54 protein-coding genes and 1 pseudogene (1 of these 55 cut by a window edge) are annotated in these 55,030 nt (G+C 68.7%); 33 read left to right on the top strand and 22 right to left on the bottom strand.

Translation table 11 applies throughout. The features are described 5' to 3' along the window. On the bottom strand, window positions 1-258 hold the start of the coding sequence (locus ACODR1_RS13180; RefSeq protein WP_488880852.1) for a hypothetical protein. It extends 1,968 nt beyond the left edge of the window; the window shows 258 of its 2,226 coding nt (coding positions 1-258); its start codon is at window positions 256-258; the stop codon falls past the left edge of the window. 460 nt (window positions 259-718) lie between these two features. On the opposite strand from ACODR1_RS13180, the gene gatB reads away from it, so the two are divergent. Together gatB and ACODR1_RS13170 are read left to right on the top strand one after the other, a co-directional pair. Continuing rightward, window positions 719-2,215 carry an Asp-tRNA(Asn)/Glu-tRNA(Gln) amidotransferase subunit GatB gene (gene gatB / locus ACODR1_RS13175; RefSeq protein WP_488880851.1) on the top strand — a complete coding sequence of 499 codons (1,497 nt, stop codon included), beginning with the start codon at window positions 719-721 and terminating at the stop codon, window positions 2,213-2,215. 16 nt (window positions 2,216-2,231) lie between these two features. Beyond that, window positions 2,232-2,380: pseudogene (locus ACODR1_RS13170) on the top strand (TPM domain-containing protein); the annotation flags it as partial. A 103-nt stretch (window positions 2,381-2,483) separates the two neighbouring features. Here ACODR1_RS13170 and ACODR1_RS13165 read toward each other — a convergent pair. After that, window positions 2,484-2,876, bottom strand: coding sequence for a proteophosphoglycan 5 (locus ACODR1_RS13165; RefSeq protein WP_488880850.1), 393 nt, complete (start codon window positions 2,874-2,876; stop codon window positions 2,484-2,486). Between the two features lie 202 nt (window positions 2,877-3,078). Continuing rightward, window positions 3,079-3,579: an RcnB family protein gene (locus ACODR1_RS13160; protein ID WP_488880849.1), complete on the bottom strand. Its 501-nt coding sequence runs from the start codon at window positions 3,577-3,579 to the stop codon at window positions 3,079-3,081. 181 nt (window positions 3,580-3,760) lie between these two features. Between ACODR1_RS13160 and ACODR1_RS13155 the strand changes: the two genes are divergently transcribed. Together ACODR1_RS13155 and ACODR1_RS13150 are read left to right on the top strand one after the other, a co-directional pair. Next, complete coding sequence (locus tag ACODR1_RS13155) at window positions 3,761-4,486, top strand: glutathione S-transferase family protein (RefSeq protein ID WP_488880848.1); 726 nt, start codon at window positions 3,761-3,763, stop codon at window positions 4,484-4,486. Between the two features lie 174 nt (window positions 4,487-4,660). Continuing rightward, a complete protein-coding gene (locus ACODR1_RS13150) occupies window positions 4,661-4,939 on the top strand; it encodes an SEL1-like repeat protein (protein ID WP_101717625.1) in 279 nt (92 codons plus the stop codon). 65 nt (window positions 4,940-5,004) lie between these two features. Here ACODR1_RS13150 and ACODR1_RS13145 read toward each other — a convergent pair whose 3' ends face one another. Further along, window positions 5,005-5,745: a polysaccharide biosynthesis/export family protein gene (locus ACODR1_RS13145; protein WP_488880847.1), complete on the bottom strand. Its 741-nt coding sequence runs from the start codon at window positions 5,743-5,745 to the stop codon at window positions 5,005-5,007. Between the two features lie 86 nt (window positions 5,746-5,831). Between ACODR1_RS13145 and ACODR1_RS13140 the strand changes: the two genes are divergently transcribed. The 3 genes from ACODR1_RS13140 to ACODR1_RS13130 all read left to right on the top strand — a co-directional run bounded on the left by ACODR1_RS13140 (window position 5,832) and on the right by ACODR1_RS13130 (window position 9,531). Next, on the top strand, window positions 5,832-7,334 hold the full coding sequence (locus ACODR1_RS13140) for a GumC family protein (RefSeq protein WP_488880846.1): 1,503 nt from the start codon (window positions 5,832-5,834) through the stop codon (window positions 7,332-7,334). Between the two features lie 236 nt (window positions 7,335-7,570). Next, a complete protein-coding gene (locus ACODR1_RS13135; RefSeq protein WP_101717628.1) occupies window positions 7,571-8,272 on the top strand; it encodes a P-loop NTPase family protein in 702 nt (233 codons plus the stop codon). 44 nt (window positions 8,273-8,316) lie between these two features. Next, window positions 8,317-9,531: an O-antigen ligase family protein gene (locus ACODR1_RS13130; protein WP_488880928.1), complete on the top strand. Its 1,215-nt coding sequence runs from the start codon at window positions 8,317-8,319 to the stop codon at window positions 9,529-9,531. Window positions 9,532-9,580: 49 nt separating this feature from the next. On the opposite strand, the gene ACODR1_RS13125 is transcribed toward ACODR1_RS13130, so the two are convergent. Genes ACODR1_RS13125 through crtY form a run of 4 tightly spaced genes read right to left on the bottom strand, consistent with a single transcriptional unit; the run spans window position 9,581 to window position 13,487 of the window. Beyond that, window positions 9,581-9,820 carry a hypothetical protein gene (locus ACODR1_RS13125; RefSeq protein WP_488880845.1) on the bottom strand — a complete coding sequence of 80 codons (240 nt, stop codon included), beginning with the start codon at window positions 9,818-9,820 and terminating at the stop codon, window positions 9,581-9,583. Window positions 9,821-9,838: 18 nt separating this feature from the next. Continuing rightward, entirely contained in the window at window positions 9,839-10,783 is a 945-nt protein-coding gene (locus ACODR1_RS13120; protein WP_488880844.1) for a phytoene/squalene synthase family protein, read from the bottom strand. Next, complete coding sequence (locus ACODR1_RS13115) at window positions 10,780-12,303, bottom strand: phytoene desaturase (protein ID WP_488880843.1); 1,524 nt, start codon at window positions 12,301-12,303, stop codon at window positions 10,780-10,782. Before ACODR1_RS13115 ends, ACODR1_RS13120 begins: the two co-directional genes overlap by 4 nt. Then, on the bottom strand, window positions 12,300-13,487 hold the full coding sequence (crtY, locus tag ACODR1_RS13110; RefSeq protein ID WP_488880842.1) for a lycopene beta-cyclase CrtY: 1,188 nt from the start codon (window positions 13,485-13,487) through the stop codon (window positions 12,300-12,302). Before crtY ends, ACODR1_RS13115 begins: the two co-directional genes overlap by 4 nt. A gap of 124 nt (window positions 13,488-13,611) precedes the next feature. On the opposite strand from crtY, the gene folD reads away from it, so the two are divergent. Beyond that, complete coding sequence (folD, locus tag ACODR1_RS13105; protein ID WP_488880841.1) at window positions 13,612-14,490, top strand: bifunctional methylenetetrahydrofolate dehydrogenase/methenyltetrahydrofolate cyclohydrolase FolD; 879 nt, start codon at window positions 13,612-13,614, stop codon at window positions 14,488-14,490. A gap of 101 nt (window positions 14,491-14,591) precedes the next feature. Continuing rightward, window positions 14,592-14,936 (top strand): hypothetical protein, encoded by a 345-nt coding sequence (locus tag ACODR1_RS13100; protein WP_488880840.1) that lies wholly within the window; start codon window positions 14,592-14,594, stop codon window positions 14,934-14,936. 69 nt (window positions 14,937-15,005) lie between these two features. Here ACODR1_RS13100 and ACODR1_RS13095 read toward each other — a convergent pair whose 3' ends face one another. The 3 genes from ACODR1_RS13095 to ACODR1_RS13085 form a co-directional block, all read right to left on the bottom strand. Further along, the gene (locus ACODR1_RS13095; RefSeq protein ID WP_101717633.1) at window positions 15,006-15,485 is read right to left on the bottom strand and encodes an Hpt domain-containing protein; all 480 of its coding nucleotides are present in this window, start codon (window positions 15,483-15,485) and stop codon (window positions 15,006-15,008) included. 113 nt (window positions 15,486-15,598) lie between these two features. Beyond that, complete coding sequence (locus tag ACODR1_RS13090; protein ID WP_101717634.1) at window positions 15,599-16,378, bottom strand: NAD kinase; 780 nt, start codon at window positions 16,376-16,378, stop codon at window positions 15,599-15,601. Window positions 16,379-16,436: 58 nt separating this feature from the next. Beyond that, window positions 16,437-17,558, bottom strand: a complete 1,122-nt coding sequence (locus ACODR1_RS13085; RefSeq protein ID WP_488880839.1) for a DUF2336 domain-containing protein — start codon at window positions 17,556-17,558, stop codon at window positions 16,437-16,439. A 143-nt stretch (window positions 17,559-17,701) separates the two neighbouring features. Between ACODR1_RS13085 and glpK the strand changes: the two genes are divergently transcribed. The 4 genes from glpK (at window position 17,702) to ACODR1_RS13065 (ending at window position 22,403) form a co-directional block, all read left to right on the top strand. Next, the gene (glpK, locus tag ACODR1_RS13080) at window positions 17,702-19,195 is read left to right on the top strand and encodes a glycerol kinase GlpK (protein WP_488880838.1); all 1,494 of its coding nucleotides are present in this window, start codon (window positions 17,702-17,704) and stop codon (window positions 19,193-19,195) included. 106 nt (window positions 19,196-19,301) lie between these two features. Then, window positions 19,302-20,336, top strand: a complete 1,035-nt coding sequence (locus ACODR1_RS13075) for an SMP-30/gluconolactonase/LRE family protein (RefSeq protein WP_488880837.1) — start codon at window positions 19,302-19,304, stop codon at window positions 20,334-20,336. 124 nt (window positions 20,337-20,460) lie between these two features. Next, window positions 20,461-21,564, top strand: coding sequence for a Gfo/Idh/MocA family protein (locus tag ACODR1_RS13070; protein ID WP_488880836.1), 1,104 nt, complete (start codon window positions 20,461-20,463; stop codon window positions 21,562-21,564). Next, entirely contained in the window at window positions 21,564-22,403 is an 840-nt protein-coding gene (locus tag ACODR1_RS13065) for an alpha/beta hydrolase (RefSeq protein ID WP_488880835.1), read from the top strand. Before ACODR1_RS13070 ends, ACODR1_RS13065 begins: the two co-directional genes overlap by 1 nt. Before the next feature lie 167 nt (window positions 22,404-22,570). On the opposite strand, the gene ACODR1_RS13060 is transcribed toward ACODR1_RS13065, so the two are convergent. Together ACODR1_RS13060 and ACODR1_RS13055 are read right to left on the bottom strand one after the other, a co-directional pair. Continuing rightward, complete coding sequence (locus ACODR1_RS13060) at window positions 22,571-23,245, bottom strand: uracil-DNA glycosylase (RefSeq protein WP_488880834.1); 675 nt, start codon at window positions 23,243-23,245, stop codon at window positions 22,571-22,573. Window positions 23,246-23,256: 11 nt separating this feature from the next. Continuing rightward, window positions 23,257-23,859, bottom strand: a complete 603-nt coding sequence (locus ACODR1_RS13055; RefSeq protein ID WP_488880833.1) for a LabA-like NYN domain-containing protein — start codon at window positions 23,857-23,859, stop codon at window positions 23,257-23,259. A gap of 51 nt (window positions 23,860-23,910) precedes the next feature. Here ACODR1_RS13055 and folK point away from each other — a divergent pair, with 51 nt between their 5' ends. The 3 genes from folK to ACODR1_RS13040 all read left to right on the top strand — a co-directional run bounded on the left by folK (window position 23,911) and on the right by ACODR1_RS13040 (window position 27,360). Further along, window positions 23,911-24,396: a 2-amino-4-hydroxy-6-hydroxymethyldihydropteridine diphosphokinase gene (folK, locus tag ACODR1_RS13050; protein ID WP_488880832.1), complete on the top strand. Its 486-nt coding sequence runs from the start codon at window positions 23,911-23,913 to the stop codon at window positions 24,394-24,396. A gap of 271 nt (window positions 24,397-24,667) precedes the next feature. Further along, window positions 24,668-25,027 carry a DNA-directed RNA polymerase subunit omega gene (gene rpoZ, locus ACODR1_RS13045; RefSeq protein WP_058350513.1) on the top strand — a complete coding sequence of 120 codons (360 nt, stop codon included), beginning with the start codon at window positions 24,668-24,670 and terminating at the stop codon, window positions 25,025-25,027. 182 nt (window positions 25,028-25,209) lie between these two features. Next, window positions 25,210-27,360, top strand: a complete 2,151-nt coding sequence (locus tag ACODR1_RS13040) for a RelA/SpoT family protein (protein ID WP_488880927.1) — start codon at window positions 25,210-25,212, stop codon at window positions 27,358-27,360. Between the two features lie 3 nt (window positions 27,361-27,363). Here the strand turns inward: ACODR1_RS13040 and ACODR1_RS13035 are convergent, their stop codons facing one another. The 3 genes from ACODR1_RS13035 to ACODR1_RS13025 form a co-directional block, all read right to left on the bottom strand. Next, window positions 27,364-27,708 (bottom strand): hypothetical protein, encoded by a 345-nt coding sequence (locus tag ACODR1_RS13035; protein ID WP_488880831.1) that lies wholly within the window; start codon window positions 27,706-27,708, stop codon window positions 27,364-27,366. Window positions 27,709-27,816: 108 nt separating this feature from the next. Further along, window positions 27,817-28,272: a carboxymuconolactone decarboxylase family protein gene (locus tag ACODR1_RS13030; RefSeq protein WP_488880830.1), complete on the bottom strand. Its 456-nt coding sequence runs from the start codon at window positions 28,270-28,272 to the stop codon at window positions 27,817-27,819. A 79-nt stretch (window positions 28,273-28,351) separates the two neighbouring features. After that, window positions 28,352-28,762, bottom strand: a complete 411-nt coding sequence (locus tag ACODR1_RS13025; protein ID WP_488880829.1) for an NUDIX domain-containing protein — start codon at window positions 28,760-28,762, stop codon at window positions 28,352-28,354. A 67-nt stretch (window positions 28,763-28,829) separates the two neighbouring features. Here ACODR1_RS13025 and pyrE point away from each other — a divergent pair, with 67 nt between their 5' ends. Genes pyrE through acpS form a run of 3 tightly spaced genes read left to right on the top strand, consistent with a single transcriptional unit; the run spans window position 28,830 to window position 30,573 of the window. Then, complete coding sequence (pyrE, locus tag ACODR1_RS13020) at window positions 28,830-29,414, top strand: orotate phosphoribosyltransferase (RefSeq protein ID WP_101717646.1); 585 nt, start codon at window positions 28,830-28,832, stop codon at window positions 29,412-29,414. A gap of 5 nt (window positions 29,415-29,419) precedes the next feature. Then, entirely contained in the window at window positions 29,420-30,175 is a 756-nt protein-coding gene (locus ACODR1_RS13015; protein ID WP_488880828.1) for a pyridoxine 5'-phosphate synthase, read from the top strand. After that, a complete protein-coding gene (acpS, locus tag ACODR1_RS13010) occupies window positions 30,172-30,573 on the top strand; it encodes a holo-ACP synthase (RefSeq protein WP_101717648.1) in 402 nt (133 codons plus the stop codon). The genes ACODR1_RS13015 and acpS overlap by 4 nt, the downstream gene beginning before the upstream one ends. Before the next feature lie 124 nt (window positions 30,574-30,697). Here the strand turns inward: acpS and ACODR1_RS13005 are convergent, their stop codons facing one another. Beyond that, a complete protein-coding gene (locus ACODR1_RS13005) occupies window positions 30,698-32,014 on the bottom strand; it encodes a S41 family peptidase (RefSeq protein ID WP_488880827.1) in 1,317 nt (438 codons plus the stop codon). A gap of 211 nt (window positions 32,015-32,225) precedes the next feature. Here ACODR1_RS13005 and lepB point away from each other — a divergent pair, with 211 nt between their 5' ends. The 4 genes from lepB to ACODR1_RS12985 all read left to right on the top strand — a co-directional run bounded on the left by lepB (window position 32,226) and on the right by ACODR1_RS12985 (window position 35,737). Then, window positions 32,226-33,083 (top strand): signal peptidase I, encoded by an 858-nt coding sequence (lepB, locus tag ACODR1_RS13000; RefSeq protein ID WP_488880826.1) that lies wholly within the window; start codon window positions 32,226-32,228, stop codon window positions 33,081-33,083. Between the two features lie 4 nt (window positions 33,084-33,087). Further along, window positions 33,088-33,792 (top strand): ribonuclease III, encoded by a 705-nt coding sequence (rnc, locus tag ACODR1_RS12995; RefSeq protein WP_488880825.1) that lies wholly within the window; start codon window positions 33,088-33,090, stop codon window positions 33,790-33,792. A gap of 147 nt (window positions 33,793-33,939) precedes the next feature. Next, complete coding sequence (gene era, locus ACODR1_RS12990) at window positions 33,940-34,890, top strand: GTPase Era (RefSeq protein ID WP_488880824.1); 951 nt, start codon at window positions 33,940-33,942, stop codon at window positions 34,888-34,890. Continuing rightward, window positions 34,883-35,737, top strand: a complete 855-nt coding sequence (locus tag ACODR1_RS12985; RefSeq protein ID WP_488880823.1) for an arylamine N-acetyltransferase family protein — start codon at window positions 34,883-34,885, stop codon at window positions 35,735-35,737. Before era ends, ACODR1_RS12985 begins: the two co-directional genes overlap by 8 nt. A gap of 17 nt (window positions 35,738-35,754) precedes the next feature. On the opposite strand, the gene ACODR1_RS12980 is transcribed toward ACODR1_RS12985, so the two are convergent. After that, entirely contained in the window at window positions 35,755-36,747 is a 993-nt protein-coding gene (locus ACODR1_RS12980; RefSeq protein WP_488880822.1) for a hypothetical protein, read from the bottom strand. Between the two features lie 178 nt (window positions 36,748-36,925). On the opposite strand from ACODR1_RS12980, the gene recO reads away from it, so the two are divergent. Beyond that, the gene (recO, locus tag ACODR1_RS12975; protein ID WP_488880821.1) at window positions 36,926-37,660 is read left to right on the top strand and encodes a DNA repair protein RecO; all 735 of its coding nucleotides are present in this window, start codon (window positions 36,926-36,928) and stop codon (window positions 37,658-37,660) included. A gap of 18 nt (window positions 37,661-37,678) precedes the next feature. Here the strand turns inward: recO and ACODR1_RS12970 are convergent, their stop codons facing one another. Beyond that, on the bottom strand, window positions 37,679-40,489 hold the full coding sequence (locus ACODR1_RS12970; protein WP_488880820.1) for a TonB-dependent receptor: 2,811 nt from the start codon (window positions 40,487-40,489) through the stop codon (window positions 37,679-37,681). Window positions 40,490-40,609: 120 nt separating this feature from the next. Here ACODR1_RS12970 and ACODR1_RS12965 point away from each other — a divergent pair, with 120 nt between their 5' ends. The 9 genes from ACODR1_RS12965 to ACODR1_RS12925 all read left to right on the top strand — a co-directional run bounded on the left by ACODR1_RS12965 (window position 40,610) and on the right by ACODR1_RS12925 (window position 49,149). Beyond that, complete coding sequence (locus tag ACODR1_RS12965) at window positions 40,610-41,275, top strand: response regulator (RefSeq protein WP_488880819.1); 666 nt, start codon at window positions 40,610-40,612, stop codon at window positions 41,273-41,275. Window positions 41,276-41,280: 5 nt separating this feature from the next. Then, on the top strand, window positions 41,281-42,693 hold the full coding sequence (locus tag ACODR1_RS12960) for an ATP-binding protein (protein ID WP_488880818.1): 1,413 nt from the start codon (window positions 41,281-41,283) through the stop codon (window positions 42,691-42,693). Window positions 42,694-42,780: 87 nt separating this feature from the next. Continuing rightward, a complete protein-coding gene (locus tag ACODR1_RS12955; protein WP_116489384.1) occupies window positions 42,781-42,993 on the top strand; it encodes a hypothetical protein in 213 nt (70 codons plus the stop codon). A 76-nt stretch (window positions 42,994-43,069) separates the two neighbouring features. Further along, window positions 43,070-45,349 (top strand): DNA topoisomerase IV subunit A, encoded by a 2,280-nt coding sequence (parC, locus tag ACODR1_RS12950; RefSeq protein ID WP_488880817.1) that lies wholly within the window; start codon window positions 43,070-43,072, stop codon window positions 45,347-45,349. Window positions 45,350-45,422: 73 nt separating this feature from the next. After that, complete coding sequence (locus tag ACODR1_RS12945) at window positions 45,423-46,838, top strand: serine hydrolase domain-containing protein (RefSeq protein ID WP_488880816.1); 1,416 nt, start codon at window positions 45,423-45,425, stop codon at window positions 46,836-46,838. Window positions 46,839-46,933: 95 nt separating this feature from the next. After that, window positions 46,934-47,188, top strand: coding sequence for a DUF3297 family protein (locus tag ACODR1_RS12940; protein WP_101717660.1), 255 nt, complete (start codon window positions 46,934-46,936; stop codon window positions 47,186-47,188). Window positions 47,189-47,219: 31 nt separating this feature from the next. Next, entirely contained in the window at window positions 47,220-47,459 is a 240-nt protein-coding gene (locus ACODR1_RS12935; RefSeq protein ID WP_101717683.1) for a hypothetical protein, read from the top strand. A gap of 82 nt (window positions 47,460-47,541) precedes the next feature. Then, window positions 47,542-48,408 carry a hypothetical protein gene (locus ACODR1_RS12930; protein WP_488880815.1) on the top strand — a complete coding sequence of 289 codons (867 nt, stop codon included), beginning with the start codon at window positions 47,542-47,544 and terminating at the stop codon, window positions 48,406-48,408. A 213-nt stretch (window positions 48,409-48,621) separates the two neighbouring features. Further along, window positions 48,622-49,149, top strand: coding sequence for a MarR family winged helix-turn-helix transcriptional regulator (locus ACODR1_RS12925; RefSeq protein WP_101717662.1), 528 nt, complete (start codon window positions 48,622-48,624; stop codon window positions 49,147-49,149). Here ACODR1_RS12925 and ACODR1_RS12920 read toward each other — a convergent pair. The 3 genes from ACODR1_RS12920 to ACODR1_RS12910 form a co-directional block, all read right to left on the bottom strand. Beyond that, window positions 49,101-50,150: a P1 family peptidase gene (locus tag ACODR1_RS12920; protein ID WP_488880814.1), complete on the bottom strand. Its 1,050-nt coding sequence runs from the start codon at window positions 50,148-50,150 to the stop codon at window positions 49,101-49,103. The two genes, ACODR1_RS12925 and ACODR1_RS12920, sit on opposite strands and share 49 nt — an antisense overlap. A 109-nt stretch (window positions 50,151-50,259) precedes the next feature. Continuing rightward, window positions 50,260-51,240, bottom strand: coding sequence for a sensor histidine kinase (locus ACODR1_RS12915; protein WP_488880813.1), 981 nt, complete (start codon window positions 51,238-51,240; stop codon window positions 50,260-50,262). 171 nt (window positions 51,241-51,411) lie between these two features. Beyond that, window positions 51,412-54,714, bottom strand: coding sequence for a TonB-dependent receptor (locus ACODR1_RS12910; protein WP_488880812.1), 3,303 nt, complete (start codon window positions 54,712-54,714; stop codon window positions 51,412-51,414). Between the last annotated feature and the right edge of the window lie 316 nt (window positions 54,715-55,030).

Raw genomic sequence — 55,030 nt, 5'->3', positions numbered from 1 at the left:
CTGCGTAATCTCGACATCCGACTGTTTTACGATTGCCGGATCGCCAACGCGCTCTCCGGCGATGTTGAAGCTTGATGCGCTTCGGGCGAGGACTACGAAAGGGTCACGAACTTCTAGGAAACGCTTGAGATGTTCTAGCGTGGCCTCGAAGTCGGCCGTCCATTGCTCAGGTGACCAGTCCTCTGTCCCCTTGAGCTCGGGCGACCTCGGGAGTTCAATTGACTCATAGCCTGGCAGGCCTTGCTCTACGTCCAGCATCTCCCCCTCCAAACCCCACCTTCAGGGGCAGCGTCATGTCCGTCAAGGTTCCGCGAGCGCCGGAGAGAATTTTACCAATGGTTGAGTTTTGGCCAGGTTTGGCTTCAATCGTCTCAGGGGGCTACGCCATGTATGTGAAAGACACGCAGCGGGCCGATCTCGCCCGCGCTTAGCCAAAAGCCTGTGCCGCGTCTGAAGGTCCGCTTTGGGTGAAGGGTCCAACGTCCGTTCCTGGCGCATTGCAGTCACTCAAGCCGTATGTTGTCGGCGACAGTGTTTACCGGGAAGGCGATGGATAACGGGAGAGAGAGCTGGCGCCCCCTTCACTCCCGGTAAGAAACCATGCCCCCCAGCCTTGCGCTCCCCGACCCCCACGGTGCATGAGGAACCCTGACACGGCGAGGCCTGCTTCGCCGCCCGCGCTAACCGGCCTTCCGGCGACGGAGGGAGGACAAGAGACATGACCGAAGCTGCTTCCAAGACGATCAAGGGTCGCACCGGCGACTGGGAAATTGTGCTGGGCCTTGAGGTCCACGCCCAGGTGGCCAGCAAGTCCAAGCTGTTCTCGGGCGCCGCCGTCGGCTTCGGCGCCGGTCCCAACGAGCAGGTCAGCCTCGTGGATGCGGCCATGCCGGGCATGCTGCCGGTGCTGAACCGCTTCTGCGTCGAGCAGGCGGTGAAGACGGGCCTGGGCCTGAAGGCGCAGATCAACCTGAAGAGCCGCTTCGACCGCAAGAACTACTTCTATCCCGACCTGCCGCAGGGCTATCAGATCAGCCAGTTCGACCAGCCGATCGTCGGCGAGGGCGTGGTGGTGGTCGAGCGCGACGACGGCACGACCTTCGACGTGCGCATCGAGCGCCTGCACCTGGAACAGGACGCTGGCAAGTCGCTGCACGACCAGGACCCGAACGCCACCTATGTCGACCTGAACCGCGCGGGCACGGCGCTGATGGAGATCGTCTCCAAGCCCGACATGCGCACCTCGGAAGAGGCCGCCGCCTATGTGAAGAAGCTGCGGACGATCCTCGTCTATCTGGGCACCTGCGACGGCGACATGGAGAAGGGCAACCTTCGCGCCGACGTCAACGTCTCGGTCTGCCGTCCGGGCGACTACGAGAAGTTCCGCGAGACCGGCAGCTTCAAGCACCTGGGCACGCGCTGCGAGATCAAGAACGTCAACTCGTATCGCTACATCCAGCAGGCCATCGAGTACGAGGCCCGTCGCCAGATCGAGATCCTGGAAGACGGCGGCGTGATCGACCAGGAAACCCGCCTGTTCGACCCCACCAAGGGCGAGACCCGCTCGATGCGTTCGAAGGAAGAGGCGCACGACTATCGCTACTTCCCCGATCCGGACCTGCTGCCGCTGGTGCTGGACCCGGCTTGGGTGAAGTCGATCGAGGAGACGCTGCCGGAACTGCCGGACGCCAAGAAGGCGCGCCTGCAGAGCCAGTACGGCCTGTCGGCCTATGACGCCGGCGTGCTGATCATCGACGCCGAGCGCGCCGACTACTTCGAGGCCGCCGCCAAGGGCCGCGACGCCAAGCTGGTGGCCAACTGGGTCACGAATGAGCTGCTGGCCAAGCTGTCGGCGGCCGGCACGGCGTTCCCGGACTCGCCGCTGCCCTCGTCTGACATCGCCCAACTGGTCGAGCTGATCGAGAACGGCACGATCTCGTCGAAGATCGCCAAGGAAGTGTTCGAGCACATGTGGGCCGGCGAAGGCCGTCCCTCCGAGATCGTCGAAAAGCGCGGCCTGGTTCAGATCAACGACACCGGCGCCATCGAGGCGGCGATCGACGAACTGATCGGCGCCAACCCCGACAAGGCCGCGGCCGTGAAGGAAAAGCCCCAGGCCATCGGCTGGTTCGTCGGCCAGGTGATGAAGGCCACCGGCGGCAAGGCCAACCCGGGCACGGTCAACGACCTCCTGAAGGCCAAGCTGGGTCTCTGAGGTTCGTTCCGTTCCTCCCCCGCCTGCGGGGGAGGGGGACCACCCCCGGGTCGCGCGAAGCGCGCGCCCGAGGACAGGCTCCGTGGTGGAGGGGGCGAGGCGGGGCTCATTGCCGGCCGTCGCCCCCTCCGTCACGGCGCGTATTCGCGCCGCGCCACCTCCCCCGCACGCTTCGCTACGGGGGAGGAGTTTGGTGAACAAGGAAAAGGGCCCGTCGCGAGAGCGGCGGGCCCTTCTCTTTATCGGAGGGACTCGAACGGGGGCGCTTCTACTGAGGCGTGGTCGGGTCCTGCGCGGACGCGCTGGCGGCGGCCGGGTCGTCGTGCTTCTTGTGCTTCTTAGACTTCTTGTCGGGCTTGGCGGCGTCCTCGGCGGCCGGGGCCGTGGTGGTCGAGGTCTCGCCCGGGGCCGTGGCCGAGGTCGGCTCGCCCGCGCTCGCTGCGCTGTCGGCCTGCGGCGTCGTGGCGTCGGTGGTCGCCGGGGCGGTGGTCGAGGCCGACGGATCGGTCGTCGTGGTCGACGAACCCCAGCTGCTGCTGCTGGACGAAGGCGGGGTGGACTGGGCGGAGGGATCGGCCGGGGCCTGCTGGGCCAGGGCCGAACCGGCGTAGCCGGCGGCGGCGAGGGCGAGGACGGCGGCGGAGATGCGCAAGCTCTTCATCGGTAAGCGCCTTCGTGTCTGCTGCGTCGGACTGTGACGCGAGGCCTACGCTGGCGACCGGATGCGGCCGAAATGACCCGACAATCGGGCTTTGCAGCCCGATGCGTGGCGCGCGCGCGGCGAGCATGGCGCAAAAACGGCGCCCCAGGTGGAGTTCCCGGGGCGCCGCAAGACTTTTCAGATACCGGTGATCGAGATCGATCTAGTTGTTGATGATCTCGAAGATCAGGCCGGTGGCGATGGCGGCCAGCACGTAGTCGTTGCCGGCGCGGTACCAGTAGTAGCCGCGGGGCGGCTGGCGCAGGTGGTAGCGGCCGTAGTCGTGCACGACGTAGCCGCCGCCGCGATAGTAGGGCGGCAGGTAGCCGCCGCGGCGCCAGGCGCTGTAGCCCGGGCGATAGTCCGGACGGCCGTAATAGTGGCTCGGCGGGGCGCCGTAGTACCAGCGGTCGCGGTAGTAGTAGCCGTTGTAGCGGCGGTCGTCCCAGCGGCTGTGGCGGTCGCCGCGACGGTCGTCACGACGGTCCCAGCGGTCGCCGCGGCGATCATCGCGACGATCCCAACGGTCGCCGCGGCGGTCGTCGCGACGGTCCCAGCGATCCTCATGGTGGCCGCGGCCTTGAGCCGAAGCATCCGTGGCGACGGCGGCCATCGGGCCCGCGACCGAGGCCACGGCGGCGATGGTGAGCAACAGACGTTTCATGTGTACGTCTCCTTGTGGTCAGCGGTCGCCTGGAGGCGGCCTAATCCCTCGACCTTGGAAACAAGATTGATCCCCGGCGCCTGAACCGTCGCTGAACGGTCATGTCAGGATGGATATTGGCGTTGCGCGCGCGCATGGCCATGTTCCGTGTCACCAAGACCGACATCAGGGAGTCGCGTGCATGACCAGTCCTATCGAGCTGCACTATTGGCCCACGCCCAACGGCTGGAAGATCTCCATCGCGCTGGAGGAGATGGGCCTGCCCTACGAGATGATTCCGGTGAACATCGGCACGGGCGAGCAGTTCAAGCCGCAATTCCTGGCCATCAGCCCCAACAACCGCATGCCGGCCATCGTCGACCCGGAAGGTCCCGACGGCCAGCCGATCTCGGTCTTCGAGTCCGGGGCCATCCTGCAGTACCTCGGCCGCAAGACCGGCCAGTTCTACGGGCAGGGCGAGCGCGACCGGGTGAACATAGACCAGTGGGTGATGTGGCAGATGGGAGGCCTTGGCCCCATGGCCGGCCAGACCCACCATTTTCGTCAGTACGCGCCTGCGATCATCGCGGACCAAAGGCAGCTGGCCTACGGCGCGATCCGCTACACCAACGAGACCCACCGCCTTTACGGCGTGCTGGAGAAGCAGTTGGCCGGGAAAGATTTCGTCTGCGGCCAATTGTCCATCGCCGACTTCGCCATCTGGCCCTGGGTCGTGCCGTGGAAGAACCAGGGCATCCAGATCGAGGAGTTCCCGAACATCAAGGCCTGGTTCGAGCGGCTGAACGCGCGCGAGGCCGTGCAAAAGGGCTTCAAGCTTGGGGCGGAGCTGCGTTCCAGCGGCCTGCAAGCGTCTGGAAAAGCTGCCGAAGAGGCGCGCAAGGTTCTGTTCGGCCAGCGGGCCCGTTAACCACCCGTATACCCGTGTTTATCGGGTGTTACTTCAATGATCGAGGCGTGTTGTCGCGCCTCGATTCATGATCTCTGCGCGCTTAACTATATGTTCAGCGAGCAAGGTTTTCTCTGTGTTCATGGCCGAGCTGGACCACTGGGGACCGGCCGGAAGGACTGGGGAATTGAAGTCATGATGATGAGCATCGAACCGCCCGCCGCCGTGATGGGCCTGCCGCTGCCGAGCGCCGAATCCACCGGCGACGAACTGTTCCGCATGGGCATGCTGTATTCGACCGGCCAGGGCGGCGCGCCGCTGGACTACGTCTCGGCCCACATGCTGTTCAACCTGGCCGCCATGCGCGGTTCGGTCGAAGCCAAGGTCTATCGCAAGGAGCTGTCGCAGGAGATGGCCAGCGAAGACGTCGCCGAAGCCCAGCGCCAGGCGCGCCAATGGCTGGCTCACGGCTGAACCACGGTTCAGCCGTTTCTACTCTCGGGCCGGACGCTCTCTGGATCCGGCCGTGACTTTCCAGCTCAGTTGCTGAAGCCGTTGATGGCGTAGCTGAAGCTGATCGGCAGCAGGTCTCGGAAATACTGCTGCATGAACAGGCCCGTCTCCGCCGCCCCGCTGCGCGGCACGTAGACGATGTCGAAGCGGCGAAGCGGCACCAGGTCCGCGCCGCGCGGGTCGGTCAGGCCCTTCAGAAGGTCCGCCGTCCGCATCATGGCCCGCCCGTCGGGGCCGCGCCGGATGATGATCACCTGGCTGCGCTTGGACGAGCTCTTGAACCCGCCGGCCTGGATGACGGCCCGCAGGGCGTCGCCGTCGCCGGCCATGTCGTAGACGCCGGGATTGCCCACTTCGCCGCCGACGAACACCTTCAGCGGCGCCGTCGCCTTCACCGCCACCTGCACCTGAGGGCGCAGCAGCTGCTGGCCATAGGCCTGGGTCAGCGAGCCCTCGAGTTCCTCGATCGTGCGGTCGGCGGCCATCACCGGGCCGACCAGCGGCAAAGCGACGCGGCCGTCGGGCTGAACCACCACCGACTTATTAAGCTCCGTGGCCGAAGGTACGGTCACCTCCAGCTCGTCGCCCGGATAGAAGCGATAGGCGGGCTCGCTCTCGCTCCAGTCGGCGTAGCCGATATTGGGGAACTGGCCGGTAGGCCGGGGGGCGGGCGTCAGCGGCTCGCCGTCGACGTGGCCGCAGGCCGAGAGGCCGGTGCTCGCGAGCACCAGGGCCAGGGCGGTGGAGAGAGCGATGCGCCGATCCATGCGACGACTCTTACCAAACATAGGTAACCAAACCTTAAGCCCGGAAGCCCCAGGGTCGTGTGGAAGTTTGGACCTATTGGATTCGCATGTCGACGAGCGCCTGGACAAGCGTGCCGCACGACCCGCCGTCGCGACGCGACTGGGCGGCGCGGGCCCGCTATGCGCCGACCGACTTCATCACCCTGCTGTGGCGTGAACGCTGGCTGATGCTGGGCGTGTTCCTGGTGATCCTGTTCCTGGGCGCAGCCTTCGCCTTCACGCTCAAGAAGTCCTACACCGCCAGCTCCAGCCTGTTCGTCCGCCTGGGCCAGGAATATGTCTACGAGCCGCGCGCCGGTGACGCCGCCCGCGGCGCGGTGCCCGACGTCGACCAGGTGATCCAGTCGGAAAGCGAGATCCTGGGCAGCGGCGAGCTGCGCGAGCGGGTGATCCGCAAGCTGGGCTTCGCCACCGTGTTCCCGGAAGGCGCGGCCAAGTACGCCGCGGCCAATCCCGAGCAGAAGCGCAAGATGATCGCCCAGGGGCGCGACAGCGTCGGCCGCAGCCTGAAGATCGAGACCGCGCCCGACAACTCGATCATCCGCCTGTCGTACCAGCACCAGGACCCGGAAACGGCCGAGAAGGTGCTCAACACCCTGCTGGAAGAGTACCTGATCTATCGTCGCAGCCTGCTGATCAACGACGACGACAAGGTGCTGGCCCGCCAGCGCGACAATTTCGAGCAGCGCCTGGCCGAGACCGACACCGCCTATCAGGCCTTCCTGCAGACCAACGACATCGGCGATTTCACTGCGCAGAAGACGGCCCTGACCCAGCTTCAGGCCCAGGTCGAGGCCCAGAAGTATTCGATCGACGCCCAGCTGCAGGACCGCCAGGGGCGCCTGGCCGCCGTGCAGGCCGAGCTGGCCCGTACGCCGTCCGAAGCCGTGCTCTATCGCGACCAGGACATGTCGGCCTCGAGCAAGCTGGCCCAGCTGAAGCTGGACCGCGAGGGCCTGTTGGCCCGCTACCTGCCCAACGCCCAGCCGGTGCGCGACATCGACGCCCAGATCGCCCAGCTGGAGCAGGGCGTGGCCAGTGGTCGCACCAACGGCGAAGGCGCGCGCCGCAGCGGTCCCAACCCGATCTGGCAGACCCTGCAGTCGACCCGCAACGACCTGTCGGCGGAAGTCGCCGCCCTGCGCGAGTCGCAAGGCGCCTACGCCCTGCAGGTGCAGGAAGTGAACGAACGCCTGCTGCGCCTGGCCCAGCTGGAGCCGCAGTTCAACCAGCTGACCCGCGACCGCGACGTGCTGTCGGCCAATGTCCGCGACTTCACCGTCAAGGAGCAGCAGGACGAGGCCCAGCGCCAGATGTCGGCCGAGAGCAGCGACAACATCCGCATCGTCCAGCGCGCCGTGGCGCCGTCGGAGGGCAAGAGCCTGAAGAAGCCGGTGCTGGTGCTGGCCTTCCTGTTCGCCGCCTTCACCGCCGCCTGCGCGGGCCTGGTGCGGATGCTGCTGCGTCCGGGCCTTCAGACCCCGGCCTCCGCCTCGCGCACCCTTGGCCTGCCGGTCCTGGCGACCGCCGGCGTCAAGCGCGCGGCTTGAGCGTTTGTCATTGGAATTCTGAGACGAAAACCTCGTCCTTCGACAGGCTCAGGATGAGGTTTTTCTACTAAGCGAGCCTGGGAAATGGGCCTCATCCTGAGCTTGTCGAAGGACGAGGGCCATGCACTGAGCTTGAATGCCCGCCCCCCATGCAGACTGGGCGATTTGGTCGCCTTTCGCGCGAACATGGTTAGGCATTAGTTTCAACGGTCTTCAACGCGCGGCGATTCGGGCGAATGGTGGATTTGAACGTGGAAATGGCGGAACTGTGGGGGTCGCTAGGCGCCCCTGCGGCCGGCCGTGCGCACGTCGTCCAGTTCGTGTCGGCCCGGCGCGGGGAGGGGACCTCGACGGTCGCCCGCGAGTTCGCCCGCTTCGCCTCCAGGCGCGCCGGTCGCCGGACGTGGCTGATCGACCTGGATCTCACCACCTCGCCGCAGTACCAGGCCATCGCCGCCGACCCCGAACGCTATGGTCCGCTGGGCTCTGGCGCGGCGGCCAGCCCCGATGGCTCGATGTTCTTCACCGTGCAGCCGCCGGCCCCCCGTCCCGACGGCGGGGTGTGGCCCGACGCCAAGTATGTCGCCGCCCACAGCGTCGGCGGACCGCGCCTGTGGGTCACCCGCTTCAAGCGCGAGGCCCTGCGCGGCCGCCAGAAGGCCCACATCCTGCCGGGCGTGGAATACTGGGCCGCGCTGCGCCGCCACGCCGAGATCATCGTCGTCGACTGCCCGTCGGCCGACAGTTCGCAGGCGGCCCTGACCATCGCCCAGCACATGGACCAGACGGTCCTCGTGGTCAGCGCCCAGGAGGCCGACGTGCGGCCGCCGGGCCTGCTGCGCGACGCCCTGGCCTCGGCCGGCGGCCGCTGCGCCGGGGTGTTCTTCAACCAGGCCTCGGTGACGCCGCCGAGCTTCCTGCGGGCCATCCTGCCGTGACCTCGTCCTACGGCGGACCGGTCAGCGTCGCGCCGCCGAGGCTCCTGTTTCCCCAGATCGCCATCTTCACCGCCGCGGTGTTCCTGCTGCTGCTCTACAGCGGCGGCTGGGAACTGCCGCTGGTGGGCGAGAACGCCGACGAGGCCGGCTCGGCCATCCTGCGGGTCGCCTACCTGCCGGCCTATGCGGCGGGTTTCGGCCTCATCGCTCTGGACCCGCGCAACAGCTTCCGGGCCAGCGTACGCCAGCCGTTTCTGTTCGCCCTGATCGGCATCGTCTGCCTTTCGACCTTCTGGTCGATCGCGCCCGACGTCACCACCCGCCGCGCCTTTGCGGTGACCTGCACGACGCTGGGCGGCGTCGCTTTGGCCGCACGCTTCCGCTGGCGGGAACTGGCCGAGGTGTTCGCCGCCACCTTCGCGGTGCTGATCGTGGCCTCCTACGTCGTCTGCATCGCCGTGCCGCGCATCGGGGTGATGACCGAGCTGTTCCCCGGCGCCTGGCGCGGCCTGTGGCGCGAGAAGAACGGCCTGGGCGGCATGATGGCCTTCGGCTTCTGCATCGTCTCGGCCGCGGCGCTGCTGAACCCCAAGCGGGCCAGGCTGTGGTGGGGCTTCGCCGTCCTGGCGATCGGCCTTGTCCTGATGTCGACCTCGAAGACCTCGCTGGTGTCGTTGATGCTGGGCGTGGCGGCCCTGGGCTTCGTGCTGATCGCCCGGCGCGGCCCGGCGGCGGGCACGGCGGCGACCTGGACGGCCGTGACGGGCTTTGGCCTGTTGATCGCCTTCGTCGTGCTGGCTTCGGACGTGTTCTTCGCCATCCTCGGCAAGGACGCCACCCTGACGGGCCGCACCAAGATCTGGAGCGCGGCGCTGGTCGAGATCCAGGAGCGTCCGTGGCTGGGCTTTGGGTACCACGCCATCTGGGGCGACAAGAGCGGCTGGGGTCCGTTCGCCTGGATCAGCAAGAACGCCGGCTTCCAGGCCCAGCACGCCCACAATTCCTGGCTGGAGCAGTGGCTGGGCATGGGCCTGTTCGGCATGGCCGCCTGGGGCCTGTTCTACATCCAGACCATGACCCTGGCCCTGATCGCCGTGTTCCGCGACCGCGGCGCCTTGCTCGCCTTCCCGTTCCTGGTCGTCTACAGCCTCGTGGCCCTGACCGAGAGCATCGCGGTGGCCTACAACGACTTCCGCTGGGTGCTGTTCGTGGCCCTGGCGGTGAAGCTGGCGTTCCCGGACCGGGAGCTGGAGCGGTAGGAGGAGCGTGCGCTTGCGTCAGGCCTCTAGCCAGCAACCTCCACGATATTCAATCGATCCGGTTCCAAACGTGTCGCGATCGCGCCCAATCCCGGTCGAGGCCAAATATCCTCTTCATAAGACGCATGATTTTCTCTGAGGCAATATAAAGAATTCCGGCGAGCGCGCCGTGAATTATTGCGTTCTGAAGGCGTGAAATATCAAACCGCTCAAGAGTTGTGGCCAGCAGGTCGTATGCGAAGATAGAGAGTATGAAGCAAAGTATGGCCGCCAGGGCCTTGACCGCCATTCTCTTTATTCGCATCGGCTAGATCCTCGACCACATCGCCGGCCGCTCGGGCGTCTTGCCCAGCCGGTCCAGCGTGGCCGAGCGCAGGGCGACGATCCCGCCTTCCAAGGCTCGCCAGGCTTTCATCCGTCCACTGACGACCACGCGCTCGTCCCAGGCCGCGGGGCCGGCCGAGACCACGTCCAGGCCGATCTGGCGATAGACGCCGCACGCTGCGGCGATGGCCCAGGCCGAGCGGACAGGCAGGTCGCGCAGGCCCCAGCGGGCCGAGGCGTAGTAGGGCTCGGCGGCCTCGACCAGGCGGCGGGCGAGGGCGGCGACATCGGCGCGGCGGGCCGGGTCGGTCAGCTGCTCGACCGGCAGGTTCAGTTCGTCCAGCCAGGCGCGGGGGACGTAGACCCGGTCGTTGCGGGCGTCCTCGACGATGTCGCGGGCGATGTTGGTCAGTTGGAAGCCCAGGCCCAGGTCCTGGGCCCGGCGTAGGGTGGCGAGATCCGAGGCCGGCACGCCCATGACGATGGCCATCATCGCGCCGACCACGCCGGCCACGCCCCAGCAATAGGACAGCAGGTCTTCCAGCGTCTCGTAGGTGCGGCCTTCGACGTCCATCGCGAAACCGTCGATCATGTCGAGGGCATAGCGCTCGGGAATGCCGCGCCGCAGGGCCACGGTCTGGAAGGCGGCGAAGACCGGATCGGTCGGCGTTTGACCGGCCAGGGCGCTGCGGGTCTGGGCGTAGAGGGCGGCGAGGCGCGCCGGGGCGTCGGCCACGGGGCTCATGCCGTGGCCCAGGGTCTGGCCGTCGATGACGTCGTCGCAGTGCCGGCACCAGGCGTACAGCATCTCGGCGTCGGCGCGGGTCTGGGCGTCGAACAGGGCGGCGGCGGCGGCGAAGCTCTTGCTGCCCTTCTGGATGGCTTCCCGGCTTTGCGCCTCGATGTCGGTCGCTTCCAGCGCGCTCATTCGGCCGCCGGAGCAGCGGTGGCGAAGTCGTCGATCATCAGGCCGGCTGTCGCCTTGGCGCTGCCCACCACGCCCGGGATGCCCGCGCCCGGATGGGTGCCGGCGCCGACGAAGTAGAGGTTGGGGATCACGTCGTCGCGGTTGTGGGTGCGGAAGAAGGCGCTCTGGGTCAGGATCGGCTCCAGCGAGAAGGCCGCGCCCTTCCAGGCGTTGAGGTCCTTCACGAAGTCGTCCGGCGTGATGAAGCGGCTGGTGACCAGGTCAGCGGTCAGGCCCGGAATGTAGTGCTTTTCCAGATAGGCTAGGATGCGGTCGCGGTATTTCGGCCCCTCGACCGACCAGTCGATGTCGGCGGTCTCGAGGTTTGGCACCGGCGACAGGGCGTAGAAGGTCGAGCAGCCCTCGGGAGCCATGGCCGGGTCGCTGGCGGTGGGGTGGTGCAGGTAGAGCGAGAAGTCCTCGGCCAGGGCGTTCTTGCCGTAGATTTCGCCGATCAGCTCCCGGTATCGATTGCCGAAGCAGATGGTGTGGTGGCGGATCTCGGGATGCTGGGTCTTGAGGCCGAAATAGACCACGAACAGCGACGGGCTCCAGCGCTTGTTCTCCAGCGCCTTGCCCACCTTCTGGCCGCGCGGCTCCTCGCGCAGCAGGTGGCGGTAGGTGTGCATGACGTCGGCGTTGGAGGCGACGGTGTCGAAGGCCTCGAAGCCTTCCTTGGTCACCACGCCCGTGACCCGGCCCTCGCGCACGGCGATGCGCTCGACGGGGTGGGAGAGATGCAGCTTGCCCCCCAGGTCGGTGAACAGCTTGGCCAGGGCCCGCACCAGGGCGTGGGTGCCGCCGCGCGGGAACCAGACGCCGCCGCGGCGTTCCAGGGCGTGGATCAGGGCGTAGATCGACGAGGTGGCGAACGGACTGCCGCCGACCAGCAGGCTGTGGAACGACAGGGCCTGGCGGACATGCTCGTCCTTCACAAAGCCGGCGACCTTGTCATAGACGCTACGCCAGGCCTGGAGCTTCATCAGGGCCGGGGCAGAGGCGATCATGCTGCCGAAGTCGAGGAACGGCACCGCCCCCAGTTCGACATAGCCTTTCTGATAGAGCTCCTCCGAATAGGCGTGGAAGCGGCGGTAGCCCTCGACGTCGGCCGGGTTGCGGGCGGCGATCTGGCGATCCAGGCCCTCCTGGTCGTTGACGTAGTCGAAGACGTCGCCGTCTTCCCAGAGCAGGCGATAGAACGGATCGACCGGCAGCAGGTCGACATAGTCGGCGATGTCTCGGCCCGAGAGCGCGAACAGCTCCTTCAGGCAGTCGGGATCGGTGACGACGGTGGGGCCGGCGTCGAAGGTGAAGCCTTCCTGCTCCCAGACATAGGCGCGACCGCCCGGCTTCTCGCGGCCTTCGTACAGGGTGACGTCGAAGCCCTGTGATTGCAGGCGCACCGCCAGCGACAGGCCGCCGAAGCCGGCGCCGATGACGGCCGCCTTGGGACGGGGCGGGACCGGGGCGTGGGCGTTCATGCGTCTTGTCCTCCGAACACGGAACTCTCGCTTATGCACTTCATGGCCGCCGGGATAGGCACCGGCGGCTTGCCGATCAGCACCCGCGCCTTGTCGCGCCAGGTCAGGCGCGCCGCATAGAAGCGCTGAATGAGCGGGACCGATAGTCGGTAGAACCGCTCCAGCACCCGATAGCGCTCTTCCGGCGCGCAGGCGCGGAACAGCATGCGGTTGAGCAGGCGCAGGAAGCTACGCTTGCGCCAGGTCGCCTTGGAATGGGCCTCGACGCAGGCGCGGACGCTGGCGCTGGTGATGCGGGGCAGGGCGGCGATCTTGTCGGCCAGCCGGGCGGCGTCGGGCAGGGAATAGCCGGTAGTCGGTTGGAACAGCGCCGCGCGCAGGCCGACCTCCGCCACCTGCGGCCGGGCTTCGCGCCAATAGGCGTCTATGTCGCCGCCCAGGGCGATGGGCAGCACGCCGTGTTCCTCGCGTTCGACGGCCTCGATGGTCCAGCCCTGGCCCTTGGCGTAGTCGGCGATGGCGGCGCCCAGCGAGGCGCGGTCTAGGCTGGGGCCGTCGCTGTAGCGGGTGTCCTCGATCAGCAGGCGGTGGGTGTCGAGCGGCAGGACGTAGACGAAGCGGTAGCCGTCGGTCTGCGGCACCGTGGCGTCCATGATGATCGGGGCGGTGAGGCCATGGGGCGCGGAAAGGCGCAGGTCCTGGCCGACGAACTTCTGCCAGCCGAGCGCCAGGCGCTTGCTGCGGCGGGCGCCGCGGCCGTCGATCACCGCGCCGGCGACGATGCGGCGGCCGTCGGCCAGGGTCACCTGGTGCGGATTGACGTCGACGACGGCGACGCCCGTCCAGGCGTCGGGGCCCAGGATGCGGGTCACCACCTCGTGCAGGCGGCGCGAGGTGATGGCGAGGTAGGGCGTGGGCAGGCGGCGGCTGTGGGCGGGGAAGCGCACCTCGTAGCCGGTCCAGCGATGCACGATCAGCGGCCGCAGCCAGCCGCCGATGGCCGCGTCGACGTCGGTCTCGAAGTGGCACCAGGTGTGCTCGCCGCCGATGGTGGGCTCGCGCTCCAGCAACAGCACCCCCAGGCCTGGCCGCAGCGCCTTGAGGCGCAGGGCGACCAAGCTGTTGGCCAGTCCGCCGCCCACCAGGACGACGTCGGCGCGAAGCGCGGCGGAAGCGGATTCCATCGTTCTGGCTCTAGCACGAAAGAACGACGCTCACGCCAGCGCTATGACGCAAAGCGGCCGCCCGTTTGGGCGTTGCACCCAGGCGGGCGAGACGTTAGGGGAGCGCGCACAGGAGCGCCCCCACATGTCAGAAGCCGCCATCATCGACGGGAAGGCCTTCGCCGCCCGCCTGCGCCAGACCATCGCCGCCGACGTCGCGGCCCTGAAGGCCGAGCACGGCCTGACGCCCGGCCTGGCCGTCGTGCTGGTGGGCGAGGATCCGGCCAGCCAGGTCTATGTGCGCAGCAAGGGCGAGCAGACCCTGGAAGCGGGCATGCACTCCGAAACCCATCGCCTGCCGGCCGACACCAGCCAGGCCGAACTTCTGGCCCTGGTCGAGCGCCTGAACGCCGATCCGGCCGTGCACGGCGTCCTGGTGCAGTTCCCGGTGCCCGACCACATCAGCCAGGCCGCCGTGGTCGCCGCCATCTCGCCCGACAAGGACGTCGACGGCCTGACCGTGGCCAACGCCGGGCGCCTGGCCAGCGGCCTGCCGGCCCTGACGCCCTGCACCCCGACCGGCTGCATGATGCTGCTGCGCGACCAGCTGGGCGAGCTGTCGGGCAAGCGCGCCGTGGTCATCGGCCGCTCGAACCTGATGGGCAAGCCGATGGCCCAACTGCTGCTGGCCGCCGACTGCACCGTCACCATCGCCCACTCGCGCACCAAGGACCTGCCGGCGGTCGTGCGCGAAGCCGACATCGTCGTGGCCGCCGTCGGTCGCGCACAGATGGTCAAGGCCGACTGGGTCAAGCCCGGCGCGGTGGTCATCGACGTGGGCATCAACCGCATCCCCAAGGAAGACGGCAAGACCCGCCTGGTGGGCGACGTGGCCTTCGACGAGGTCAAGGCCGTGGCCTCGGCCATCACCCCGGTGCCCGGCGGCGTGGGCCCAATGACCATCGCCTGCCTGCTGGCCAACACCGTGCTGGCCGCCAAGCGCCTGAACGGTATCGGGGAGTAGGGCAGGCAGGCCGGGCGGCCGGCGCCGGCGCGCGATCTCTGTACGGCTTGCGCCCTAGGGGTGTATGGTCAAGCTTTGATCCCTGGTCTTCGGAAGCCATCATGCGCCTGCTTTGTCTTGCTCTTGTCGCCGCCCTGAGCGGCCTGGCCACCGGCGCGCAGGCGTCGGTCGCGGAGGCCGGAACCATCAGCGAGATCGTCTCCTTCGGGGACGGCGGGATCGTCTTCTTCAATCACAGCGGGACGCGCACCAGCCTGCCGACCTGCAACAACGCGGTTCTTCCCCAGCGCTGGGCGATCAACACCAGCACGGCCGCCGGTCAGGCCCGTCTCGCCGTCCTGTTGTCGGCCTATGCCATGAACAAGAAGATCTGGATCGAAGGAACCGGTTCCTGCAGCCTCTGGAACGACACCGAGACGGTCAACTATTTCGTCGTCAAGGACTGAGGTTCCGCCAAAAAGAAGAAAGCCGGGGCGAGGGCCCCGGCTTTCTTCTTTTCAGAGCTCGACGACGGCTCAGCCGGCCAGGTATTCGGCGACCCGGCCTTCAAGTTCCAGCGCCAGGGCGCGGCCCACGGGGTGCTCGTCGGTCTTGATGTCGTCGCGGACGCAGGCCTTGATGGCGTCGATGTGACCATCGACCAGGAACATCGGCGCCTGCAGGCGGGTGGCGGGGTCGTCGATCAGCTTGCACAGCGAGGCGGCCAGGCGGGTGATCAGCGGAAATTCGTAGGTGGCGCCCAGGCCCTTAAGGTCGTGGGCGCGCAGGTAGAGGGTCTCGACCGTCTGGGCGTTGAGGCCGTCGGCGCGCACGCCCTGGCGGGCGGCTTCCAGCTTGACGATCTCGTCGTTGAGCCACTGGGCGAAATTGCCCGACAGGCTCTTGAGCGCGGCTTCGGCCTTGGCGATCGCGGCCATGTCGATGCCGCCGCGTCCGCCCACCTTGAGCTTGAGCATATTCGGCACCTGGATCACCTCAGCGGTGGGCTTGTTCATCGGGTCGCCTCCCCGTCGGCGTTACTTAGGGAACGGTCACACGACAGGCGTTAACAATGAGTGAGACGAAGGTTTCACTCCACAGGCCCGTGTCGGGTTTCCGACGTTCCCGGCTAGGCCGAGAACTGTTCTGTCAGTACGCGCTCCTCGAGACTGCGGCCCGCGTCGAACAACATCGACAGGGTCGAACCCCGGTCCTCGGAGATATGCACCTCGACGACGTCGCGGACCTCGTAGTTGTCGGCCACGGCGCTGACGGGTCTCTTATCGCATTCCAGGACCTCGAACGTCACCCTCGCGCTCTGCGGCAAAAGCGCGCCCCGCCACCTACGCGGGCGGAAGGCGCTGATCGGGGTCAGGGCCAGCACCCGTGCGTCGAGGGGGATGATCGGCCCGTGCGCCGACAGGTTGTAGGCCGTCGACCCCGCCGGCGTGGCCACCAGGGCGCCGTCGCAGACCAGTTCGCCCATCCGCACCTTGCCGTCGATCGAGATGCGCAGCTTGGCCGTCTGGCGGGTCTGGCGCAGCAGCGAGACCTCGTTGATCGCCAGGGCCCGGTGCTGGCGACGGCGCGAGTCGATGGCGACCATGGCCAGCGGATGGATGACGGCGCGCTCGGCGGCGTTGATGCGCCCCAGCAGGTCGTCCTCGCTGTATTCGTTCATCAGGAAGCCGACCGAGCCGCGGTTCATGCCGTAGATCGGCTTCTGGTTCAGGATGGTCTCGTGCAGCATTTCCAGCATGAAGCCGTCGCCGCCGAGGGCCACGACGATCTGGGCGTCGTCGCCGGCGTCGCCGTAGCGGGCCGTCAGGCGCTCGCGGGCCTCCTGGGCTTCGGGGCGGTCGCTGGCCTTGAAGGTCAGGCGAGTCGAGTACGGCTGGGCTTGGAACATGCCGCCCCAAGTGGCGGGATCGCCGCCTGCTTGTCAAACGGCGGTCTCGCCGGCTCCGTCAGGCGGCGCTGACGGCCTGGCGGAAGGCCATGGCGGCGATGTCGGGGCGGAACGGGCCGAAGGCGCCGCTGGCCTTGCGGGCGGCTTCGGCGCCGCCGCCGGGGCGGCCGCCGTTCAGTTGGCGGACGTGCTCGAGGATGGTCGGAAAGACGCTGCGGTCGATGCCGACGGCCGAACAGGCCAGGGCGAGAAGTTCGGGGCGATTGCTGTCGATGGCGCGGCGCACCTGCCGCACGTCGAAGCGGCCAAGGCGCGCCATGGCGAAGACGAAGAGGGGCAGGCGGCCCTCGCGCAGCACGCGCAGCAGGTAGCCGGGGCGCAGCTGGCCGGCGGCGTCGAGCTTCTCGACCAGCGCCGCTTCCATCTCCTCGCGGTCGGCCTCGTCCTCGACGGCGAGCGCCGCGGGGGCGGAGGGCAGAAGACCCAGATGCGCCGCGTGGGTGGCTTCGTCGACGGCGGCCTGCATCCTGGCGGGATCGAGGTCGAAGCGGCCGGTGAGGGCTTCACGCAGGGCGCGGCCGACCCATAGATAGAGTTGCTCGGCCAGCAGGGGCGACAGGCCTGGATGGCGGGCCAGGGGCGAGCGCAGGGCCACGACCTCCTTGGCCTGGGCCACGAGGCGACCCATGGCGTCCTGGTTGATCTCGGCGCTGGCGTTGCCGGCCAGGGCGGTCAGCACGGCGGGCTCGCTCTGAGACAGGATGGCCTCGACCACCGGGGCGCGCAGGCCGGGGCGGCGGGCGACCTCGATCTGGTGCTCGAGGGTGGCCTGCACCAGGAGGCGGATCAGGTCGTGGTCCTGCAGCACCGGGCTGCGGGCGATGATCGGGCGGGCGATCTCTATCTCGTCGAGGGCCAGGATGTTGACCAGGGCCGACGGGGCCCAGCTCGCATCGGCCAGGCGTTCGGCCAGCCGCTGGCGGATGTCGCGCTCGGCTTCGACCACCAGGGTCATGAAGATCGAATCGAGCAGGACCTGAATCTCGGGCGCGGCCGGCTTGCCTTGCGCCTCGCCGGTTTCACAGAGGTCGACGATGCCGGCGAGCAGGCGTTCGCGGTCTTCCGGCTCGCGGCTGCGGGCCAGGGCAAGAAGCTCGGCGGTCTGTGCGGCTTGGCTCACGACCCTCCTCGGGCGCCAAACGGGACTGTGGCTACCTTGGTGTTCCCAGATGAAAACATGCTTAAACAGGTCAAGCCACGGAACCCGGAGACTAGCGGCGCTCTGTCGCAGGTGAAACCGGGGATGTGAAAGAGGAAACGCGTATGGGGCGAGCACTGATCCTGGCTCTGGACCAGGGAACGACCAGCACTCGGGCCATCCTGTTCGACCACGAGGGCCGGGCGGTCGCAGAAGCCGGACGCCCGCTGCGCCAGAGCTATCCCCATGACGGATGGGTCGAGCACGACGCCGAGGAGATCGCCGCCGCCTGCGTGGCGGTTATCCGTGAGGCGGTCGAAAAATCCGGCGCGGACCTCGACGAGGTCGCGGCCCTGGGCATCACCAACCAGCGCGAGACGGTGGTGGTCTGGGACAAGGCCACGGGCCGCCCGATCCATCCGGCCATCGTCTGGCAGGACCGCCGCACCGCCGAGGCCTGCGAGAAGCTGCGCAACGAGGGCAAGGAAGCACAGGTGAGCGCCGTCACCGGCCTGCTGCTGGACCCGTATTTCTCTGCCACCAAGATCGCCTGGCTGCTCGACAACGTGCCCGGCGCCCGGGCACGGGCGCAGGCGGGGCAGTTGCTGGCCGGCACCATGGACACCTGGACGATCTGGAAGCTGACCGGCGGCGCGCGCCACGTCACCGACGCCACCAACGCCTCGCGCACCCTGCTGTTCGACATCCAGGCCCAGGACTGGTCGGACGAGATGCTGGAACTGTTCGGCGTGCCCCGCTCGCTGCTGCCGCAGGTGCTCGACTGCGCCGCCGACTTCGGCGAGGTCGGCGCCCAGGTGCTAGGCCGGCCGCTGCCGATCCGCGGCGTGGCGGGCGACCAGCAGGCGGCGCTGATGGGGCAGGGGTGCATCCGTCCGGGCGAGATGAAGGCCACCTACGGCACTGGCTGCTTCATGCTGCTCAACACGGGCGTGACGCGTCCGGTCTCGGCCTCGCGCCTGCTGACCACGGTGGCGGCGCGGGTGGACGGCCAGGCGACCTATGCCCTGGAAGGCTCGATCTTCGTGGCCGGCGCGGCGATCCAGTGGCTGGGCGAGGGGCTGGGGATCACCGGCGGCCCACGCGCGGCCGAGGCTCTGGCCCGGGCGGCCAAGGCCGACCACGGCGTCGTCGTCGTGCCGGCCTTCACGGGCCTCGGTGCGCCCTGGTGGGACGCCAAGGCCCGGGGCGCGATCTTCGGCCTGACCCGCGACGCCGGCCTGCCCGAGATCGCCGCAGCCACCTACGACGCCTGCGCCCTGCAGAGCCGCGACCTGATCGAGGCCATGCGCGCCGACGCGCCCGACGCCTTTCTGGGCGAGGCCCAGCTGCGCATCGATGGGGGCATGTCCAAGAGCGCCTGGTTCAGCCAGCGCTTGGCCGACCTGACCGGCCTGCCGGTGGCCCGCTCCAGCTACCAGGAGACCACGGCCCTGGGCGCGGCCCTGTTCGCGGGGCTGGGGGCGGGGCTCTACGACTCGCTGGAGGCGGCCGCCCAGGCGCGTCCTTCGGCCGAGGACTTGAAGCCCGCCATGGCCGTCCACGCCCGCGAGGCGGCCTATGCCCGCTGGCTGGACGCGGTGCCGCGCGTCCGCTCCTGAAACGTCAAATCGCGCTTCGCGCTGCGAAAGGCGTCTCGCCAACCTGGGCGGGCATTGCTATGACATCGCTGTCATAAGCAAGAACCAAAAAGGGAGGCCTCGACGCATGACCGCGACGCGCCGCACCGTCACGCTGGCTCTGGGAGCCGGCGCCGCCATCGCCGCCGGAGGCCTTTCCATGTCCGCTCACGCCGCCGCCCCGACCCTGGGCTCCATCCGTCGCCTGTCGCCGGCGCTCGACGCCGTGGTCGCCCCCGACGCCAAGATCGAGAAGCTGGCCGAGGGCTTTACCTGGTCGGAAGGGCCGGTGTGGGTGAAGGACGGCCAGTACCTCGTCTTCTCTGACGTGCCGGCCAACATCATGTACCGCTGGAGCCGGAAGGACGGCAAAAGCGTCTTCCTGTCGCCCTCCGGCTATGACGGTCCGCCGACCAAAGTCTTCCGCGAGCCGGGCTCGAACGGCATGGCCCTGGACGCCAAGGGCGACCTCTTGGTCTGCAATCACGGCTACCGGGCGATCACGAAGCTCGATTTGAAGACCAAGGCTCGCTCGGTCGTCGTCGACCGCTACCAGGGCAAGCGCTTCAACAGCCCCAACGACCTGGCCGTCGCCAAATCGGGCGCGATCTACTTCACCGATCCGCCCTACGGCCTGGAAGGGCTCGACGCCTCGCCGGTCAAGGAGCTGAGCTTCAATGGCGTCTACCTGCTGCGCGCCGACGGCTCGCTGGCGGTGGTCGACGACAAGCTGACCTTCCCCAACGGCGTTGCCCTGAGCCCGGACGAAAAGCGCCTCTACGTGGCGGTGTCGGATCCGAATGGGCCGGTGATCATGGCCTACGACCTGGGCGCCGACGGCCTGCCGACCTCGCGCAAGGTGTTCTTCGACGCGGCCGCCCTGCACAAGGCCGGCGGTCCTGGCCTGCCCGACGGCATGTGCCTGGACACCGAGGGGCGGCTCTACGCCACCGGTCCGGGCGGCGTGCTGGTGATCACCCCGGCGGGCGAGCTGATCGGGGTCATCGAGACGGGCGGCCCGATCGCCAACTGCGCCTTCGGCGAGGACGGCAAGACGCTGTTCCTGACCGCCGACAAGACTCTGGCGCGGGTGCGCCTGAAGACGACCGGACTGGTCTACTGAAGTGTGAATTCCTCGCCTTCGACAGGCTCAGGGTGAGGAATTCAGAGCGAGCGCCGAGCCAGCACTAGCCCTCATCCTGAGCCTGTCGAAGGACGAGGGCGCTCCACGAACGGAGGCTATTTTGATGAACAAGCGCACGTTCCTGCAGGTCGGCCTCGCCGCCTCGGCCATGGCGGCCACGGCGCCCGCCGAGGCCCTGGCCCAGGCCAAGGCCGAGGGCCGCAAGCTCGGCTACGCCATGCTGGGCCTGGGCTATTACGCCACCCAGATCATCATGCCGCGCTTTGCCGAGTGCGAGCACTCGAAGCTGACGGCCCTGGTCAGCGGCACGCCCGACAAGCTCTCCAAGTACGGCGCCCAGTACGGCGTTCCGGAAAAGAGCCGTTATTCCTACGAGACCTTCGACCGGATCATCGACGATCCGACTGTCGACATCGTCTATGTGGTCACGCCCAACAGCCTGCACCGCACTTTCACCGAGCGGGCGGCCCGCGCCGGCAAGCACGTGATGTGCGAAAAGCCGATGGCGACCTCGGTCGCCGACGGCGAGGCGATGATCGCCGCCTGCAAGGCCGCCAAGCGCAAGCTGATGATCGGCTATCGCAGCCGCTTCGAGCCGCACAATCTGGACGCCATCGCCCTGGCGCGCGGCGGGGCGCTGGGTTCGGTGGCGACCATCGTCGCCGACCACGGCTGGACGGCTTCGGATCCGAACATGTGGCGGGTGAAGAAGGCGCTGTCGGGCGGCGGCAGCCTGATGGACATCGGCATCTACAGCCTCAACGCCGCCCGCTACCTGACCGGCGAGGAGCCGATCGCGGTCAACGCCATGGAGTCGACAGATCGCTCCAATCCGGTGTTCGCCGAGGTCGAGGACACCATCAATTTCCAGCTGCTGTTCCCCTCGGGCGCGACGGCCAACTGCGTCTCGACCTACAGCGCCAACTGCAACCGCTATCGCGTGTCCGGCCCCAAGGGCTGGGTCGAGATCGATCCGGCCACCAGCTACGAGGGCCAGACAATGCGGGCCAATCTCGACGGCCAGGCGAAACCCCGCACGCCGCCCGCGGTGAAGAAGAGCCAGTTCGCCGGCCAGCTCGACCATCTGTCGGAGTGCATCCTTACCGGCCGCGATCCGATCGTGCCGGGGGAGGAGGGGGTGAAAGACCTGCGGATCATCGAGGCCATCTACAAGGCGGCCCGCGAAGGCCGGACGGTGAAGCTGTAATGCGCCGCCTGATCCTCGCCGCCGGCGTGACGCTGGCTCTGCCGGCCATGGCCTGCGCCCAGCAGCGGGTGGCGCTGTGGCCCAACGGTGCGCCGGGCTTCGAGGCCCGCAAGGCCATCCCAGAACAGTCGGCGGAATACTGGGCCAAGTCGATCAACGACCCGTCGGTGATCGCCTACCTGCCGCCGGCCGACAAGGCCACGGGCGCAGCGGTGATCGTGCTGCCGGGCGGCGGCCACAAGATGCTGGTCATCCACCCGGAAGGGACCGACGTCGCCAAGGTGCTGAACCCCATGGGGGTGGCGGTGTTCGTGCTGAAGTACCGCCTCAGCCAGGAGGAGGGCTCGCCCTACACGATCGACCACGCCCGCCAGGATGCGGTGCGGGCGGTGCGGCTGTTGCGTTCGCGCTCTGCCGAGTTCGGGGTGGATCCCAAGAAGATCGGCCTGATGGGCTTTTCCGGCGGCGGCGAGGTGGTGGATCTGGCCGTCTACGGCTCGACCGCCAAGGATCCCAAGGTCGACGCCGTGGATGCGGTCAGCGGTCGGCCCGACTTCCAGGTGCTGATCTATCCCGGCCCTACGGGCATCCCCGACAAGATCCCGGCCGATACGCCGCCGGCCTTCATCCTGGCGGCCGACGACGACGCGTGCTGCTCGGCCCCGCCGGTGGAGCTGCTTGCGAAGTTCCGCGCCGCCAAGGTTCCGGTCGAGTTCCACCTGTTCCAGAGCGGCGGCCACGCCTTCAACATGGGCTTCCGCACCGACAAGGCCGCGATCAAGGTCTGGCCGGAGCGGCTGCGCGACTGGCTGGCGGATAATGGGTGGCTGAAGCGGTAGGAACTGCCCCCGCTCTCTTCCTTGCCTTCCTGGGCCTTGTGCCCAGGATCCATCGTTCAACTGCTCAGACCGATGTCGATCGGCCAAGGTCTGAGCGGTCGCCGGCATGGGCCCTCGCCACAAGGGCGAGGGAGGCGGGTTTGGGTAGGGCTATGTGCGTAGTTCCCTCAGTCCGCCGCGTCCACGTAAGCCTTCACCCGCGCGAACAGCTCCTCGAACATCGGCGTCGTCAGCCGCCCCGTGTTCGTGTTGAGCCGCGAGCAGTGATAGCTGTTGAAGATGCGGTAGGGGCCGGCCTGGAACTCCGAGCCGTGGCCCGGGATGCCGGCCGAGGCCTTCAGCCCCAGGGTCTTGAGCACATTGCGCCGCGAGACGTCGCCCAGGGTGACGATGGCCTTCAGGTTCGGGAACATGTCCAGCCGCGCCTTGAGGAACGGCCGGCAAGTGTTCTCCTCGCTGGTCTCGGGCTTGTTGCCGGGCGGGGCGCAGCGAACGGCGTTGGTCACCGCGCTGCCGACCAGCTGCAAGGAGTCGTCGATCCGAGCCTCGAACTTGCCGGTGGCGAAGCCGTACTTGATCAGGGTCTCGTAGAGCAGTGTGCCGGCATAGTCGCCGGTGAAGGGGCGGCCGGTGCGGTTGGCGCCCTTGCGGCCGGGGGCCAGGCCCACGACCAGCAGCCGCGCGTCCTTGTCGCCGAACGAAGGGGCCGGGCCGTTGAAATAGTCCGGATAGAGCTCCTGGTTTTCGCGGCGATAGGCCACCAGGCGCGGGCACAGCGGGCAGTCGCGCGGCGGCTCGGCCGGGGAGGGGACGACCTCGCCGGCGATGTTGGAATGCTGCATGTCGTCGGCCCTTAGTATTCGTCTTCGGCTTCGCGCTCGGCCGGGGTGCGCTGGTCGGCCGAGGTGTAGCGCTGTTGCGGCGCGCGTTGCGGGCGGCCGATGATGTTTCCGAGGTCGTTGAGGTCGACGAAGTTGTCGGCCTGGCGGCGCAGGTCGTCGCTGGTCATCGGCGGCTGGCTCTTCATGGTCGAGACCACGGTGACCCGACGGCCCTTGCGCTGCACGGCCTCGACCAGGGCGCGGAAATCGCCGTCGCCCGAGAACAGCACCAGATGGTCGACCGTTTCGGCCATCTGCAGCATGTCGACCGCGATCTCGATGTCCATGTCGCCGCGCCAGCGCTTGCGGCCCTGGCTGTCGGTGTATTCGCGGGCCGGCTTGGTCACCAGGGTGAAGCCGTTGTAGTCTAGCCAGTCCACCAGCGGACGGATCGGCGAGTAGTCGTCGTTCTCGGCGATGGCGGTGTAGTAGTAGGCGCGCACGAGCAGGCCGCGCTTCTTGAACTCGTCGAGGAGCTTTCGATAGTCGATATCGAAGCCCAGCGCCTTGGCGGCGGAATAGAGGTTGGCGCCGTCGATGAACAGCGCCAGCCGCTCGGTCGGATAGAAGGTCACGGGTCAAATTCCTTGAAAAATCGGCTGGATAAAAATGGTCCGGACGCGACCGTGGTCGTCGCCCTCGGCTGTAATCTGCCCGGAGCCTACACGAGTCGCGAGGCTCTGTTGGAGGCCGCCGTGGCGGCCCTGGCGGGCGAGGGGATGGCGGTGGTCGCCCGTTCGGGCTGGTGGACCTCGGCCGCCTGGCCCGATCCGACCGGACCGGCCTATCTGAACGGCGTCGTGCTGGTGGACACCGATCTGTCGCCGGCCGAAGCGCTGGCGGCTCTGCACCGAGTCGAGGCCACGTTCGGCCGCGCCCGGTCCGAGCGCAACGCCGCCCGCACCCTTGATCTCGACCTGATCGCCCATGGACGCACGGTGACGGACGGCAACCTGGTCCTGCCCCATCCTCGCGCCCACGAGCGGCTGTTCGTCATGGGGCCGCTGGCGCAGGTGGCGCCGGACTGGATCCATCCGGTGCTGGGAGAGAGCGCCGCGGCGCTGGCCGCCAACGCCAGCGTGGGGGCGGACGCAAAGCCCCACCACCCGTAAAATCCCCGCGAAAGCGGGGACCCAGGCTTTTTCTGAAACCTGGGGCGCTCGACGACAAAACACCTGGGTCCCCGCTTTCGCGGGGATTTTACGGAAGGGTGGTGTAAGGCTCGTTCGCCAAACCAAGCCTCACCACCGTTCCGACTGGACTTTGCTTTTCGGAAAAGGCATACACGCCGCCTCGCGAAAGCTGGGTGACAGCCGAAGCGGCGTTGCGTGACGCCGCACGGAGCCCTATTTTGAGAGACCTTACGGTCAGCCCGAGGAATTCATGGCCCGCGTCACCGTCGAAGATTGCGTCGAGAAGGTTCCGAACCGCTTCGCGCTCGTCCTGCTGTCGGCGCACCGCGCCCGTGGCATCTCGGCCGGTGCGGCCCTGATGGTCGATCGCGACAACGACAAGAACCCGGTCGTCGCCCTGCGCGAGATCGCTGACGACGTGATCGATCACGAGGGGCTCAAGGAGCACCTGATCACCACGCTGCAGCGCGTCGACGAGCACTCGGAAGCCGAGGAAGAGGCCGAAACCCTCGCCCTGCTGGCCGATCCGACCCACATGCAGATGAGCGAACTGGAACTCGTTCGCGCGCTGCAAAGCGACCGCGACGGCGGTCAGGAGGAGCGGTACTGAGCCCCGACGGCGCAGACCCTCTAGCTATCGAAGCGGCGTTCGCCGCCGCTCCGTCCGAACGCGCGCCCGAATCCTCTCCTCCGCCTGGAGGGGAATCGGGCGCGTCTTCGTCTGAGCCCCAGGCCGCAGCGCCCGAGGCTCCGCCGGCGCCCAAGCCGCGCAAGTTCCTTCGCCAGTACGAGCTGATCGAGCGGGTCCACGCCTACGACCCGACGGCCGACGAGGCCCTGCTCAATCGCGCTTACGTCTTCGCCATGCGCATGCATGGCAGCCAGACCCGCGCCAGCGGCGATCCCTACTACGCCCACCCGATCGAGGTGGCGGGCATCCTCACCGAGTATCGGCTCGACACCGCGACCATCGTCACGGCGCTGCTGCACGACGTGATCGAGGATACGCCGGTCACCAAGGAAGAAATCGGCAAGCTGTTCGGCGAGGAGATCGCCGAACTGGTCGAGGGCGTCACCAAGCTCTCGAAGCTGGAGCTCCAGGCCGAGCACACCCGCCAGGCCGAGAACCTGCGCAAGTTCATCCTGGCCATCTCAAAGGACGTGCGCGTCCTGCTGGTCAAGCTGGCCGACCGTCTGCACAACATGCGGACGCTGCACTTCATCAAGAACCAGGCCAAGCGCGAGCGCATCGCCCGCGAGACGCGCGACATCTACGCGCCCCTGGCCCGCAATATCGGCTGCCACCGCATCTGCACCGAGCTGGAAGAGCTTTCCTTCCAGCACACCAACCCGGTCGCCCGCGACGCCATCGTCCGGCGCCTGGACGCCCTGCGCGTCGAGCAGGGCGGGGCCGTGACCCTGGTGAATCAAGAGATCATGGCGCGCCTGGAGACGGCCAACCTGCCGGCTCGGGTCTTCGGTCGCGAAAAGTCGCCCTATTCGATCTGGCGCAAGCTGCAGCGCAAGTCGATCGGCTTCTCGCAGATGTCCGACATCTACGCCTTCCGCGTGATCGTCGACAGCGAGGAAGACTGCTACCGCGCGCTAGGCGTGGTGCACCGGGCCTGGTCCAGCGTGCCCGACCGCTTCAAGGACTTCATCTCGACGCCCAAGCGCAACAACTACCGCTCGCTGCACACCACCGTGGTGGGGCCGCGCGGCATGCGCATCGAGATGCAGATCCGCACCGAGGCCATGGACCGCGTCAACGAAGAGGGCGTGGCCGCCCACTTCCGCTACAAGGACGCCTCGTACGGGCTCGACCTGGAAGGCATGGAGGCCGCCGGCGGTCGCGACCCGCTGGCCAACCTGCGCCAGCTGGTGCAGGTGCTCGAGCACGGCGGCGACAGCGAGGAGCTGGTCGAGCACGCCAAGCTCGAGATGTTCCTCGACCAGGTGTTCGTGTTCACACCCAAGGGCAAGCTGGTGAGTTTGCCCCGAGGCGCGATGCCGCTCGACTTCGCCTACGCCGTCCACACCAGCGTCGGCGACACCTGCATCGGCGTGAAGATCAACGGCGAGCTGAAGCCCCTGCGCACCATCCTGACCAACGGCGACGTGGTCGAGGTGATCCGCGGCTCCAAGCCCGTGGTGCCGCCGGACTGGCGCTCGCTGACGGTGACGGGCCGGGCGCGTTCGGCGATCCGCCGGCATATCCGCCAGACCGAGAAGGAAGAGTTCCTGCGCCTGGGCCGGGTGTCGGTCGAGCAGATCTTCGAGCGCGCCGGAAAGAACCTCAAGGACGTGTCGCTGCGCCCGATCCTCGAACGCTTCGCGCTGGAGAGCGAGGAGGCCCTGTTCGACGCCGTCGGCCGCGGCCGGGTTACGCCCAGCCAGGTGCTTGAGACGGCGTTCCCCGGCATGGTCGACGCCGACCGCGAGGCGGCCACCGCCCGCCGCAAGATCGAGGGCGGCAAGGGCGCGCGGCTTTATGTGCGCGGCGGCGGGCTCACCCCCGGCGTCTCGCTGCACTTCGCCCATTGCTGCAGCCCGGTGCCGGGCGACCGCATCGTCGGCATCCTGCGCGAGGATGGCGAGGGCCTGGACGTCCACACCATCGACTGTCCGAAGCTGGCCGAATACGAGGACCGCGAGGATCTCTGGCGCGATCTGAACTGGACGCCCGAGGCCGAGCGCGACACCGTCTCGCTGGCCCGCCTGCACGCCACCATCGGCAATGCGCCAGGCGTTCTGGGCCAGGTCTGCACGATCATCGGCGAGGCGGGCGGCAACATCGTCAACCTGCGCATGCACCACCGGCAGAGCGATTTCTTCGACACCGACATCGACGTCGAGGTGCGCGACGCCAAGCACCTGACCAACATCTCGGCGGCGCTGCGCACCTGCCCGTCGGTCGAGACCGTGGACCGGACGCGGGGCTGAGACCTATCGGTTCACCTGAATGACGGTGATGCTGCAATCGCTGTCTTCAACGCCGAGATTGATAGTCTTGCCACTGGCGAAGGCCGTCATGATCGCCGAGTAGATCGCATTGACGTTACCGGCCTTGGCGGTCGCGTCGGCGCCGCGCGCATGCCACTTCAAATACGATCCCGCAGCGCAGGCGCCGGCTGGCTTGTCGATCTGTATCGCGATGAAATCGGGCATGTAGGTCGGCTCGACCAAGATGACGTGGCTGTTGTTCACCGAATGGGTGGCAGCATGGGCAGGCATTTGAAGCGCGATAGCCAGGAGCGCGGTGGTAAGCAGGGTGTAGCTGAGCTTGAGCATGGGATTCCACGAGGATGGCGATTCTCCTCGGGGTGTAGCTTGAGTTTTTGGGACTATCCAGGGTGGAGTCTCGCCTGAAGTATCCCCCAGGCGAGATCCTTGCTCGTCTCAGGCCGCCGCCTTGGCCGGCTGCTCGATCCAGAGGCCGAAGCCCACGGCCAGACGGTTCCAGCCGTTGATGACGTTGATCATCAGGGTCAGCTTGACCTGCTCTTCCTCGCTGAACTGGGCGGCAAGCGCGGCGTGGGCGGCCTCGTGCGTGTGGCCCTCCGACAGGCGGGTCAGCGCTTCGGTCCAGGCCAGGGCGGCGCGTTCGCGCGGGGTGTAGCAGGGCGCCTCGCGCCAGGCCGACAGCAGGTAGATGCGCTGCTCGGTCTCGCCCTGGGCGCGGGCTTCGACCGTGTGCATGTTGATGCAGTTGGCGCAGGCGTTGATCTGCGAGGCGCGGATCTTGACCAGTTCGACCAGTCTGGGCTCCAGGCTGGCGGCGATGGTGGTCGAGGCGGCGAACCACGACTTCATCACGGCGGGAGCGGCGGCGAAGGGATCGAGCTTGGCGGTCATGGCGGGTCTCCTTTCAAGAGGGTTGCGCCGTCATGACGAGGCGAGCGCCGCGCATGTGACGCGGCCCGTCGAAAAAAGTTCAGTTCGCGCCGCGCAGGGCCGCCACGGCGTCCTGCGTCGCCTGGGTCAGGGGCGAGGGCAGGGCGTCCAGCGCGAACCAGCCCCAGTCGGCGATGGCGTCCGGCTCCTGGATCGCCGGCTCGCCCACGCAGCCGTCGGCGCGGTAGGTCACGGCCAGCCAGTGGCTGTCGGCCGTGATCATGTCGGTGACGGCCAGCACCGGGCCGGCGACGATCTCGATGCCCAGTTCCTCGCGGATCTCGCGCTCGGCGCAGGTCCGGCCGGGTTCGCCCCAGTCGAGCTTGCCGCCCGGCTGGCCCCAATGGCCGGCTTCCGGCTGACGGCGGCGCTGGACCAGCAGGATGCGGCCCTGGCCGTCGATGATGGCCGCGCCGCAGCCGACACGAGGGCGGGGAGGGGAGTCGTTCATGGCCGCTGTCCTACGCCCCTTTGAGAGCGGTTTGTAGACTCGCCGCGCTGGTCTATATCCACGCCTCATGACCAACGACGACGTCCTCGAAGAATTCCGCGCCGCCGGCGCCCTCCGCGAAGGCCACTTCGTGCTCTCCAGCGGCCTGCACAGCCCGGTCTTCCTGCAGAAGAACCTGGTGTTCATGCGGCCCGAGCGCTGCGAGCGCCTGTGCAAGGCCCTGGCCGACAAGATCGTGGCCACTGTGGGCCATGTCGACGTGGCGGTTTCGCCCGCCGTCGGCGGCATCATCCCCGGCTACGAGACCGCCCGTCACCTGAACGTGCCGTCGATCTATGTCGAGCGCGAGGGCGGCGGCTTCAAGTTCCGTCGCGGCTTCCACATCGAGCCGGGCCAGAAGGTCGTGATGGTCGAGGACATCGTCACCACCGGCCTGTCGTCGCGCGAATGCATCCAGGCGATCAAGGACGCCGGCGGCGACGTCGTCGCGGCGGCCTGCATCGTCGACCGCTCGGGCGGCAAGGCCGATGTCGGCGTGCCGCTGATCGCGCTGGCCAGCCTCGAAGTCCCGGCCTATCCGGCCGACGCCCTGCCGCCCGAACTGGCCGCGATCCCGATCGAGGATCCGGGCAGTCGCCGGCTGAAGGGCTGAGCCCCATGCTCCGGCTCGGCGTCAACATCGACCACGTGGCCACGATCCGCAACGCGCGCGGGTCGAGCTATCCCGAGCCGGTGCGCGCCGCCGAGCTGGCGCTGGCGGCCGGCGCCGACGGCATCACCGCGCACCTGCGCGAGGACCGCCGGCACATCAGCGACGCCGACATCGCCGTCCTCACCGACCTCTGCCTCAAGCGCGGCAAGCCGCTGAACTTCGAGATGGCGGTCACCGACGAGATGGTCGGCATAGCCATCAACGCCAGGCCGCACGCGGCCTGCCTGGTGCCCGAGCGGCGCGAGGAGGTGACCACCGAGGGCGGCCTCGACGTGGTCAAGGGCGCCAACCGGATCGCTGACGCCACCGGCCGCCTGCGCACCGTCGGCGCGCGGGTGTCGCTGTTCATCGAGCCCGATCACGCCCAGATCCAGGCGTCCGCGGATGTCGGCGCCCAGGTCGTGGAGCTGCACACCGGCGCCTATTGCGACGCCGCTCGCGCCGGCGAGACCGAACGCGCCGCCGCCATACTTGAGCGCCTCAAGTCCGGCGCGGCCTTCGCCGCCTCGCTGGGCCTTGAGGTTCACGCCGGCCATGGCATCGACTACGCGACGGTCAAGCCGGTGGCGGCGATCCCGCAGATCGTCGAGCTGAACATCGGCCACTTCCTGATCGGCGAGGCGATATTCGTGGGTTTGCCGCAGGCCATTCTTCGGATGCGGACCCTGATGGACGCGGCGAGGCTGGAGAACGCGGCGTGATTATCGGCATCGGTTCGGACCTCAGCGACATCCGCCGGATCGAGAAGACCCTCGAACGGTTCGGCGAGCGCTTCACCAACAAGGTCTTCACCGAGATCGAGCGCAAGCGGTCCGAGCGCAAGCCCGACCGCGCCTCCAGCTACGCCAAGCGCTTCGCCGCCAAGGAGGCCTGCTCGAAGGCTTTGGGCACCGGCCTGAAGCAGGGCGTGCACCTGGGCGACATGGGCGTGGTGAACCTGCCGTCGGGCAAGCCGACCATGGCCCTGACTGGCGGGGCGGCCGCCAAGCTGGCCCAGCTGATCCCCGAGGGCATGGTTCCGGTGATACATCTGTCGCTGACCGACGACCACCCCTATGCCCAGGCCTTCGTGATCATCGAGGCCGTGCCGGCGGCTTAGGACCGGGGCTACTTTCCCCGTAAAATCCCAGCGAAAGCGGGGACCTAGGCTTTTTCTGAAACGCGCGGCGCTCGACGATAAAACACCTGGGTCCCCGCTTTCGCGGGATTTTACGGAGGGAAGGTCAGCTGCCTACTGCCGCCCCGCGCCGGAACCGCGAGCCGCCGCCTTCGTAGCCGACCGCCTCGAAGGCGCTGACAGCGCCCTTGGCGTCGCGCTCGAACACCACACGGCGCCCCGACTCGCCGGCCACGGTGAAGGTCTCGCCGCCCAGCGGCAGCAGCACGGTCAACGGCCGGCGGCCGCGCTTCATGGCCAGGCGGCCGTCGACCTGCACGATCTCGACCGCGCCATAGGCGCCGACATAGTCGGCCAGCGGCTTGGTCGCCGGCGGCGCGGCTTCGGCGCGCAGGCTTTCCAGCGCCCAGCGGGCGTCCTGGGCGGCCGGGCCGGTCGCGGTCTTCAGCACGGCTTCCAGCGCCAGGGCGCGGGCGGCGTCCAGCGCCTCAGCCGCGGGAACGGCCACGTCGGGTTGCACCCCATCGCCTTCCCAGTTGGTCTTGGTGATGGGGCTTACCGGCGAGCCGTTGGAGACGAAGATCGAGAAGCCGCCGGCCACCGGCACGGGACCGCCCGGATTGGCCGCGCCGCCGCTGGCCTCGCCGACGATCACCGCCCGCCTGGCGTTCTTCAACGTGTAGGCCAGGGCCTCGGCCGCCGAACCGGTACGGCCGCTGATCAGCACGTAGAGCGGCGTCTCCAGGCGCGGGGCGGGGTGCCAGTCCTTGGGGGCCTCGCTCTCGGTCCCTTCGCGGTACTTGAAGGTGTTGTAGATGTCGGCGCCCTTGGGCGTGAAGGCGCTGGCAAGGTAGCCGACCATGGCAGGCGATCCGCCGCCGTTGTCGCGCAGGTCGATGATTACCGCGTCCGTATTGGCCACGGTCTGCAACGCCGCCTCGATAGCCTTGCGGGCCGGGGCGTCGGGCTGGCCGAACTCGAAGTGGGCGAACATCCGCATGTCGATGTAGCCGAGATTGCCGTTCAGGATCTCGACCCGGCGGATTCCGTAGTTGGCGCGCCTGATCGGGTCGACGCGCGGCGGGCCGGGCGCGGCGGCGGCCGACGGGCTTGGCGCCGGGCGCGGGGCGGGCGCCGGCTCTGCCGACCACGAGACGTTGAAGTGATGGTCCAGCGGCCGTAGGCGCTCGCTCAGCGTCGTGGCCAGGTCGCGCGGGTCAGTGAGGCGGTCGTAGGTTCCCTTGGCGGCCTCGGCCCGCAGCTGCGCCGCGACCGCCGCGCCCTTGGCGGCGTCGTAATAGTTGTCGGCTATGGCCTGGGCCACGCCCTCGACCACCGGACGCGGCGCGACCTCGGCGGACTTGGCCTGCCAGGCCGCCATCAGGCCTACGGTGAGGATGAACAGAGGGGCGAGCGGGCGCATCGGCGGGGTCCAGGGCGAAATCGGCGCCGGGAGAACATCATTCGCCAAGCGCGGCGGCCAATGAATAATCTTTAAGGCGAGCCGGGCGCGCGGCGCCAAACGGGCGCCACGAAGCGTCACTATCGCCGGCGGTGCTTGCCCGCGACGACAACCGCGTCTAGCAAGACCTGTCGGGCTCGCCCGACCCCCATTCGCAAAGAGCCCCGCGCGCATGACCGAAGCCGTCGAGACCACGCCCCCCGAAGAAGAAAAGGGCGGCGCCGTCAACGAATTCATCGAGATCATCAAGACCGTGGCCTACGCCCTGGGCATCGCCCTGGTGCTGCGGGTTCTGCTGTTCCAGCCGTTCACGATCCCGTCGGCCTCGATGGAGCCCAACCTCTATCAAGGCGACTACATCATCGTCTCGAAGTTCTCGTACGGCTATTCGAAGCACTCGATCCCGTTCAGCCCGCCGCTGTTCAAGGGCCGCATCCTGGGCTCGGCGCCCAAGCGCGGCGACATCATCGTCTTCAAGCTGCCGCGCGACGGCCACGTCGACTACATCAAGCGCCTGGTCGGCCTGCCGGGCGACAAGGTCCAGGTCCGCGGCGGCGCGCTCTACATCAATGGCAAGGCGGTCAAGCGCCAGGAGCAGGCCGACGTGCTGGTCGACAGCGGCTACGGCTTCACCCAGCCGATGAAGCGCATCCAGGAAACCACGCCCGAGGGTCGCACCTACCTGACCCAGGCCGACGCCGGCCCCGACACGCAGGGTGACAACACCGGCGTCTACGAGGTTCCGGAAGGCTGCTACTTCTTCATGGGCGACAACCGCGACAACTCGGCCGACAGCCGCTTCAACCCCGGCATCTCGCCGTTCAAGACGGACTCGGGGACCTGCAAGTGGAACTACGAGAACGACCAGTTCACCGGCGACGCCATCGGCGTGGGCTTCGTCCCGGCCGAGAATCTGGTCGGCAAGGCGCAGATCATCCTGCTGTCGTGGAACGCCGACGCGCACCTGTTCAAGCCGTGGACCTGGTTCATGGACGCGCGTCCGAGCCGCTTCTTCCGCGTGCTGAAGTAAGATCATGGCCGAGAAGGACAGACGGGTCGCCGCCGTCGGCGACCTGGAGCGCCGGATCGGTCATCGCTTCGAGGATCGCGAACTGCTCGAGCAGGCCCTGACCCACGCCAGCGTCGGCGACGGCGCCAAGGCCAAGGTCCGCGACAACGAGGTGCTGGAGTTCATCGGCGACCGGGTGCTGGGGCTCCTGGCCGCCGAGGCCCTGGCCGAGCGTTTCCCCAAGGCCAAGGAGGGCGAACTCGCCCCGCGCCTGAACGCCCTGGTCAGCCGCGAGACCTGCGCCCGCGTGGCCAAGGCCGCCGACCTTGGTCCGGCCCTGCGCCTGTCGGCCTCGTCGAGCAAGATCGGCGGCCGCGAGACGGAATCGATCCTCGCCGGCGCCTGCGAAGCCCTGATGGCCGCCCTCTATCAGGACGGCGGGCTGGACCTGGCCCGCAAGGTTTTCCTCGACCTGTGGTCGGAGGAATTCGACCGGGCCGGGCAGGGGCGCCCGCGCGATCCCAAGACCGCCCTGCAGGAGTGGGCCCAGAGCAAGGGCCGTCCGCTGCCGTCCTACCGGGTGCTCGACCGCACCGGTCCCGACCACGCGCCGGAGTTCACCGTCGAGGTCAGCGTCAAGGACGTCGATCCGGCCATCGCCAAGGGCAAGTCGAGGCAGGAGGCCGAGAAGGCCGCCGCCAAGGCGCTGCTGGAGCGGGTGGGCGGGTGACCTGATCTCTCCCTTCCCCCTTGATGGGGGAAGGGCGGGGATGGGGGTGACGCGGCGGTTCAGCCGCTTAAGCCGTAGCCACCCCACCCAACCCTCCCCCATCAAGGGGGAGGGCTTTTGCAGTGCTCTGTGCTACACGCACGCCCAATGACTGAAAACACCTCCAACACCCGCGCCGGGTTCGCCGCCATCATCGGCGCGCCGAACGCCGGCAAGTCCACCCTGGTCAACCGCATGGTCGGGGCCAAGGTCTCGATCGTCACCCAGAAGGTGCAGACGACGCGCTTCCCCGTGCGCGGCGTCGCCCTGGCCGGCGACACCCAGATCGTTCTCGTCGACACTCCCGGGATCTTCAGCCCGCGCCGCCGTCTCGACCGCGCCATGGTGCGGTCGGCCTGGGCCGGCTCGGAAGAGGCCGAGGTCACCGTCCACCTCGTCGACGTGCAGGCCGAACTGGCCGACCGCGCCCGTAACGCCACCCCGGCCGAGCACCGCGCCGTGCAGGACGTCCAGACCATCATCGAGGCGCTCAAGGAGAGCGGCCGCAAGGTGATCCTGGCGCTCAACAAGATCGACGGCATCAAGCGCGACACGCTGCTGGCCGTGGCCAAGGACTTCTTCGACACCGGCGTCTACACCGACGTCTTCATGATCAGCGCCGAGACCGGCGCTGGCGTCGACGACCTGACCGCCAAGCTGGCCTCGATGATGCCCGAGAGCCCCTGGCTCTACCCGGAAGACCAGACGGCCGACCTGCCGGCCCGCCTGCTGGCCGCCGAGATCACCCGCGAGAAGATCTATCTGCGTGTCCACGAGGAACTGCCCTACGCGGCCTCGGTGGAAACGACCGCGTTCGAGGAGCGCGCCGACGGCAGCGCCCGCATCGAGCAGACCATCTATGTCGAGCGCGAGGGCCAGCGCGCCATCGTGCTGGGCAAGGGCGGCCAGGTGCTGAAGTGGATCGGCCAGGCCTCGCGCGAGGAACTGCAGGATATCCTGGACCGCAAGGTCCACCTGTTCCTGCACGTGAAGGTCAAGGAGAACTGGGCCGAGGAACGCGGCCTGTTCAGCGACATGGGCCTCGATTTCGATGTTTGACGCTCCGGCGGTCGCTTCCGTGGACCTCGACGCCTACTTCGCGCGGATCGGCTATGCCGGCCCGCGCGAGGCCACGATCGAGACCCTGCGGGCGATCTGCCAGAAGCATCCCGACGCCATCCCGTTCGAGAACCTCGACGTGCTGCTGGGACGCGGGATCAGCATCGTGCCGACCGACGTCGACGCCAAGCTGATCGCCGCCGGCCGCGGCGGCTACTGCTACGAGCAGAACAGCCTGCTCAAGCGGGTGCTGCTCGCCCTCGGCTTCGAGGTCGAAGGCCTGATGGCGCGGGTGCTGTGGATGGCGCCGGAAGGCGCCCCGCCGCGTCCGCGCTCGCACCAGGTGCTGGGGGTGACGATCGACGGCGAGACCTGGCTGGCCGACGCCGGTTTCGGTGGTTGCGTGCTGACCGCGCCGCTGAGGCTGTTCGCGGACGGCGACCAGGCCAGCCCGAACGGCGCCTTCCGCATCGTCGATGCGGAATGTGACGGCGTGGTCGAGCGCCAGGCGCAGGCCGACCTGTCGGGCCGCTGGGCGCCGCTCTACCAGGTCGCCCGGGGCGCCTGGGCGGCGGTCGACTACGAACAGGCCAACTTCTTCACCTACACCCACGCCAGCTCGCACTTCACCTGGAGCATGACGGTGGGGCGCACGACGCCGACCGCTCGCTACGCCCTGAAGAATAATCGCCTGACTCACCGCGACGCCGCCGGCGCCCTGGTCGAGCAGCGCGACCTTTCGGTCGACGAGTTGGAAACGATCCTGCGCGACGTCATCGGTCTGCCGGTCGAAGCCGACTGGCGTGCGGTGCTGGAGAAGGTCGTGGCCTGGGGAACGCCGGCCTGAGGCGCTCTCCGGGGGCTTCAGACCCCTTTGGGCGGCCTGGCCCAGCTCTGGGCGGGCAGGCGCTCGGCCGGCTGGTGGTGCAGGTCGTAGCGGGTGAGCTTGGCGTTGCGCAGGTGGGATTCAAGTTCGTCGATGTCGGACTGGCGGGAGAAGAACAGCTTCTCGCCGTCGGACTCCCACAGGCCGCGCGCGGCGGTCAGCACGTCGAGAGCGGCCAGGGTCTCTTCATAGGTGCTGCGGCGCAGGTCGGTGCGGACGTTGCCGGCCGCCGCCGCCGCGCGCTCGTCGGCGGCCAGGCGGGCGTAGATGTGGTCGCGCACCAGCGCCGGCGCGTCGGCCTTGCGCACCGCCGCGTCGATGGCGGCCCTGGTCCTGGCCTGGCGGGCGACGTCTTCGGCCGTGGTCTGTTCCATCAGGTCGAGCGTCTTGCGCAGGCGGGCGCTGGCGGTCTGAACGTCGGCCTGCGAAGCGATGGTGATCGGCGAGATCACCAGCATGCGCTCGGTGGCCTCGTAGTGCGGCTTCAGGGTCGCGATGGCCGCCGCGTCGGCGGCGCGCTCGCCGGCGGCGATGGCCAGCAGCTCGGCCTTCAGCTCGGGTTCGGCGTCCCAGGCCTTGCGGGCCTTGCCCAGCGCGATCTGCTTTTCGACGTACCAGACGCCGTGCAGCGACATCGGCGCCAGCACCGAGGTGGCGAAGATCGCAATGGCTATGACGTTGAAACTGGCCGGACCCATCGAGGCGTCGCGCGAGCGCACATAGCCGAAATAGAGGCCGGCCCAGAGCGCCACGGCCAGCACGCCGCACGGCACCAGCGAGAACAGAAAGCGGCTGTTGAGCAGCTCCGACGGGTCGAACACCCGGCTGTCGCCGCGCATCTGCGCCAGGCTGTAGGCGGCGATGATCGCGACCCCCACCAGGGCGGTGACGATCACCGCCGGCCAGACGTTCTTGGGCTTGTCCAGCTTGCGGCTGTAGACGTGCGAAGCGATCAGAGATTCATCGGTCATGGCGCCCCCCGGCTCGATGCGACCTGATTAGCGCCTCGACCATGGAGGGTGCAATGGCTTGCGGCTCGCTTTGCGCGCGTCGGGGGTTTTGCGGTCGCCGACGGAGCGGCGTATGCACGCTCATGTCCTTGATGCGAACCGCGCCGCCGACCCTCGTGCCCCGATCGGGAGCCGCCCGATGACGGAGTGGGAGGACGACGCCTTCGTGCTGTCGGCGCGGGCGCACGGCGAGACCGGCGCCATCGTCGAGCTGCTGACCCAGGACCGGGGCAAGTTCGTCGCCCACGTGGCCGGCGCGGCCTCGCGGCGAATGAAGCCGTTCCTGCAGGCGGGCGCGCGGGTCATTACTCGCTATCGCGCCCGGGTCGCCGACCAGATGGGCTCGGCGCAGCTGGAGCCGATGGGCGAGGGGCCGTCGTCGCTGTTCGACGACCGCCTGGCCCTGGCCGGCCTGCAATCCGCCGCCGCCGTCGCCGCCGGGGCCCTGCCCGAGCGCGAACCGCATCCGGGCGCGTTCCTGGCGCTGGAGACCCTGATCCGGGTGCTGGAGATCCCCGACATCTGGCCGGCGGTCTATGTGCGCTACGAGGCGGGGCTGTTGCAGGACCTGGGCTTTGGCCTGGACCTGTCCAAGTGCGCCGCCACCGGCGACGTCGACGACCTGGTCTATGTCAGCCCGCGCACGGGGCGGGCGGTCAGCCGCAAGGCCGGCGCGCCCTATCAGGACAAGCTTCTGCCGCTGCCGCCGTTCCTGCTGTCGTCGCAGGGAGGGCTCTCCGAGGGCGACGTGAAGGCCGGCCTCGACATCACCGGCCACTTCCTCGAGCAGTTCGTGTTCGGTCCGCTGAACCGTCCGCTGCCGCCGGCCCGCATGTGGCTGCTGGACCGGCTGGGCGAGGCGGGGCGGCTTTAGGGGCCGCCCCGGCCAGTTCTAGAAGAACACCTTGCGCACGCTCAGACGCACGCTGCGGCCGAGCGGGTCCAGATAGTCTTCCTGGTAGGTGATCGGCGTGCCGCCGGCGGCGTTGCGCACCTGTTGTTTCTCGTCGAACAGGTTGGTGACGCCGAAGGTCACCCGCGTGCCGCGTAGCACCGGGTACTTGGCCACCAGCTCGCGGCGGGCGCCCAGGTTGGCGAACAGGCGCAGGTTCACCGTCGTCAGGTCGGAGAACTTCAGCGTGCCCGTCGAGCTGCCGGCGGTTCCGCCGGTGACCTCGGTGGCTTCCTTCCAGTTGGCGGTCAGGCGCGCGCCCATCCCCTGCTTGGTGAAGCCGAGCTGGGCCTCGAGTTCGTTGCGGGGCGAGCCGCCGCTGTTGCCCAGGGCGTCGCCGTCCAGCAGGTCGAGCGGGTTGCCGCCGTCGGTGATGTAGATCCGGTCGCGCAGGCGCACGGTGTGGAAGAGCGCCAGCTGCAGGCGCGCCGCGCCGAAGCCGGGGGGCGGGCCGCCGAAGCCGCCGCCGGGACCACGACCGCCGAAGCCGCCGCCCGGTCCGCCGGGACCACCGCCGGGGCCGCCCTGATCGCCGCCCGGACGCGGACCGTCGGATGGCGGCTGGGCGTTGTCGCCGCCGGCCCGTTGCTCGCCGCCGCGGTCGCCGCCCTGGCGCATGGCGCCTTGCAGCAGTTCCATGCCCGGGGGCTGGGCGCCTTCCGTGGCCGGGGCCTGGCCCTGGGTCGTCTGGGCTTGAGCCTGCTGGCCGCTCGCGGCCTGGCCGCGGCGACCTTCGCCCCGGCCTTCGCCGCCCTGGCGTTCGCGCCAGCGCTGCATCTCCTCGGGCGTCAGAGTGGGGCGGGGCGGAGTCTTGCCGATCTGGCGGCTGTAGTTGAAGCCCCAGCGGATCTGGTCGCTTTCGCGCTTGGCGAAGTTCACCGGCCGCGCGTCGATGCGGATCAGGCGACCGACCGGATCGTCCACTGTCGGGTCTTCGCGGAAGAAGCGGTCGGGGAAGGCCGCCTCGGTCGCCGCCGTGGCGCTAGGGAACGACGAGATGGGATTGTCGGTGCGCGAACGGGTGTAGCTGGCGTTGATCGACAGGCCCTCGACGACCGGCGGCTTGAGCGTGACGCCCAGGCGCAGGACCTTCTTTTCCTCGGCCTTCAGGTCCGGATTGCCGCCGGTGACGCGCGAGATCAGCACGCTTTCGCCGCGGACGTAGTCGAACGTGGTCACGTCCACGGTCGTGACCTGGGCCCCGCCCAGTTGCGACATGCTGGGGGCGCTCTCCTGGTTGTTCATCGAGACGATGAAGCTGACCGGCTTGATGGGCGACCAGTTCAGGCCGTATCCGATCGAGGTGAGGGTCCCAAAATCCGACAGCTGGTTGGCCGACAGGTTGAGATTGGCCGACAGGTCGCCGGCCTTGGCCATGAAGTTGTTCTTCCGGCTGGTGATCGGCACGTCGAAGCTGACCTGGGCGTTGGCCGTGCCGCGCGACAGGTCGGCGCTGCTTTCCGTGACGCCTTGGGCGCCGTTGCGGCGCGACCAGGAGTCCACCCAGGCGCCTTCGGCCCCGAGCTTGACGCTGGTGGAGATGTCGCCCGCCGGCAGGCGCGTCAGCGCGCCGTTCATCACCAGCTGGGTGTTGAGCGTGTCGCTGGTCGAGCTGGCGCGGTCCTTCAGGAAGCTGCCGGTGGGCAGGCCCGCGCGCGGATCGAAGGTGGGGTCCAGATCGTCGAGCCGGTCTTGCAGTTCGTCGACGCGGGGGGCGCGATCGGTGCTGGTGCGGCTTTCGTCGTGATCGTAGTTGCCGGTCAGGTTCCAGCGCCACGACTTCATCGAGCCGTCGAGGGTGAAGCCGCCATGGGCGTTCCAGGACCGGCTCCACTGCTCCATGGCGCCCAGGTCGGTCAGGTAGCGATAGACGGTCTCGTCGGCGCCCGACAGCGAGAAGGAACTGGCGGCCGGCACGTCGAATTCGGCCCGCGCCAGGCCCGACAGCGACTGGCTCTGGTCGTAGGACAGGCTGCCGTTGACCGTGGCCGAGATCCCGTTCTCGAGAATGCGGTTGTAGACGCCGTTGTACGACAGGCTGTCGGTGCGCGGGCGCAGCGTGCGGTAGGGCGTCAGGTCGCCGACATAGTTGTCGCTGGCTCCGCGCGAGATGATGTCGCGGTCGCTTTCGAGCAGCTTGTCGCTGTGGGCGTACTTGAAGGCGGTGTTCAGGCGGCCCTGGCGGTTGAGGCGCAGGGTGCTGGAGTCGAACTGCTCGGTGGTCTGGCCGCCGTCGGTGGGCGAGGCGACGCTGATCTCGCCGGTGCGGGCGCGGAAGCGCTGGCGCAGGACGATGTTCACCACCTTCTGGTCGGCCGAATAGCCGTACTTCAGGGCCACTTCCTCGGGCAGGATCTCGACCCGCTGGATGGCTTCGGTGGGGATGTCGCGGATCTCGCCCATGCCCGAGATGCGGCGGCCGTTCAGCAGGGTGACGGGCGCGCCGCCGCCGGCGCTGGCGGTCTGGGCCGACAGTTCCGACAGGAGCTCGGTCACCGAGCTGACGCCCAGCGAGCGCACGTCGGCGGCGTTGAAGGTGGTTTCCGGCTGGATGTCGCCCAGCACCGCACCGTACTGGCGCTGGCCGGTGACGACGATGCCCTCGACCTCGGTGTCGAGGTCGGCGTCGGACGGAACTTGCTGGGCGGGCTGGCGCGGGGCCTGGGTCGGCGCGGCCGTTTCCTGAGCATGCAGCATCGTCGGCGTGATGCAGCCCAGCAGACCCGCCAGGAGGGCCATCTTCCTCGTCATTCCAATCCCCAAATCTCGAACCGAATCCCTCGATTGCAGCCTCTGTAACGCATGCAACCTCGACGTAGCCTGAACGAACTGGTTCAGGTTCGGTTTGGGTTCGTCGGCTAAGGATGGGGCATGCGCATCCTGTTGGTCGAAGATGACGCGCCGTTGGCCGAAAGCATCGCACAGGCCCTGCGCGAAGAGCAGTTCGCGGTGGATATCGCCGCCGACGGCGAGACCGGCGCGCACCTGGGCGCCACCGAAACCTACGCGGCCGCCGTGCTCGATCTCGGCTTGCCCAAGCAGGACGGCCTGACGGTGCTGCGTGGCTGGCGCGCCCAGAACCGGCCGCTGCCGGTGCTGATCCTCACCGCCCGCTACGGCTGGACCGAGAAGGTCGAGGGCTTCAAGGCCGGCGCCGACGACTATCTGACCAAGCCGTTCCGGGTGGAGGAGCTGGTCATGCGGCTGCGGGCGCTGGTGCGCCGCTCGGCCGGCCATCACGGCCCGCGCATCGTCTGCGGCCGCCTGACCTTCGACGCCCAGATGGGCGGGTTCGAGTTCGACGGCATGCCGCTGAAGCTGACCAGCTTCGAGTGGCGGGTGCTGTCGTGCCTGATCCTGCGCAAGGAGGTGGTGGTCGAGCGGATGGACATTCTCGAACAGGCCTACGAGGGCGACGCGGGCGGGGATTCCAACTCGCTGGAGGTCATCGTCGGCCGGCTGCGGCGCAAGATCGGCCACGAGATGATCGAGACCGTGCGCGGCCGCGGCTATCGCCTGACGGCGGGCGCGGCGTGAAGGGCGTGCTGAACTCCATCCGGGCCAGGCTGCTGGTCAGCGGCGTGCTGTTCACCGTCGTGGCGGTGGTGCTGGCGGCCCTGACCATTCGTCCGACCCTGGACCAGTTCGTGCGCCGCAACGTCGACGCCAGCCTGGAGTCGCAGATCTCGGTGCTGGCGAGGGCGGTGAAGTCCGACGGCTCGCTCGACCAGGACCGCATCCAGTCGGTCGGCCCGTTCGTTCGTCGCGGCGCGGGCTGGGCCTGGGTGGTCCGGGGACCGGCGGGCGTGCTGCGCTCGCAGACCGTGGCTGCGGTCGAGCCGAGGCAGGGCGAGGGGCCGCCGCCCTGGCCGCGTCCCGAGCGGGATCGCGACCGTGACCGCATGCCCCAGCGTGAGATGCGCCCCGACAAGCCGCCGACCGCGCCGCTGAAAGAGTCCCGCCGCTGGCGCTCGCGCAGCGGCTGGAACGAGAGCTTTTATTTCCGCACCCTGACCATCAGCACCAGCCGCGGGCCGGTGACGGTCACCGCCGGCGCGCCGCGCTACATCCGCGACCGCATGCGCGACGAGGGCCTGCGGCCGCTGCTGCTGTCGCTGGGCGTGCTGGGCGTGGGCTTGCTGGCGGCGATGATCGGCCAGCTGGAACTGGGCCTGCGGCCGCTGCGCAAGCTCGGGTCTTCGCTGGCGGCCGTGCGCGCGGGCGAGCAGCGCCGGATCGACGACAAGCAGCCGCGCGAACTGGAGCCGGTCGTGGCCGAGCTCAACGCCCTGCTGGACCACAACGAGCAGGCCTTGGCGAAGGCCCGCAGCCACGTCTCCAACCTGGCCCATGGCCTGAAGACCCCGCTGGCCACTCTGGCCGTGCGCCTGGCCGAACCGGGGAGGGACCCCGACGGCAGCCTGGCCAGCCTGATCGCCCAGATCGACGGGGCCATCGGCCATCACCTGGGCCGGGCCCGCGCCGCCTCGCCGGGCGCGCCGGGACGGCCGGCCCTGCCTGTGCGATCGCGGCTCGATGACCTTGTCGCGGCGCTGTCGCGTATCCACGCCGCCGCCGGCGTGCGGGCCGAGCTGGACGTGGCCGACGACCTCTATGTGGCCTGCGACCCGCAGGACTTCGACGAGATGACCGGCAACCTGCTCGACAACGCCTGGAAGTTCGCCGAGCGCACGGTGCGGGTCACTGGCCGCCGTGAGGGCGCCCGTGTGGTGCTCGACATCGACGACGACGGTCCGGGCCTGACCGATGAAGCCGCCGCCGCCGCCCTGGTGCCGGGCAGCCGCCTGGACGAGCGCGGGGCCGGTCATGGTTTCGGCCTGCCGATCGCCCTGGAGCTGGCCGAGCTGCACGACGGCGCCCTGACCCTGGGCCGGGCGCCGATCGGCGGTCTGCGCGTGACCCTGGCCCTGCCGGCCCGCAGCGCCGAGGCCTGATAAGCACGGCCGTTCCCAATGCCGTGATCGGTCGGGCAGGCGACCAACGGCCGCGCTTGGCGTGGTAAGGTCACGGTGAGGACCGTGATGAAAACCTACACCTTCGTCTGCTTGGCCGGAAACCAGGTCGCCACCGCAGTCGATATCCAGGATCTGGCCGAAGACGCCTACCGGCGCCACGCCTTGTCGCTGTTGCGTGACCACGCCAGCGCCGAGACGATCGAGGTGTGGCGCGACGAGGCCGTGATCGCCCTCGTCGAGCGGGCGGGGGCCTTTCTGGGGGCGCCCGCGGCAGGATAAGCCGCAAAAACCCCGTCGCGCCTCGAATCGAGCGCCGCATATCTGCTAGGCTGACGGGCCGAAACGAATCTGACTGATGAACAAGCCCGTCCTTCCTCCCCCCGGCGGTCCCGGCGACGGCGACCGCATCCTCGAAGAGCCGCTGACCGAAGCGCTGTCCAAGCGCTATCTGGCCTATGCGCTGTCGACCATCGGCTCGCGGGCGCTGCCCGACGTCCGCGACGGCATGAAGCCGGTGCACCGGCGCGTGCTCTACGCCATGAGCAACATGCGCCTGAACCCCGAGTCCGCCGCGCGCAAGTGCGCCAAGGTGGTCGGCGAGGTGATGGGTAACTTCCACCCGCACGGCGACCAGTCGATCTACGACGCCCTGGTGCGCCTGGCTCAGGACTTCTCCCAGCGCATCCCGCTGGTCGAGGGGCAGGGCAACTTCGGCAACATCGACGGCGATAACGCCGCGGCCATGCGTTACACCGAATGCAAGATGACGGAGGCGGCGACGCTTCTGCTCGACGGCATCGACGAGGACGCGGTCGACTTCCGCCCCACCTACGACGGCCAGGACGAGGAGCCGGTGGTCCTGCCGTCGGGCTTCCCCAACCTGCTGGCCAACGGCTCGGCCGGCATCGCCGTCGGCATGGCCACCTCGATCCCGCCGCACAATCCGGCCGAACTGATCGACGCCTGCCTGCTGCTGCTTTCGAACCCCGAAGCCACGACCGCCGACATTCTCGAGCGCGTGCCGGGCCCCGACTTCCCGACCGGCGGCGTCATCGTCGAACCGGCCGCGTCCTTGCTCGAAACCTACGAGACCGGCCGTGGCGGCATCCGCACCCGCGCCAAGTGGGAGCGGGAAGAGACCGGCCGCGGCACCTACCAGATCGTCGTCACCGAGATCCCGTATCAGGTGAAGAAGTCGGATCTGGTCGAGCAGCTGGCCGACCTGATCGAGAGCAAGAAGGCCGCCCTGCTGGGCGACGTCCGCGACGAGAGCGCCGAGGACATCCGTCTGGTGCTCGAGCCGAAGTCGAAGAACGTCGAGCCCGAAGTGCTGATGGAGAGCCTGTTCAAGCTCTCGGCGCTGGAAAGCCGGTTCTCGGTCAACATCAACGTGCTGGACGCGCGCGGCACGCCGGGCGTCATGGGCATCAAGTCGGCCTTGATGGCCTTCCTGGCCCACCGTCGCGAGGTGCTGACCCGCCGGGCCCGCCACCGCCTGGCCAAGATCGAAGCCCGCCTGCACATCCTCGACGGCCTGCTGATCGCCTACCTCAATCTCGACGAGGTGATCCGCATCGTCCGCTACGAGGACAAGCCGAAGGAAAAGCTGATGGCGGCCTTCGCCCTCAGCGACATCCAGGCAGACGCCATCCTCAACACCCGCCTGCGCCAGCTTGCCAAGCTGGAGGAGATGGAGATCCGCCGCGAGCACGCCGAACTGGTGGAAGAGCGCGACGGCATCCTGGCCATGCTGGCCAGCGACAAGAAGCAGTGGGAACTGGTCGGCACGGGCCTGCGCCAAGTGCGCGCCAGCCTCATCAAGATCAAGCACCCGCTGGACAAGCCGCGCCCCACCGGCGTGACCGGCCGCTCGGTGTTCGACGTGGCGCCGGTGGTCGACGCCGACGCCGCCATCGAGGCGATGATCGTGCGCGAGCCGATCACGATCATCCTGTCCGAGCGCGGCTGGATCCGCGCCGCCAAGGGCAAGATCGACGACCCGTCCGAGCTGAAGTTCAAGGAAGGCGACAAGCTGGGCTTCCTGGTCCCGGCCGAGACCACCGACAAGCTTCTGCTGTTCACCTCCGACGGCCGCTTCTTCACGCTGGGCTGCGCCAACCTGCCGTCGGCGCGCGGTCACGGCGAGCCGGTGCGGATGATGATCGAGCTCGACGACAAGGTGAAGATCATCGACGTCTTCCCGTTCAAGGCCGGCCGCAAGCGCATCCTGGCTTCCAAGCAGGGCTACGGCTTCCTGCTGCCGGAAGAGGAGGCGCTGGCCAACCGCAAGGCGGGCAAGCAGGTGCTGACCGTCGACTCCGCCGGTGCGGCCTTCTGTCTGGAAGCCGTCGGCGACCAGCTGGCGGTGGTGGGCGACAACGGCAAGATCCTGATCTTCCCGCTGGAAGAGCTGCCGGAAATGCCGCGCGGCAAGGGCGTCAAGTTGCAGGCCTATCGCGAGGGCGGCCTGCGCGACGGCCTGTCGTTCAACGCCGAGACCGGCGGCTACTGGATCGACACGGCCCTGCGCCGACGCGAATGGACCGACTGGCAGACCTTCGTCGGCCGCCGGGCCGGCGCCGGCAAGCTGGCGCCCAAGGGCTTCCCGACCCAGAAGCGCTTCCGTCCCAAGTGATGTGACATGGCGAGAGCGGAAGCGCCGTTTCGGCGCCATGCTCTCGCCAACCCTCTGAGAGAAAAGTCGACTTATGAGCTTGTGGCGCAAGTCCGTCGGGGCCCTGGCCGGGTTCCTGGGCCTGACCGCCGCCCATCCGGGCGTGGCGAGCGCCTTGCCGCGCGCCAAGCCCGAGGCGGTGGGGTTCTCGTCCGAGAGGCTCAAGCGGGTCGACGAGACCATGCAGCGCCTGGTCGACCAGGGCCAGATCGCCGGCGGCGTCACGCTGTTGGCCCGCCACGGCAAGGTCGTCAGCCAGACGACCTACGGCAAGCGCGCTCTGGACCTGCCCGAGCCGATGCCGGCGGACGCCATTTTCCGCATCCGTTCGGAGACCAAGCCGGTGACCGGCGTGGCCATGCTGATCCTCTATGACGAGGGCCGCTGGAAGCTCGACGACCCGGTCACCAAGTTCATCCCCGAGTTCGAGAGCCTGCGGGTCGCCAATGGCGTCGACGCCTCGGGCCGGCCGATCCTGTCGCCGATCAGCCGCCCGCCGACCATGCGCGAGCTGATGACCCACACGGCCGGCTTCGCCTACGGCATCGCCGACGATCCGGGCAGCCAGGCCGACCAGGCCTATTACCGCGCCGGCGTGCTGCAGTCGGACTCGTTGTTCTCGATGGTGCAGAAGATCGCCGGCCTGCCGATGTACGCCGAGCCCGGCAAGCTGTGGCGCTACAGCGTCGCGGCCGACATCCAGGGCCTGATCGTCGAGCGCCTGTCGGGCCAGGCCCTGCCGGTGTTCATGCAGCAGCGGATCTTCAAGCCGCTGAAGATGAAGGACACCGCCTTCTGGGTCCCGGCCGACAAGGCCGCGCGCCTGGCGGCGATCTATGACGCCGATCCGGTGACCGGAAAGCTCGTGCCCGCCGTCGAGGGCGGCTGGCGCGACGTCACCAAGCCGCCCCCGGCGCCGTCCGGCGGCGGCGGCCTTCTGTCGACGGCGGGCGACTTCGCCCGCTTCGCCCAGATGATCCTCAACGGCGGCGACCTCGACGGCGTGCGCATCCTCGAGCCGGAGACGGTGGCGATGATGCGGCTGAACCACCTGCCGCCCAGCTTCCAGGTCACCACCGACGGCACGTCGGGCGTGCTCAAGCCCGGCCAGCAGAAGGCCTTCCCCTTCGCGCTGGGCATGGGCTACGGCATCGACGTGGCGGTGGCGGTGGATCCGGCCGCCTCGGGCGCGCCGGTCGGTCCCGGCACGATCAGCTGGGGCGGCAGCGCCGGCACCTGGTTCTGGATCGACCCGGCCAACGACCTCTTCTTCGTCGGCATGATCCAGCGCCTGGGCGGCGTGGGGCCCGGCCTCGACGCCGAGACCCGCAAGTGGGTCTACCAGGCGCTCGAAAGGCCGCCCGTCCGCCAGGCCGCCAACACGCCGCCTCATGCCCCGCCGGCGCCCGCCAAGGGCGGCTCCAACGGTCGCGCGCCCTCCATCCGCTGAGGCTTTGGCCCCAAGCGCTTGGATTTCCCGTCTTTCCTCGCTATCACGCCCGCTTCGGCGGGCCGTCCCGCCCCAAGATCTCGAAAGCCGACCCGATGAGCGATACGCCTCCCGACCGCCTGTCCGCCAATCCCGACAGCCCGTACTACGACGCCGAAGCGCTCGAGCGCGGCGTCGGCATCCGCTTCAAGGGCGTCGAAAAGACCAATGTCGACGAATACTGCGTCAGCGAAGGCTGGGTGCGCGTGACCGCCGGCAAGACCGTCGATCGCAAGGGCAACGCCATGACCATCAAGCTGCAGGGCGAGGTCGTGCCGTACTTCCGCGACGCCGAAACCTCGGCCGAGTAAGACGCGCGTGAGCGATCCCGACCTGCAGGCCATGGCCGACGACGAACTGTCGCGAGCCATGACCCTGTCCTGGCGCGAACTGTCGAAGGTGATTCCCTGGGGAGACACCTTCGACGGCATCTCGCCCGCCGGCCGCAACGTCGAGGTCGAGCGCAACTACCTGTGGGCCGCCCAGGAAGGCGGCGACATCCTGTGCGAAGTCGCCGTCTATGGCGGCGAGACCCGCTATGACCAGGGCGCCCGCGCCCGCGGGGTGATTTCCCGCCGCTGATCCCAACCTTGGCCGTGCAAGCGTCGCGAGCATGCGTTAACCATAACGCTGCTCGTCGAACGGCGCATGCGGGAGGGGTGGGGTGTATCAATCCGAGTTTCCGGTCGAGACGCCGGTGCCGATCTTCGATCCGACCCTGCTGGCCGGCATCGCCCTGATCACCCTGGCCGTGGCGGCCCTGGCCTTCTGCGCGGGGCGCTTCACGGGCCGCAAGGGCAGGGACGAGCGCTGGCGCGACGTGCCCAAGACCATCCACAAGGCCATACTGGCCCGCTGCGTGGCCGCCACCAGCGCGCCGACGGGCGAACTGCTGCGTCGCGCCGAGGAGCTGGTCGCCGAGGTCGAGGCGCGGGTCGGGGCGCTGATCGAGTTCGCCGCCTGCGGCAAGGCGCTCAAGAGCCTGGAGAAGGCCTGCCAGGGCCAGTTCCCCAAGCCCGAGGCCAAGCACGAGCCCAAGGCCGCCAAGCCCTGCACCTGCGGCCACCAGGCCAAGGATGAGGGCAAGCATGGCCACGAGGCCGAGCCTGCGCCGCCTTCCGCCTGCAAGGCGCCCGCGCCTTGCCAGTGCGTGATCTGCTGCGTTCCGGTCACCGTCGGCGGACTGGCCCTGGCCACGCCGCAGGTGAAGATCAGCAGCAAGCAGACCGTCATCGTCAACGCCAACTGCGCGCCGGTCCAGGCTCCGAACCCCCAGCCTCACGCCTGCACCTGTGGAGCCGGCGGCCACGGCAAGGGCCACGAGGACGAGCACAAGCCCGAGCCGCCGCTGGAGTGGAGCGAGCACATGCGCCGCCTGCGCCTGGCCGTGGTCGAGTTCGCCGACGTCTGGAACAGCCCCGACAACCTGCGCCTGCTGGAGCGCTGCCAGAAGCAGCTGACCCATACCGAGGCCGCGCCGAGGGCTGGCCACGGTCGCGACGACGGCCATGGCGGCGGTCACGGCCACTAAAGGCGCCGCTTGGTTGGGCGCGGTTAGGTGCGTATGCTCATGCGGCGGGCGAAACGCCCGCTTTCCGCCACGGTCGAGGGCGGTCGATTGAGAGCGTTTTCATCGCGGCGCCAGATCGAGGTGCGCCTGCGGTGGGTTGCCAGGGCGTGATTCGGCGTAGAGACGGCTCCGTCTTCGCGGGCCGCGGGCCGGAGTAGGAGGAAAGGAACAGGCATGGCCGCGACGGTCTCATCCCTGACGCCGGGTACGCCGGACGTCGCCAGTGAACAGCTGTCGCTTTCGGACTATGTGCCGTATCGCCTGGCGACGGCCTCCAGCGCCGTCAGCCGGCTGATCGCCCGCGCTTATGAAGACCGCTTTGGTCTGTCGATCCCGCAATGGCGACTGATGTCGATCCTGATCGAGGGACCTCTGACCCAGCATCAGGCCGTGGCTCGCACCGCCATGGACAAGGTGCGCGTCAGCCGCGCCGCCCAGGACCTGGTCGAGCGCCGCCTGGTGGCCCGGATCACCAACCGCACCGACCGTCGCTCGCACACGCTGGAACTGACCGCCGCCGGTCGCCGGCTGTTCGCCGAGATCCGTCCGCTGGCCCTGGCCTATGAGGCAGCCCTGCTGGCGGGCCTGGCGCCGGGCGAGGTGGCGACCCTCAAGCGCCTGATGGGCCGCCTGGAAGCCGCCGCCGTCCAGCTCTACGGCGCCGACGCCCCGCCGGAAGTTCCCCCGGTCTCCGAGGACTGAGCTTCAGCCCGCTGGGCCTCGTAGGCTCCGCGAGCAATGGCCCGCGCCAGGGTGTCGGCCGCCGCCGAGCCCAGCCTGGCCAGGGCAATGGCTCGGCCTGGACCCTCGCCCAGGCTCTGAGCGCCCGAGGCCAGGGCGAACACGATGTCGCCGTCGAAGGGCGTGTGGACCGGCCGGATCGCCCGCGCCAGACCGTCCTGGGCCATCATCGCCAGCCGCGTGCATTCGGCCGTGGTGAGGTCGGCGGTGACGGCGACCACGGCCAGGGTGGTGTTGGCGCCCGCCTGCAGGCGTCCCAGCGCCGCGAGTTTCGAGTTCTCCGGGATCGGCTCTACCTCGATCGCCGCGTCGGGCGCGGGACGCTTGCCGCCGAACTCGCCGTCGATTTCCCAGGGCCAGGCCCAGAAGGTCTCGCCGTCAGCCATGCGCACCGTACCCACCGGATTGACCGCCGCCAGGGCGCCGACGACCAGGCCGTCGCCGAGGTCCAGCGAGGCGCTGCCGATCCCGCCCTTTGAGAGGCCGGCCATGGCGCCCAGGCCTGCGCCAGACGCGCCCAGGGCGAAGTCCTTGTCGGCGGCGGCCGCGGCCTCGATGCCCAGCCAGCGGTAGGGCGGATCCAGGCCCCAGTCCTTGTCGCCGCCGTTGCCCAGGTCGTGCAGCACGGCGGCCGGCACGATCGGGATGGCCGGCGAGGTCGGGGCCAGGCGAATGCCGCGTCCCGAGGCAGACAGGGCCGCCACGACGCCGTCGGCCGCGCCCAGGCCGAACACCGATCCGCCCGACAGGCAGATCGCATGGGCCTTGCTGAAGTTGTTCTCGGGCCTCAGCACATCGGTCTCGCGCGTGCCGGGCCCGCCGCCGCGCACGTCGACGCCGGCGGTCCAGGCGTCGGGGCAGAGCAGGGCGGTGACGCCCGAGGCCACCGCCTCGTCCTGGGCGTGGCCGACCAGCAGGCCCTCGACGTCGGTGATCAGGTTGCGGGGACCAGGACGGGGCATGGGAAGGCTCCGATGAAAGCGCCCCCGTGTTTGAGACGAAAACCTCGTCCTTCGACAAGCTCAGGATGAGGTTTTTTCAGCGCCGAGGGCTCTGGGCCGAAAGGGGGAGCTAGACCGCCGGCGCGTAGCGGAGGCGGCAGACGGTCCAGCCGTCGACGCGGGCCATGGTGAAGGCGCCGCCCAGCTGGCGGGCCATGGCGTGGACGATGCGCAGGCCAAGGCTGGGCGAGGCGGCGGGCTCGAAGCCGGCGGGCGGGCCCGCGCCGTTGTCGCGGATGGTCAGGACGTGGCTGTCGCCTTCCTGCTCCAGGGCCACGACGATGCGGCCGTCGCTCCCGGCCGCGAAGGCGTGCTCCAGGGCGTTGTTGAAGCACTCGAGCATGACCAGGGTCACGGGGGTGGCCTGCTCGGGATGCAGTGGGTCCTCGCCGCCCTCGACGCGGATGGCGTGGCGCGCCCCGAAGGCCTGGCCGGCATCGTCGAGCAGGGCCTCGGCGAAGGTCCGGAACGGGGTCGGTTCGCCGGTCTGGTCGTGCAGCTGGCGCTGGATCTTGGCGATGGTCTCGATGCGGCCGCCGGCCTCGACCAGGGCGTGGCGGGCGTCCTCGTCCTTCATGCCCGACGACTGCAGGCGCAGCAGGGCGCCGACCATCTGCAGGTTGTTGCTCACCCGGTGGTGCATTTCGCGATAGAGCAGGTCGCGGCTGCGGGCGAGCTGCGCCTGGACCTCGCGCTCCTGCGACAGGTGGCGCATGGCCTTGCGCATGCCGTCGATGAAGAAGATGTCGACCGCCGCCACGAAGACGTAGAACGTGATCGCCACCGTCGTGGCGAAGTCGACGTGGAAGCTGTCGTACGGCGGGATGAAGAAGTACCAGGCGCACAGGCCCGACAGGGCGGCGCACAGGATGCCCGGCCCGCGCCCCGCGAAATAGGCGGTCAGCACGATGGCGGGAAAGAAGGTCAGATAGGGAAAGCCAGGCGGGAACCAGCTGTTGAGCAGCAGGCGCACGCCGAAGGCGCCGCCGGCCGCGGCCGCCGCCAGGGCATAGCCCCACGCGCCAGGAAGAGGCGTGCTCGCCCGCGACATGATCTTCGAAGAGCCCCGACTCGTCCGGCGTCGAACCTTCCGCCGCCGTGGGGAGAATATTTCCTAAAAAGACTTTCGGGTCACGGCAAATCCCCGTGTCTCGCTCAGGATACGGAAAAGCCCGCCCATCGTCAGATGGGCGGGCTTCCAAGGTCATCTTCCGGGCGGTGATCAGAACCGCTTGGAGATGTTCATGTACCAGTAGCGACCGGTCGAGTTGTGCAGGGCGCCCGAGTAACCGAAGTTGCTCGAGGTGACCGGCGGCTCCTTGTCGGCGATGTTGCGCACGCCGACCCGCAGGGTCGAGCCGTCGAACTGACCGCTCTTGAACGCGTACTGGCCGTACAGGCTGACCGTGGTCCAGTCCGAGATCGGGAAATACTGGCCGTTCACCTGGGCGGGACCGGTGTCGTAGGTCTCGCCGACATAGTTCACGAAGGCGCCCGCGCCCCAGCCGTCCTTGCGCCAGGTGAAGCTGGCGGTGCCGCGGAATTCCGGGAAGCCGTCCATCTTGATCTGGCTGCCGGCCGACGAGACGGTCAGGCCCGCCAGGGCGCCGCTGGCGATCGCCTCCTGCAGGATCTGCTCGATCGGGCTGGCCGACTGGTCGTACTTGGTCAGCTTGGCCACGTTCAGGTTGAAGCCGAAGTCGCCCCAGGGGGTGTCGTCCAGGTCGTAGGCCAGCGAGAAGTCGACGCCCTGCACCACGCGCGGCTGCAGGTTCATGTAGGTGTCGCTGATGTACGAGATGGCGCCGACGGTGTTCGTGCCGACGGGGGCGTCACGCACGACATTGGGGTTGTAGCTGCCCTGCTGGCGCAGCAGCAGGTCGTAGGCGATCTGGTTGTAGCCGCCCAGGATGCCGATGACGTTCTTTTCCCGGATCGACCAGAAGTCGGTCGTCAGGGTCAGGCGGCCGTATTCGATCGGGATGAACTTCGGCTGGTAGACGAAGCCGATCGAGGCGTTGTCGGCGTCTTCCGGCTTCAGGTCCTTGTTGCCCTGGCGAACTTCCAGCGTCGAGGTGCTGGCGCAGGTCGTGGCCGTCGGGGTGTTGATCCGGCAGAAGGCGTAGTCGGGACGGCCGTTCGAGACGGTCGAGCCCTCGCTGTAGAACTGCGGCAGGTTCGGCGCGCGGAAGCTCTGCGACACCGAGGTGCGCAGCGACAGGCCCTGGCCGACCTTCCACAGCAGGGCGCCCTTCGGCTTCAGCACGTTGCCGAAGTCCGAATAATACTCGTCGCGGGCGGCCAGCTGCAGGGTCACTTCCTCGACGAACGGGATGTTCATCTCGGGCGAGATGATCGGCACGGCCAGTTCGGCGAAGGCCGAGCTGATGACGCGGTCGCCCTTGATGTCCGGCGAGCCGGAGGCCCCCAGGACGTCGCTGTTGTAGGTCACGCCGGTGACGCTGTTGGTGTAGGTCGTCGTGCCGTCCAGGCGGTCGTCACGGTCGTCCTTGTAGGTCTCGCGACGCACTTCCACGCCCGAGGCGAAGCCGACGTCGCCGCCCGGCAGGGTGAAGAGGTCCTTCTTGGAGACCTTGAAGTCCCACATCGCCAGCGAGGTTTCGCTGATGCGGTAGACGTCGATCAGGAACGAGTTGATCGTCGCCTGGCTGTTGCGGGTGGTGTCGTCGCCCGACCAGTTGGTCTGCGAGCCGCCGTTGAACGGGTTGTAGGCGGTCGAGTCTGTGCGGTTCAGCGCCTGCTGGAAGAGCGTGCTGCTGATGGCGTTGTGCGTCTTGTCCTTCGTGCGGGCGAAGGAGTAGAGGCCGGCCGTTTCCCATTTCCAGCCGTCGCCGAACGTGCCCTTCAGGCCGCCCAGCAGGCGATAGCTGTCGTCGGTGACGGTGTAGGTGCGCGGGCCAGCGTCCACCGGGCGGTAGGTGGTGATGTTCATCGCCACGCCCGAAGCGCCCACGCCGGTCAGGCCCGACAGGCGGTTGGGGTTGGCGCTGCCGTCGGCCAGGGTCGTCGGGCCGAAGGGGTTCCAGTAGGCGTTGGCCGCGATGCTGATCGGGGCCGACGAGATCGGCGCCGACTGCTCGCGCTGGCCGGTGAACAGGGCGTGGTAGTAGCCGGCTTCACCGAAGAAGGTCATGCCGTTGTCGAGGTCGCGCTCGACGGTGCTGAAGAGGTTGGTCCGCTCCAGGCCGCCCTTGAGGGTGCGCTGCGGGTTCTCGTCGTAGCGCAGGTCGCGGTCGGCGGCGCCGGTGATGGTGCCCGACTTGATGCAGAGGTCGCCGGCCAGGACGGCGCTGCTGCAGCCGGCGGCGGTGTTGGCCGTCGGCTCGATGTGGAACACGCCCGAGGTGGTCAGGGCCACGCCGTTCTGGCGGGGCGCGGTCGACGACGGGATCAGGGTGAACGAACCCCAGGGGCTGGAGGTCGAGCGGTTGTCGAAGCTGGTGTTGCCGGCCCAGGGCGTGCCGGCCACGCGGTCGCGGTGGTCTTCGCTGGCGGCGTAGTCGCGCTCGTCGGCCATCATGCGGCTGTGGGCGGTGTACGAGCCGAAGAAGGTCAGGCGGGTGCCGTCCTCCAGGCGCGTGCCGGCCTTCAGGTTGACGGTGCCTTCGCGATAGCCGGTGCCTTCCGAGCCGCCGACCTGGGCTTCGACGCGCAGGCCCTGGAACTTGGTGTCGAGCACGGTGTTGACCACGCCGGCCACGGCGTCCGAGCCGTAGAGGGCGCCGGCGCCGTCACGCAGCACTTCGACACGCTTCACGCCGGCCACGGGCAGGGCGTTGGTGTTGACGGTCTGCACCGGCACCAGGTTTTCGGTCTGGGTGCCCGGGTGCAGCACGGCGCGGCGGCCGTTCAGCAGGGCCAGGGTGTTGCCGGTGCCCAGGCTGCGCAGGTTCAGCGACGAGACGTCGCCGCGGGCGTCGTTGAGGTTGCCGGTGGTGCGGGCTTCCTGGAACTGCACGTCGCCGGCCTGCGGGATCGAGCGGAACAGCTCGTCGCCCGACACGGCGCCGGTGGCGATGATGTCCTTCTCGGTGACGACCGAGACGGGGAGGGCTTCGGTCGTACGGGCGCCTTCGATCTGGCTGCCGACCACGATGATGGCTTCGACTTCGGCGACTTCTTCGGGAGCCGCGTTAGTCGCGGCGGCTTCCGACTGGGGGCGGGCGGCCGGCGCGGCGCGCAGGGTGATGGTCTTGCCGTCGTCCGAGGCGACGACCAGGCCGGCGGCGTCGGCCAGGCGCTTGAGGGCCTCGGTGTCCGACAGGTCGCCGGTCACGGCCGGGGTCTTGCGGCCGGTGGCGGCCTCGTAAGGGAACAGCACCTGCTTGCCGGTCTGCTTGGCGTAGGTCTGCAGCGCCGACACCGCGTCCTGCGACGGGATGTTGAAGGTGTGGCGCACGTCCTGGGCGGCGGCCCCCGTGGCGGTGGTCCCGGCGAGGGTGAGGACGGCGGCCGACGCCAGCAGCAGGCCGCGGACGGTCCGGCGGCGTTGGGTGTTACGCATGGACAAGTTCGAAAAATCCCCTTCCGCCGCGCCCCCTCGACGCGACGTTCTAATCGCCTCGACGGCAGACCGTGCGGAAACCTCCACTCGGCGAGCGAAAATTTGTGGCGACGGTGTGACGAGTGTGGCGCTGGCGCCACTTTGTTGGGAACCTCCCCCGGTGGGGGAGGCGATCGCGTAGCGATCGGTGGGGGGGGGATAACTTTTCGAAGCCTCGTTCGAAGCCTCGAAAGCTGAGAACGGCCCCCCTCCGCCCCTTTGCCAAGATGCTCCCCCTGAAGGGGGAGCTGTCGCGAAGCGACTGAGGGGGAAGGGA

The sequence above is a fragment of the Caulobacter sp. FG7 genome, from assembly GCF_057808875.1.
This window is presented reverse-complemented; position numbering and strand designations above follow the sequence as displayed.

Excerpts from the sequence above, each read along its gene's own strand:
- rnc (WP_488880825.1), top strand. The coding sequence starts at position 33,088 with ATGGCCGAGAAGGACAGACGGGTCGCCGCCGTCGGCGACCTGGAGCGC.
- ACODR1_RS12985 (WP_488880823.1), top strand. The coding sequence starts at position 34,883 with ATGTTTGACGCTCCGGCGGTCGCTTCCGTGGACCTCGACGCCTACTTC.
- ACODR1_RS12970 (WP_488880820.1), bottom strand. The coding sequence starts at position 40,489 with ATGACGAGGAAGATGGCCCTCCTGGCGGGTCTGCTGGGCTGCATCACG.
- ACODR1_RS13030 (WP_488880830.1), bottom strand. The coding sequence starts at position 28,272 with ATGACCGCCAAGCTCGATCCCTTCGCCGCCGCTCCCGCCGTGATGAAG.
- ACODR1_RS13090 (WP_101717634.1), bottom strand. The coding sequence starts at position 16,378 with ATGTTCCAAGCCCAGCCGTACTCGACTCGCCTGACCTTCAAGGCCAGC.
- pyrE (WP_101717646.1), top strand. The coding sequence starts at position 28,830 with ATGACCAACGACGACGTCCTCGAAGAATTCCGCGCCGCCGGCGCCCTC.
- ACODR1_RS13160 (WP_488880849.1), bottom strand. The coding sequence starts at position 3,579 with ATGAAACGTCTGTTGCTCACCATCGCCGCCGTGGCCTCGGTCGCGGGC.
- ACODR1_RS12945 (WP_488880816.1), top strand. The coding sequence starts at position 45,423 with ATGAGCTTGTGGCGCAAGTCCGTCGGGGCCCTGGCCGGGTTCCTGGGC.
- recO (WP_488880821.1), top strand. The coding sequence starts at position 36,926 with ATGACGGAGTGGGAGGACGACGCCTTCGTGCTGTCGGCGCGGGCGCAC.
- ACODR1_RS13115 (WP_488880843.1), bottom strand. The coding sequence starts at position 12,303 with ATGAACGCCCACGCCCCGGTCCCGCCCCGTCCCAAGGCGGCCGTCATC.
- ACODR1_RS13165 (WP_488880850.1), bottom strand. The coding sequence starts at position 2,876 with ATGAAGAGCTTGCGCATCTCCGCCGCCGTCCTCGCCCTCGCCGCCGCC.
- ACODR1_RS12910 (WP_488880812.1), bottom strand. The coding sequence starts at position 54,714 with ATGCGTAACACCCAACGCCGCCGGACCGTCCGCGGCCTGCTGCTGGCG.
- ACODR1_RS13095 (WP_101717633.1), bottom strand. The coding sequence starts at position 15,485 with ATGAACAAGCCCACCGCTGAGGTGATCCAGGTGCCGAATATGCTCAAG.
- ACODR1_RS13125 (WP_488880845.1), bottom strand. The coding sequence starts at position 9,820 with ATGGCGGTCAAGGCCCTGGCGGCCATACTTTGCTTCATACTCTCTATC.
- ACODR1_RS13015 (WP_488880828.1), top strand. The coding sequence starts at position 29,420 with ATGCTCCGGCTCGGCGTCAACATCGACCACGTGGCCACGATCCGCAAC.
- glpK (WP_488880838.1), top strand. The coding sequence starts at position 17,702 with ATGGGGCGAGCACTGATCCTGGCTCTGGACCAGGGAACGACCAGCACT.
- era (WP_488880824.1), top strand. The coding sequence starts at position 33,940 with ATGACTGAAAACACCTCCAACACCCGCGCCGGGTTCGCCGCCATCATC.
- gatB (WP_488880851.1), top strand. The coding sequence starts at position 719 with ATGACCGAAGCTGCTTCCAAGACGATCAAGGGTCGCACCGGCGACTGG.
- ACODR1_RS13120 (WP_488880844.1), bottom strand. The coding sequence starts at position 10,783 with ATGAGCGCGCTGGAAGCGACCGACATCGAGGCGCAAAGCCGGGAAGCC.
- ACODR1_RS12925 (WP_101717662.1), top strand. The coding sequence starts at position 48,622 with ATGGCCGCGACGGTCTCATCCCTGACGCCGGGTACGCCGGACGTCGCC.
- folD (WP_488880841.1), top strand. The coding sequence starts at position 13,612 with ATGTCAGAAGCCGCCATCATCGACGGGAAGGCCTTCGCCGCCCGCCTG.
- crtY (WP_488880842.1), bottom strand. The coding sequence starts at position 13,487 with ATGGAATCCGCTTCCGCCGCGCTTCGCGCCGACGTCGTCCTGGTGGGC.
- ACODR1_RS12955 (WP_116489384.1), top strand. The coding sequence starts at position 42,781 with ATGAAAACCTACACCTTCGTCTGCTTGGCCGGAAACCAGGTCGCCACC.
- ACODR1_RS13005 (WP_488880827.1), bottom strand. The coding sequence starts at position 32,014 with ATGCGCCCGCTCGCCCCTCTGTTCATCCTCACCGTAGGCCTGATGGCG.
- ACODR1_RS12920 (WP_488880814.1), bottom strand. The coding sequence starts at position 50,150 with ATGCCCCGTCCTGGTCCCCGCAACCTGATCACCGACGTCGAGGGCCTG.
- ACODR1_RS13070 (WP_488880836.1), top strand. The coding sequence starts at position 20,461 with ATGAACAAGCGCACGTTCCTGCAGGTCGGCCTCGCCGCCTCGGCCATG.
- ACODR1_RS13025 (WP_488880829.1), bottom strand. The coding sequence starts at position 28,762 with ATGAACGACTCCCCTCCCCGCCCTCGTGTCGGCTGCGGCGCGGCCATC.
- ACODR1_RS12980 (WP_488880822.1), bottom strand. The coding sequence starts at position 36,747 with ATGACCGATGAATCTCTGATCGCTTCGCACGTCTACAGCCGCAAGCTG.
- ACODR1_RS12965 (WP_488880819.1), top strand. The coding sequence starts at position 40,610 with ATGCGCATCCTGTTGGTCGAAGATGACGCGCCGTTGGCCGAAAGCATC.
- ACODR1_RS13145 (WP_488880847.1), bottom strand. The coding sequence starts at position 5,745 with ATGGATCGGCGCATCGCTCTCTCCACCGCCCTGGCCCTGGTGCTCGCG.
- ACODR1_RS12935 (WP_101717683.1), top strand. The coding sequence starts at position 47,220 with ATGGCCGACGACGAACTGTCGCGAGCCATGACCCTGTCCTGGCGCGAA.
- parC (WP_488880817.1), top strand. The coding sequence starts at position 43,070 with ATGAACAAGCCCGTCCTTCCTCCCCCCGGCGGTCCCGGCGACGGCGAC.
- ACODR1_RS13135 (WP_101717628.1), top strand. The coding sequence starts at position 7,571 with ATGGTGGATTTGAACGTGGAAATGGCGGAACTGTGGGGGTCGCTAGGC.
- ACODR1_RS13155 (WP_488880848.1), top strand. The coding sequence starts at position 3,761 with ATGACCAGTCCTATCGAGCTGCACTATTGGCCCACGCCCAACGGCTGG.
- ACODR1_RS13065 (WP_488880835.1), top strand. The coding sequence starts at position 21,564 with ATGCGCCGCCTGATCCTCGCCGCCGGCGTGACGCTGGCTCTGCCGGCC.
- ACODR1_RS13140 (WP_488880846.1), top strand. The coding sequence starts at position 5,832 with ATGTCGACGAGCGCCTGGACAAGCGTGCCGCACGACCCGCCGTCGCGA.
- ACODR1_RS13060 (WP_488880834.1), bottom strand. The coding sequence starts at position 23,245 with ATGCAGCATTCCAACATCGCCGGCGAGGTCGTCCCCTCCCCGGCCGAG.
- ACODR1_RS13035 (WP_488880831.1), bottom strand. The coding sequence starts at position 27,708 with ATGCTCAAGCTCAGCTACACCCTGCTTACCACCGCGCTCCTGGCTATC.
- ACODR1_RS13100 (WP_488880840.1), top strand. The coding sequence starts at position 14,592 with ATGCGCCTGCTTTGTCTTGCTCTTGTCGCCGCCCTGAGCGGCCTGGCC.
- rpoZ (WP_058350513.1), top strand. The coding sequence starts at position 24,668 with ATGGCCCGCGTCACCGTCGAAGATTGCGTCGAGAAGGTTCCGAACCGC.
- ACODR1_RS13150 (WP_101717625.1), top strand. The coding sequence starts at position 4,661 with ATGATGATGAGCATCGAACCGCCCGCCGCCGTGATGGGCCTGCCGCTG.
- ACODR1_RS13075 (WP_488880837.1), top strand. The coding sequence starts at position 19,302 with ATGACCGCGACGCGCCGCACCGTCACGCTGGCTCTGGGAGCCGGCGCC.
- lepB (WP_488880826.1), top strand. The coding sequence starts at position 32,226 with ATGACCGAAGCCGTCGAGACCACGCCCCCCGAAGAAGAAAAGGGCGGC.
- ACODR1_RS12940 (WP_101717660.1), top strand. The coding sequence starts at position 46,934 with ATGAGCGATACGCCTCCCGACCGCCTGTCCGCCAATCCCGACAGCCCG.
- ACODR1_RS12915 (WP_488880813.1), bottom strand. The coding sequence starts at position 51,240 with ATGTCGCGGGCGAGCACGCCTCTTCCTGGCGCGTGGGGCTATGCCCTG.